Source organism: Streptomyces sp. NPDC017246, from assembly GCF_044331325.1.
Classification (GTDB): Bacteria; Actinomycetota; Actinomycetes; order Streptomycetales; family Streptomycetaceae; genus Streptomyces.
Genome location: NZ_JBIRMW010000018.1, coordinates 1 through 57,671 on the forward strand (window position 1 = coordinate 1; position 57,671 = coordinate 57,671).

General features: G+C 73.4%; 40 protein-coding genes (1 of these 40 running past the window's edge). 27 read left to right on the plus strand and 13 right to left on the minus strand.

Annotation, left to right across the window (positions count from 1 at the left end; all coding sequences use genetic code 11):
- The 4 genes from ACH4MY_RS32005 to ACH4MY_RS32020 form a co-directional block, all read left to right on the plus strand.
- Positions 1 to 5,138: amino acid adenylation domain-containing protein (locus ACH4MY_RS32005; RefSeq protein WP_398007442.1), on the plus strand; the 5,138-nt coding region annotated here is incomplete at its 5' end.
- Complete coding sequence (locus tag ACH4MY_RS32010) at positions 5,138 to 12,565, plus strand: amino acid adenylation domain-containing protein (RefSeq protein ID WP_398007443.1); 7,428 nt, start codon at positions 5,138 to 5,140, stop codon at positions 12,563 to 12,565. The genes ACH4MY_RS32005 and ACH4MY_RS32010, both read left to right, overlap by 1 nt.
- 80 nt (positions 12,566 to 12,645) lie before the next feature.
- On the plus strand, positions 12,646 to 12,870 hold the full coding sequence (locus tag ACH4MY_RS32015) for an MbtH family NRPS accessory protein (protein ID WP_189832434.1): 225 nt from the start codon (positions 12,646 to 12,648) through the stop codon (positions 12,868 to 12,870).
- Between the two features lie 114 nt (positions 12,871 to 12,984).
- Positions 12,985 to 13,797, plus strand: a complete 813-nt coding sequence (locus ACH4MY_RS32020) for an alpha/beta fold hydrolase (RefSeq protein ID WP_398007446.1) — start codon at positions 12,985 to 12,987, stop codon at positions 13,795 to 13,797.
- Between the two features lie 219 nt (positions 13,798 to 14,016).
- Here ACH4MY_RS32020 and ACH4MY_RS32025 read toward each other — a convergent pair whose 3' ends face one another.
- On the minus strand, positions 14,017 to 16,440 hold the full coding sequence (locus ACH4MY_RS32025; protein ID WP_398007448.1) for an MMPL family transporter: 2,424 nt from the start codon (positions 16,438 to 16,440) through the stop codon (positions 14,017 to 14,019).
- Between the two features lie 312 nt (positions 16,441 to 16,752).
- Here ACH4MY_RS32025 and ACH4MY_RS32030 point away from each other — a divergent pair, with 312 nt between their 5' ends.
- Positions 16,753 to 17,781, plus strand: a complete 1,029-nt coding sequence (locus tag ACH4MY_RS32030; RefSeq protein ID WP_398007450.1) for an ornithine cyclodeaminase family protein — start codon at positions 16,753 to 16,755, stop codon at positions 17,779 to 17,781.
- A gap of 66 nt (positions 17,782 to 17,847) precedes the next feature.
- Here the strand turns inward: ACH4MY_RS32030 and ACH4MY_RS32035 are convergent, their stop codons facing one another.
- The 3 genes from ACH4MY_RS32035 to ACH4MY_RS32045 all read right to left on the minus strand — a co-directional run bounded on the left by ACH4MY_RS32035 (position 17,848) and on the right by ACH4MY_RS32045 (position 20,464).
- Positions 17,848 to 18,492, minus strand: a complete 645-nt coding sequence (locus ACH4MY_RS32035; protein ID WP_189832437.1) for a response regulator transcription factor — start codon at positions 18,490 to 18,492, stop codon at positions 17,848 to 17,850.
- Positions 18,483 to 19,568: a sensor histidine kinase gene (locus ACH4MY_RS32040; RefSeq protein WP_398007452.1), complete on the minus strand. Its 1,086-nt coding sequence runs from the start codon at positions 19,566 to 19,568 to the stop codon at positions 18,483 to 18,485. The genes ACH4MY_RS32035 and ACH4MY_RS32040 overlap by 10 nt, the downstream gene beginning before the upstream one ends.
- 233 nt (positions 19,569 to 19,801) lie before the next feature.
- Positions 19,802 to 20,464 (minus strand): DedA family protein, encoded by a 663-nt coding sequence (locus tag ACH4MY_RS32045; protein WP_398007454.1) that lies wholly within the window; start codon positions 20,462 to 20,464, stop codon positions 19,802 to 19,804.
- Between the two features lie 392 nt (positions 20,465 to 20,856).
- On the opposite strand from ACH4MY_RS32045, the gene ACH4MY_RS32050 reads away from it, so the two are divergent.
- From ACH4MY_RS32050 to ACH4MY_RS32100, 11 genes are all read left to right on the plus strand, one after another.
- Positions 20,857 to 20,982 (plus strand): lasso RiPP family leader peptide-containing protein, encoded by a 126-nt coding sequence (locus ACH4MY_RS32050; protein ID WP_125666437.1) that lies wholly within the window; start codon positions 20,857 to 20,859, stop codon positions 20,980 to 20,982.
- A gap of 117 nt (positions 20,983 to 21,099) precedes the next feature.
- Complete coding sequence (locus ACH4MY_RS32055; RefSeq protein ID WP_398007455.1) at positions 21,100 to 23,268, plus strand: asparagine synthase-related protein; 2,169 nt, start codon at positions 21,100 to 21,102, stop codon at positions 23,266 to 23,268.
- Complete coding sequence (locus tag ACH4MY_RS32060) at positions 23,249 to 23,506, plus strand: lasso peptide biosynthesis PqqD family chaperone (protein ID WP_398007457.1); 258 nt, start codon at positions 23,249 to 23,251, stop codon at positions 23,504 to 23,506. Before ACH4MY_RS32055 ends, ACH4MY_RS32060 begins: the two co-directional genes overlap by 20 nt.
- Complete coding sequence (locus ACH4MY_RS32065; protein WP_398007459.1) at positions 23,503 to 23,925, plus strand: lasso peptide biosynthesis B2 protein; 423 nt, start codon at positions 23,503 to 23,505, stop codon at positions 23,923 to 23,925. Before ACH4MY_RS32060 ends, ACH4MY_RS32065 begins: the two co-directional genes overlap by 4 nt.
- Positions 23,922 to 24,881, plus strand: coding sequence for a TauD/TfdA dioxygenase family protein (locus ACH4MY_RS32070; protein WP_398007461.1), 960 nt, complete (start codon positions 23,922 to 23,924; stop codon positions 24,879 to 24,881). Before ACH4MY_RS32065 ends, ACH4MY_RS32070 begins: the two co-directional genes overlap by 4 nt.
- A gap of 245 nt (positions 24,882 to 25,126) precedes the next feature.
- Positions 25,127 to 26,896, plus strand: a complete 1,770-nt coding sequence (locus ACH4MY_RS32075) for an acyl-CoA dehydrogenase family protein (protein ID WP_398007463.1) — start codon at positions 25,127 to 25,129, stop codon at positions 26,894 to 26,896.
- On the plus strand, positions 26,893 to 28,710 hold the full coding sequence (locus ACH4MY_RS32080) for an acyl-CoA dehydrogenase (protein WP_398007465.1): 1,818 nt from the start codon (positions 26,893 to 26,895) through the stop codon (positions 28,708 to 28,710). The genes ACH4MY_RS32075 and ACH4MY_RS32080 overlap by 4 nt, the downstream gene beginning before the upstream one ends.
- Complete coding sequence (locus ACH4MY_RS32085; protein WP_398007467.1) at positions 28,707 to 29,375, plus strand: phosphopantetheine-binding protein; 669 nt, start codon at positions 28,707 to 28,709, stop codon at positions 29,373 to 29,375. Before ACH4MY_RS32080 ends, ACH4MY_RS32085 begins: the two co-directional genes overlap by 4 nt.
- Positions 29,372 to 30,853, plus strand: coding sequence for a condensation domain-containing protein (locus ACH4MY_RS32090; RefSeq protein ID WP_398007469.1), 1,482 nt, complete (start codon positions 29,372 to 29,374; stop codon positions 30,851 to 30,853). The genes ACH4MY_RS32085 and ACH4MY_RS32090 overlap by 4 nt, the downstream gene beginning before the upstream one ends.
- Positions 30,850 to 31,524: a 4'-phosphopantetheinyl transferase gene (locus ACH4MY_RS32095; protein ID WP_398007471.1), complete on the plus strand. Its 675-nt coding sequence runs from the start codon at positions 30,850 to 30,852 to the stop codon at positions 31,522 to 31,524. The genes ACH4MY_RS32090 and ACH4MY_RS32095 overlap by 4 nt, the downstream gene beginning before the upstream one ends.
- Positions 31,525 to 31,649: 125 nt before the next feature.
- On the plus strand, positions 31,650 to 32,399 hold the full coding sequence (locus tag ACH4MY_RS32100) for an NADH oxidase (RefSeq protein ID WP_398007473.1): 750 nt from the start codon (positions 31,650 to 31,652) through the stop codon (positions 32,397 to 32,399).
- 50 nt (positions 32,400 to 32,449) lie between these two features.
- On the opposite strand, the gene ACH4MY_RS32105 is transcribed toward ACH4MY_RS32100, so the two are convergent.
- Positions 32,450 to 33,061, minus strand: a complete 612-nt coding sequence (locus ACH4MY_RS32105) for a response regulator transcription factor (protein ID WP_189832448.1) — start codon at positions 33,059 to 33,061, stop codon at positions 32,450 to 32,452.
- 75 nt (positions 33,062 to 33,136) lie between these two features.
- Positions 33,137 to 34,417 (minus strand): sensor histidine kinase, encoded by a 1,281-nt coding sequence (locus ACH4MY_RS32110; RefSeq protein ID WP_398007475.1) that lies wholly within the window; start codon positions 34,415 to 34,417, stop codon positions 33,137 to 33,139.
- 160 nt (positions 34,418 to 34,577) lie between these two features.
- Here ACH4MY_RS32110 and ACH4MY_RS32115 point away from each other — a divergent pair, with 160 nt between their 5' ends.
- Positions 34,578 to 34,934 carry a transposase gene (locus ACH4MY_RS32115; protein WP_398007477.1) on the plus strand — a complete coding sequence of 119 codons (357 nt, stop codon included), beginning with the start codon at positions 34,578 to 34,580 and terminating at the stop codon, positions 34,932 to 34,934.
- A 104-nt stretch (positions 34,935 to 35,038) separates the two neighbouring features.
- Here ACH4MY_RS32115 and ACH4MY_RS32120 read toward each other — a convergent pair whose 3' ends face one another.
- The 3 genes from ACH4MY_RS32120 to ACH4MY_RS32130 form a co-directional block, all read right to left on the minus strand.
- The gene (locus ACH4MY_RS32120) at positions 35,039 to 37,366 is read right to left on the minus strand and encodes a TOMM precursor leader peptide-binding protein (protein ID WP_398007478.1); all 2,328 of its coding nucleotides are present in this window, start codon (positions 37,364 to 37,366) and stop codon (positions 35,039 to 35,041) included.
- The gene (locus ACH4MY_RS32125; RefSeq protein ID WP_398007479.1) at positions 37,363 to 37,557 is read right to left on the minus strand and encodes a hypothetical protein; all 195 of its coding nucleotides are present in this window, start codon (positions 37,555 to 37,557) and stop codon (positions 37,363 to 37,365) included. Before ACH4MY_RS32125 ends, ACH4MY_RS32120 begins: the two co-directional genes overlap by 4 nt.
- Positions 37,558 to 37,982: 425 nt before the next feature.
- Positions 37,983 to 39,035 (minus strand): ArsR/SmtB family transcription factor, encoded by a 1,053-nt coding sequence (locus tag ACH4MY_RS32130; protein ID WP_398007481.1) that lies wholly within the window; start codon positions 39,033 to 39,035, stop codon positions 37,983 to 37,985.
- 261 nt (positions 39,036 to 39,296) lie between these two features.
- Here ACH4MY_RS32130 and miaB point away from each other — a divergent pair, with 261 nt between their 5' ends.
- On the plus strand, positions 39,297 to 40,829 hold the full coding sequence (miaB, locus tag ACH4MY_RS32135) for a tRNA (N6-isopentenyl adenosine(37)-C2)-methylthiotransferase MiaB (RefSeq protein ID WP_398007483.1): 1,533 nt from the start codon (positions 39,297 to 39,299) through the stop codon (positions 40,827 to 40,829).
- Positions 40,830 to 41,017: 188 nt separating this feature from the next.
- The gene (locus ACH4MY_RS32140; protein ID WP_398007485.1) at positions 41,018 to 41,788 is read left to right on the plus strand and encodes a class III extradiol dioxygenase subunit B-like domain-containing protein; all 771 of its coding nucleotides are present in this window, start codon (positions 41,018 to 41,020) and stop codon (positions 41,786 to 41,788) included.
- Between the two features lie 113 nt (positions 41,789 to 41,901).
- Here the strand turns inward: ACH4MY_RS32140 and ACH4MY_RS32145 are convergent, their stop codons facing one another.
- Together ACH4MY_RS32145 and ACH4MY_RS32150 are read right to left on the minus strand one after the other, a co-directional pair.
- Positions 41,902 to 42,303, minus strand: a complete 402-nt coding sequence (locus ACH4MY_RS32145) for an antitoxin (RefSeq protein WP_398007487.1) — start codon at positions 42,301 to 42,303, stop codon at positions 41,902 to 41,904.
- A 69-nt stretch (positions 42,304 to 42,372) separates the two neighbouring features.
- A complete protein-coding gene (locus tag ACH4MY_RS32150; RefSeq protein WP_398007488.1) occupies positions 42,373 to 42,663 on the minus strand; it encodes a hypothetical protein in 291 nt (96 codons plus the stop codon).
- Between the two features lie 178 nt (positions 42,664 to 42,841).
- On the opposite strand from ACH4MY_RS32150, the gene miaA reads away from it, so the two are divergent.
- The 6 genes from miaA to hflX all read left to right on the plus strand — a co-directional run bounded on the left by miaA (position 42,842) and on the right by hflX (position 51,187).
- Entirely contained in the window at positions 42,842 to 43,780 is a 939-nt protein-coding gene (miaA, locus tag ACH4MY_RS32155) for a tRNA (adenosine(37)-N6)-dimethylallyltransferase MiaA (protein ID WP_398007489.1), read from the plus strand.
- A gap of 108 nt (positions 43,781 to 43,888) precedes the next feature.
- On the plus strand, positions 43,889 to 44,392 hold the full coding sequence (locus ACH4MY_RS32160) for a hypothetical protein (RefSeq protein ID WP_398007643.1): 504 nt from the start codon (positions 43,889 to 43,891) through the stop codon (positions 44,390 to 44,392).
- 123 nt (positions 44,393 to 44,515) lie between these two features.
- A complete protein-coding gene (dapF, locus tag ACH4MY_RS32165; protein ID WP_398007491.1) occupies positions 44,516 to 45,385 on the plus strand; it encodes a diaminopimelate epimerase in 870 nt (289 codons plus the stop codon).
- Between the two features lie 226 nt (positions 45,386 to 45,611).
- Positions 45,612 to 47,897 carry a RelA/SpoT family protein gene (locus ACH4MY_RS32170; RefSeq protein ID WP_398007493.1) on the plus strand — a complete coding sequence of 762 codons (2,286 nt, stop codon included), beginning with the start codon at positions 45,612 to 45,614 and terminating at the stop codon, positions 47,895 to 47,897.
- A gap of 172 nt (positions 47,898 to 48,069) precedes the next feature.
- On the plus strand, positions 48,070 to 49,560 hold the full coding sequence (locus ACH4MY_RS32175; protein WP_398007495.1) for a M1 family metallopeptidase: 1,491 nt from the start codon (positions 48,070 to 48,072) through the stop codon (positions 49,558 to 49,560).
- 133 nt (positions 49,561 to 49,693) lie between these two features.
- On the plus strand, positions 49,694 to 51,187 hold the full coding sequence (gene hflX, locus ACH4MY_RS32180) for a GTPase HflX (RefSeq protein WP_398007497.1): 1,494 nt from the start codon (positions 49,694 to 49,696) through the stop codon (positions 51,185 to 51,187).
- Positions 51,188 to 51,293: 106 nt separating this feature from the next.
- Here the strand turns inward: hflX and ACH4MY_RS32185 are convergent, their stop codons facing one another.
- A complete protein-coding gene (locus tag ACH4MY_RS32185) occupies positions 51,294 to 52,460 on the minus strand; it encodes a trypsin-like serine peptidase (protein WP_398007499.1) in 1,167 nt (388 codons plus the stop codon).
- Positions 52,461 to 52,684: 224 nt separating this feature from the next.
- Positions 52,685 to 53,863 (minus strand): trypsin-like serine peptidase, encoded by a 1,179-nt coding sequence (locus ACH4MY_RS32190; protein WP_398007500.1) that lies wholly within the window; start codon positions 53,861 to 53,863, stop codon positions 52,685 to 52,687.
- A 643-nt stretch (positions 53,864 to 54,506) separates the two neighbouring features.
- On the opposite strand from ACH4MY_RS32190, the gene ACH4MY_RS32195 reads away from it, so the two are divergent.
- Positions 54,507 to 55,877, plus strand: coding sequence for a diaminobutyrate--2-oxoglutarate transaminase family protein (locus ACH4MY_RS32195; RefSeq protein ID WP_398007645.1), 1,371 nt, complete (start codon positions 54,507 to 54,509; stop codon positions 55,875 to 55,877).
- Positions 55,878 to 56,547: 670 nt separating this feature from the next.
- A protein-coding gene (locus ACH4MY_RS32200; RefSeq protein ID WP_398007647.1) for an IucA/IucC family protein crosses the window boundary here: on the plus strand, positions 56,548 to 57,671 show its 5' portion. The gene runs 697 nt beyond the window's last position; the window shows 1,124 of its 1,821 coding nt (coding positions 1-1,124); its start codon is at positions 56,548 to 56,550; the stop codon falls past the right edge of the window.

Consider the following 57,671-nt stretch of genomic DNA (forward strand, 5'->3'; position numbering starts at 1 on the left):
CGACCAAGCTCGTCAGCCGTGTCCGGAGTGTCCTGGACGTCGAACTCGCCGTCCGGCAGATCTTCGAGGCACCCACCATCGCCGCACTCGCCACCGTGCTCGACGCCGCCACGGAGGCGCGCGGCCGGGTGGTGCGGGCGGTCCGGCCGGCCCGGGTGCCGCTGTCGCACGCCCAGCAGCGGCTGTGGTTCCTCCAGCACCTGGAGGGGCCGAGCGACGCTTACAACATGCCGGTCTCGGTGAACCTGACCGGTCCCGTCGACGAGGAGGCCCTGCGTCTGGCCCTGGCCGATGTCGCGGCCCGGCACGAGAGCCTCCGCACCGTCTTCGCCGAGGACGCCGACGGCTCCGCCCACCAGGTCGTCCTCACTCCCGAGCAGGTGCGGGTGCCGATGGTCGTCGAGCACGCCGCCGACGAGGCCACGGCCGACCGGCTGATGCGGCGCGCCGCCGGATACGTCTTCGACCTCGGCGCCGAGGCACCCCTCCGGGCCACCCTCGTCCGACTGCCGTCGGAGACCCCGGAGACCCCGGAGACCCCGGAGACCCCGGAGACCCCGGAGACCCCGGAGACCCCGCAGGCCCCGGAGACCCCGGAGACCCCGCAGGCCCCGGCGACCGGGGACGCAGAGGAGAGCTCCGGCGCCCTGGTGCGCGAGCGCAGTGCCCTGCTTCTCCTCACCCACCACATCGCGGGTGACGCCTGGTCGCGCGGCATCCTGGTCCGCGATCTCACGGCCGCCTACTCGGCCCGCGTCCTGGGAGGCGCGGCCCCGCTGTGGGAGGCCCTCCCCGTCCAGTACGCCGACTACAGCCTCTGGCAGCGCGAGCTGCTCGGTGCGGAGGAGGACGCGGAGAGCGAGCTCTCGCGTCAGCTGTCCTACTGGCGGGAGACCCTGGCTGGTCTGCCGGAGGAGCTGGTTCTGCCCTTCGACCGGCCTCGGCCGGCGACCGCCTCGTACGAGGGCGACCGCGTCACCTTCGCCCTTCCCGAGGGGCTCCACGAGCGGCTCACCGAAGTCGCCCGCGAGCACCGGTCCAGCTTCTTCATGGTGCTCCAGGCCGGTCTGGCGACGCTGCTCTCCCGCCTCGGTGCGGGGGAGGACATCCCCCTGGGGACGCCGATCGCGGGCCGCACCGACGACGCTCTCGACGACCTCGTCGGGTTCTTCGTCAACACCCTCGTCCTGCGGACCGACACCTCCGGCGACCCGACGTTCGCCGAGCTGATCGCCCGCGTCCGGACGCGGAACCTGGAGGCGTACGCGCATCAGGACCTCCCGTTCGAGCGTCTGGTGGAAGTGGTGAACCCCGAGCGGTCCCTCGCCCGGCACCCCCTCTTCCAGACCATGCTCAGCTTCGACAACGGCGCTCGCGGAGGCACCGGCACGACTGGAGGCACCGGCACGATCGGAGTCACCGGCGCGAGCGGGGAAACCGGCAGCGCACCAGCGGCCGCCGGACCCGCCGGTCTCACCGTCACCGGTCGTCAACTCGGCGCGCCCTCGGCCAAGTTCGACCTCTCCTTCGAGATCGTCGAGCACGGTTCGGCCACCGGCGGGGCCCCGGTCCTGAGCTGCGCCCTGGACTTCAGCACCGAGCTGTTCGACCGGGCCACCGCGCAGGGCATCGCCGACCGTTTCGTCCGTGTCCTCGCCGCGCTCGCCGCCGACCCCGGCTCCCGGGCCGGTGACGTGGAGATCCTCGACGCGGCCGAGCGGCGCCGGATCCTCGTCGACGGCAACGCCACGGACGTGGACCACCGCGACCGGACGCCGGTGCACGTGCTCTTCGCCGAGCACGCGGCCGCCCGGCCCGACGCCGTGGCCCTCACCGGCCCCGGCGGCACGCTCACCTACCGCGAGCTGGACGAGCGGGCCAACCGGCTCGCCCGTCACCTGGCCGGCCGGGGCGTCGGTGCCGAGACCCGGGTGGCGGTGCTCCAGGAGCGTTCGCCGGAGCTGGTCGTCTCGACGCTCGCCGTCCTCAAGGCGGGCGGGGTGTACGTGCCGATCGACCCGAACCAGCCCGCGGCGCGCTCCGAGTTCATCCTGCGCGACACCGGGGCGGCGGCGCTGCTCACCGACCGGGCGCCGCAGGACCTCGGGTTCGCCGTGGACGGGAACGTCCCGGTCCTCCGCGTCGGCCCCGGCCTCGGTGCGGCCGGGACGCCGGAGGCCGGTCTCGGCGCGGGCGGCTCGACCGTCGGCGTCCTCGACCTCTCCGCCGAGCCCGCCACCGCCCCCGAGCGGGTGACGGACGCCGAGCAGCTCGCCTACGTGATGTACACCTCCGGTTCCACGGGCACCCCCAAGGGCGTCGGCAACACCCATCACAACGTCGTCCACCTGGCGGCCGACCGGTACTGGCGCGGCGGCAACCACGAGCGGGTCCTGATGCACTCGCCGTACGCCTTCGACGCCTCGACCTTCGAGATCTGGACCCCGCTCCTCACCGGCGGCACGATCGTCGTCGCACCGGCCGGCCGGCTCGACGCCGGGGACCTCGCGACGGCGATCGCCGACGGCGGGGTGACCGGACTCTTCGTCAGCGCCGGACTCTTCCGGGTGCTGGCCGAGGAGCGGCCCGAGTGCTTCCGGGGGGTGCGCGAGATCTGGGCCGGCGGTGACGTCGTCTCCCCGGCGGCGGTCCGGCGGGTCCTGGAGACCTGCCCGGGCACGGTCGTCGCCAACGAGTACGGCCCGACCGAGACCACCGTCTTCTCCACGGTCAACCAGCTGCGCACCCCGCAGGAGGTGCCCGAGGCGGTCGTGCCCATCGGGCGACCCCTGTGGAACACCCGGGTGTACGTGCTCGACGCCCGGCTCCGGCCGGTGCCGTCGGGTGTCGCGGGCGAGCTGTACATCGGCGGTGCCGGAGTCGCGCGCGGCTACCTCGGCCGGAGCGGTCTCACCGCCCAGCGGTTCGTGGCCGACCCGTTCACGGGCGGCGGCGAGCGGATGTACCGCACCGGAGACGTCGTACGCCGACTCGGGGACGGACGCCTGGAGTTCCTCGGCCGGGTCGACGACCAGGTGAAACTCCGCGGCTTCCGCATCGAGCCCGGCGAGGTCGAGGCGGTCCTCACCGGCCGCCCCGAGGTCGCCCAGGCCGCGGTGATCCTGCGCGAGGACCGGCCCGGCGACAAGCGCCTCGTGGCGTACGTCGTCCCGGCGGCGGCGCTCGCGGACCAGGACCGGCAGCAGGACGCCCCGCGCGCCCACGTCGACCACGACGCCCTGCGCGCCCACGTCGCCGCCGCCCTGCCCGAGTACATGGTCCCGTCGGCGGTCGTCACGCTCGACGTCCTGCCGCTCACCCTGAACGGCAAGCTCGACCGGCGCGCGCTGCCAGCCCCCGCCTACGGCACGGACCGGGACGGCACGGACCGGCGCGGCCCCCGCACCGAACGCGAGAAGGCGCTGTGCGCCCTCTTCGCCGATGTGCTCGGCCTCGACGACGCCGGGATCGACGACAGCTTCTTCGACCTCGGCGGCGACAGCATCATGTCGATCCAGCTGGTCAGCCGGGCCCGTCGGGCCGGACTCGAACTGTCCGTCCGGGACATCTTCGAGCAGCGGACCGTCGCCGCTCTGGCCGAGGTCGTCACGGAGACCGGTGGCACACCCGTCGAGGAGCCGGGCGCCGGCATCGGAGACGTACCGCTGACGCCGATCATGCACTGGTTCCTCGAACGGGGCGGCCCCGCCGACCAGTACAACCAGTCGCGGCTCGTCCAGGTCCCGGCGACGCTCGGCCACGGGCAGCTGCGCGCCGCCCTCGGCGCGCTCGTCGACCACCACGACGCCCTGCGGGCCCGGCTCTCCCCGGCGCCCGGGCGGCGGCTGGAGTTCCGCGAGCCGGGGGCCGTGGACGTGGACGCGCTCCTGCGCCGCGTCGACGCGGCCGGACTCGACGAGCGGGAGCAGCGCGAGCTGGTCGGCCGTGAGACCCGGGCCGCCCGCGAGCGGCTCGACCTGGCCGCCGGCGACGTCGTGCGGGCGGTCTGGTTCGACCGGGGCCGCGACCTGCCGGGGCTGCTGCTCCTCCTCGTCCACCACCTGGTCGTCGACGGGGTCTCCTGGCGGATCCTCGTACCGGATCTGGCGGAGGCGTACCGGGAGGTGAGCGCCGGGCGCACCCCGGAGCTGCAGGCCGTGGGCACCTCCTTCCGCCGCTGGTCGCAGCGGCTGACCGAGGAGGCGGCGCGGCCGGCCAGGGCCGCGGAGGCGGGCTGGTGGCAGCAGGTGCTGCGGCCCGGCGACCCCCGGATCGGCGCGCGGGCGCTCGACGCGGGGCGGGACACCTACGGGACGGCGGAGCACCTGACGGTGACGCTGCCGGAGGAGGTGACCGAGCTGCTGCTGACCCGGGTGCCGGCCGCCTTCAAGGCCGAGGTGAACGATGTGCTGCTGGCCGCGTTCGCCCTCGCCTGGGCGCGCTGGCGAGGCACTCCCGCCGGTACGGCCCTGATCGACCTGGAGGGCCACGGGCGCGAGGAGGAGCTGGTCGGCGGCGCCGATCTGTCCCGTACCGTCGGCTGGTTCACCAGCCTGTACCCGGTGCGGCTCGACCCGGCGACCGCCGATCTGGCCGGCGCCTTCGCCGGCGGCCCGGCCGCCGGCGCGGCGCTCAAGCAGATCAAGGAGCAGCTGCGCGCCGTCCCCGACAAGGGCATGGGGTACGGCCTGACGCGTCACCTCGACGCGACGACGGCAGCCGGATTCGCCGGACTGCCCCGGCCCCAGGTCGCCTTCAACTACCTGGGCCGTTTCACCACGGCCGGTACCAGGGACGCGGGCACCGCCGCCGTGCCCGACTGGACCGTGCTGTCGACCGCAGCCGGAGCGGGCGGCACCGACCCGAGGGTGCCGCTGGCGCACCCGCTGGAGCTCAACGCCCGTACCAACGACGGGCCCGCCGGGCCCGAGCTGTCGGCCACCTGGACCTGGGCGCGGGAGATTCTCGGCCGCGCCGAGGTCGAGGAGCTGGCGGACCTGTGGTTCCAGGCCCTGCGGGCGCTGACCGAGCACGTGGAGCGCCCCGACGCGGGCGGACTGACCGTCTCGGACGTGTCCCTGAGTCTGCTGAGCCAGGACGAGATCGAATTGCTGGAAGACGAGTGGAGGACCGCGTGATGGCGACGCAGGCGATGACGCAGGCGACGACGCAAGCCACGACGCGGGCGACGACGCCCGCGCCGCGGACGAACGAGCGGTCGGGGCCGCCGGCGGGGGCGAGGCCGGGGGCACCGTCCGGGCCGCCGTCCGGCCCGCGCTCCGGGCTGCAGGACATCCTGCCGCTGGCCCCCCTCCAGGAGGGACTGCTGTTCCACAGCGTGTACGACGAGGCCGCACCGGACGTGTACCTCGTGCAGCAGGCCATCGACCTGGCCGGCGACCTCGACACCGAGGCCCTGCGGGCCGCGTGCCGCGCGCTGCTGCGGCGCCACGCCAATCTGCGGGCCGCCTTCCGGTACGCGGGGCTCCAGCGGCCCGTGCAGATGATCCCGCACGAGGTACGGCTGCCGTGGGAGGAGCTGGACCTGAGCGGCCTCCCCGAGGCCGAGCGGGCGGCGGCCGCGGACCGGGCCGTCGAGGAGGACCGGACACGCCGGTTCGACCTCGCCAAGCCCCCGCTGATGCGGTTCACGCTCATCCGCCTCGGCGACGGCCGCCACCGCTTCGTCCTGACGAACCACCACATCCTGCTCGACGGCTGGTCCCGCCCGATGTTCGTGCGCGAGCTGCTCGCGCTCTACGCCTCGGGGGGCGACGACAGCGCCCTGCCCCGGGTCCGCCCCTTCCGCGACTACCTCCAGTGGCTCGCGGGCCAGGACAAGGGAGCCGCGCTGTCCGCCTGGCGCGAGACGCTCGCCGGGCTCGACGGCCCCACCCTCGTCTCCCCGCAGGCCGGGGAGCGGGCTCCGGTCGTCCCCGGCCGCCTGGAGACCGAGGTGGACCGCCCCACGTACGAGGCGCTCACCGCGCTCGCCCGGGAACGGGCCCTCACCCTCAACTCCCTGGTGCAGGGCGCCTGGGCGGTCGTCCTGAGCGGTCTGACCGGACGCGACGACGTGGTCTTCGGCACCACCGTGTCCGGCCGGCCGCCGGAGATCCCCGGCATCGAGACGATGGTGGGCCTCTTCATCAACACCCTGCCGGTACGGGTCCGGCTGCGGACCGACGAGTCCCTCGTCGACACCGTGCGCCGCGTGCAGGACGAGCAGACCCGGCTCCAGCCGTACCAGCACACCGGCCTCGCCGAGGTGCAGCGGCTCGCCGGGTCCGGCGAACTCTTCGACACCACCATGGTGTTCGAGAACTACCCGGTCGACATCGGCGCGGAGAACGACCGGCCCGGCGGCATCCGGGGCGTCACCGTCACGGGGAGCCGCAACCGCGACGCCACCCACTACCCGCTCGCCCTGGTCGCCGTCGGCCGCGGCGGACTGCGGCTCCGCCTCGACCACCAGCCCGACCTGGTCCCGGAGGAGACGGCCCGGTCCGTGATGGACCGGCTGGTCCGTGTGCTCCGCTCGGTCGCCACCGACCCGGGTCGGCCGCTGGGCCGCCTGGAACTGCTCTCCGCCGGCGAACGGGAGGCCGTCCTCGGCCTCGGCCGGGGCGCGGACACCCCCGTACCGGAGACGAGCCTGCCCGAGGCGTTCCGCGCCCAGGCGCTGCGCACCCCGGACGCCGTCGCCGTCCGCTGCGGGACCACGGCGTACGACTACGCGACCCTCGACGCCCGCTCGGACGCCCTGGCCCGGCGGCTCGTCGGCCTCGGTGTGACGGCCGAGACCCCCGTCGCGCTCCTGATGGAACGCTCGGCGGAACTGATCGTGTCGATGCTGGCCGTCCTCAAGGCCGGCGGGGCGTATGTGCCGCTGCGGCACGGAGACCCGGTCGACCGCCTCCGCCAGGTCACCGGCCTCGCCGGGGTCCGCGTGGTCCTGACGGACCCGGAGCACGCCGCCCGCGCCGGGGAACTGGGCGTGGATCGGCTGACGGTGGACGGGGGGCCCGTGGAACGGCCGGCGGCGGACGGGGTGCCGACGGGCGGCCCCTCACCGGCCCTCCCGCGTCACCACTCCGGCGACCGCCTCGCCTACCTCATGCACACCTCCGGGTCGACCGGCACACCCAAGGGCGTCGCCGTCACCCATCGGGCCGTGCTGGAGCTCGCCCACGACCGGTCGTTCTCCGGGGCCGCGCACCGGCGGGTCCTCGTGCACTCCCCGCACGCCTTCGACGCCTCCACCTACGAGCTGTGGGTGCCACTGCTCTCCGGCGGCACCGCCGTCGTCGCCCCGCCCGGGGACCTCGGCGCCGCGCGGATCGGCGAACTCGTCGAGGAGTACGGGGTGACCGGCCTGTGGCTGACGTCCGGGCTCTTCCAGCTCGTCGCCGACGAGGCCCCCGAGGTCCTCGCCGGGGTCCGCGAGGTGTGGACCGGCGGTGACGTCGTGCCCGCGGCCGCCGTGCGCCGTGTCATGGCCGTCTGCCCGGAGACCTCCGTCGTCGACGGGTACGGCCCCACCGAGACGACGACCTTCGCCGTCCGGCACCGGATGCCGGCCGGCGGCCCCGTCCCGGCGGCGGTCCCGATCGGCACCGCGCTGGACAACACCCGGCTGCTCGTCCTCGACACCGGACTGCGCCCCGTCCCGCGCGGCATGGCGGGCGAGCTGCACATCGCCGGAGCGGGCCTCGCCCGCGGCTACTGGCAGCGCCCCGGACTCACCGCCGAACGGTTCGTCGCCGACCCGTACGGACCGCCCGGCGCGCGGATGTACCGCACGGGCGACCTCGTCCGCTGGAACCCCGACGGCACCCTCGACTATCTCGGGCGCGCCGACGAACAGGTCAAACTGCGCGGGTTCCGGATCGAACTGGGCGAGATCGAGGCCGTCCTCGGACGGCATCCCGGCGTCGCCCAGGCCGTCGTCACCGTGCAGGAGCCGCGCCCCGGCGACAAGCGGCTCGTCGCCTGCCTGGTCGCCGAGCGGGGCGCCGACCCCACCCCGGCCGAGCTGCGCGCCCATGTCTCCGCCGAGCTCCCCGACTACATGGTGCCCGGAGTGTTCCTGACCCTGGACGCGCTGCCGCTGACCGGCAACGGCAAGGTCGACCGGCGGGCCCTCCCGCAGGCCGACGCCACGCCGGTGGCCGGCGCGACACGGCGCCTCCCGCGCACCCCGCAGGAGGACATCCTGTGCGGGCTGTTCGCGGAGCTCCTCGGCGTACCGCAGGTCGGTGTCGACGACGACTTCTTCGAGCTCGGCGGCCACTCGCTGCTCGCCACCCGGCTCGCCGGGCGGGTCCGTTCGGTGCTGGGCGCGGAGATCGCCGTGCGCCTGCTCTTCGAGAACCCGACGGTGGCCGGGCTGGCCCGAGCCCTCGACACGGCGGGCGCCGCCCGGCCCGCCCTCGAAGCGGCCCGGCCGCGCCCCGGGCGGGTTCCCGCCTCGTTCGCCCAGCGCAGACTCTGGTTCCTGCACCGGTTCGAGGGGCCGAGCCCCACGTACAACATCCCCTTCGCGATGAAGCTCACCGGGGACCTCGACCCGGCCGCGCTGCGGGCCGCGCTCGCCGATGTCGCCGAGCGCCACGAGGCACTGCGGACCGTCTTCGCGGAGGACGCCGAGGGCCCGTACCAGATCGTGCGCGACAGCGCCGACGCCCGCCCCGAACTGATCCACGTCCCCGGCGTCCTGGCGGCCGACCGGATCGAGGCGGAGCTCGCCGCGGCCGCCTCCCACCCCTTCGCCCTCGACCGCGAACTGCCCCTGCGGGCATGGCTTTTCGGTACGGGCCCCGGGGAGCACGTCCTGCTGCTGCTCGTCCATCACATCGCGGGCGACGGCTGGTCCGTCCCGCTGCTCGCCCGCGACCTCGTCACCGCCTACGCCGCCCGGCAGTCCGGCGACGCCCCCGGCTGGGCCCCGCTCCCCGTCCAGTACGCCGACTACAGCCTCTGGCAGCGCGCCGCGCTCGGCACCGAGGACGACCCGGACAGCGCGGTCGCCCGTCAACTCGCCCACTGGAAGCAGACCCTGGCCGGGCTCCCCGACGAACTGCCGCTGCCCACCGACCGGCCCCGGCCCGCCGTCGCCACCCACCGCGGGGACCGTGTCCTCTACGAGGTGCCCGAGGCGCTGTACGGGCGGGTCCGCGGCCTCGCGCGTTCCGTCCAGGCCAGTCCGTTCATGGTGCTCCAGGCCGCCGTCGCCGCCCTCCTCACCCGGCTCGGCGCCGGCACCGACATCTCGCTCGGCACCCCGATCGCGGGCCGTACCGACGACGCCCTCGACGACCTCGTCGGCTTCTTCGTCAACACCCTCGTCCTGCGCACCGACACCTCGGGCGACCCCACCTTCAAGGAGCTCGTCGGCCGCGTCCGCGAGACCGACCTCGCCGCCTACGCCCACCAGGACCTGCCGTTCGAGCGGCTCGTCGAGGCGCTCAACCCCAAGCGGTCGCAGTCCCGCCACCCGCTCTTCCAGACGATGCTCACCTTCAACAACACCGACCGGCGGCCCGGCACCGAGGGCGAGGAGCTCCGGCTGCCCGGACTCACCGCCACCCAGCTGCCCTCCGCCACCGGCTCGGCCAAGTTCGACCTGCTGCTCTCCTTCGCGGAACGCCACACGTCCGACGGCACCCCCGACGGGCTCGGCGCCGGCATCGAGTTCAGCACCGACCTGTTCGACCCCGCCACCGCGCGGACCCTCGTCGACCGGCTGCTCCGCCTCCTCGACGCGGTGACCGCGGAGCCGCAGCGCCGCCTCGGCGAACTGCCGCTGCTGAGCGGCGCCGAGCAGGACCGGGTGCTCGCCACGGGCACGGGACCGGTACGGGCCCGCGCCCTGGACGGCGGACTCGCGGCGCGCTTCGAGGCCGCCGCCGCGCGCGCCCCGGAGGCCGTCGCGGTCGACACGCCCGAGGGTGCGGTCGGCTACCGGGAGCTCGACTCCCGGGCCGACCGACTCGCCCGGCTGATGGCCGCCGAGGGCGTCGGCCCCGAGGACCTCGTCGCCGTGGCCATGCACCGCTCGGCCGACCTGGTCACCGCGCTGCTCGCCGTCCTCAAGACCGGCGCGGGCTATCTGCCGGTCGACCCCGGCTACCCCGCCGACCGCATCGCGTACATGATCGAGGACGCCCGCCCCGCGCTCGTCCTCACCACGAGCGACCTCGCGGGCCCGGAGGCCCTCGGGGACGCCCTCGCGGGCTCCGGCCGGCCCCGGCCGGACGCCGGCACCCGGGGCGGCCCGGCCCCCCGCCTCCTCCGTGTCGACGCCCCCGGCACCCTCGCCGCCCTCGCCCGTCTGGACGAGGGCGCCCTCGCGCCGCACGAGCGCGTCGCCCCGCCGCACCCCGCCCACCCGGCGTACGTCATCTACACCTCCGGGTCGACCGGCCGCCCCAAGGGCGTGACCATGCCCGCCGGGGCGCTGCTCAATCTGCTCGACTGGCACGAGAGCGAGATCCCCGGCGGCCCCGGCACTCGGGTCGCCCAGTTCACCGCCGTCAGCTTCGACGTCTCCGTCCAGGAGATGCTCTCCGCGCTCCTCGCCGGCAAGACGCTCGTCGTCTGCCCGGAGGACGTCCGCCGCGACCCCGCCCGGCTGGCCCGCTGGCTCGAGGACCGGCGCGTCCACGAGCTGTACGCCCCCAACCTCGTCCTCGACGCCGTCTGTGAGGCGGCCGTGGCGCAGCAGCTGCCGCTGCCGGACCTCACCGACCTGGTCCAGGCGGGCGAGGCCCTCACTCCGCACGGCGCGATCCGGGCCTTCTGCGCGGCCCGCCCCGGCCGCAGGCTGCACAACCACTACGGGCCCGCCGAGACCCATGTGGTCACCGCGGTCCGGCTCCCCGAGGACCCGGCCGAGTGGGCGCCCGGCGCGCCGCCCATCGGCGGACCCGTCGACAACACCTCCGTACGGCTCCTCGACCGGTGGCTGAAGCCGGTCCCCGCGGGCGTCCCCGGCGAGCTCTACATCACGGGCGCCGCCCTGGCCCGCGGCTATGTCCACCGGCCCGACCGCACGGCGGAACGGTTCGTCGCCGACCCGCACGGCCCGGCGGGCGCACGCATGTACCGCACCGGCGACCTCGCCCGCTGGAACCGCGAAGGACAGCTCGTCTATCTCGGCCGCGGCGACGCCCAGGTCAAGATCCGGGGCTTCCGCATCGAGCCCGGCGAGGTCGAGGCGGTCCTCGCCACCGCACCGGGCGTGGCCCAGGCCGCCGTCGTCGTACGGGAGGACCGGCCCGGCGACCGGCGCCTGACCGGGTACGCGGTCCCCGCCGACGACACCCGGCCGCACCCGTCCGCCCTGCGCGAGCACCTCGCGCGCCGGCTGCCCGAGCACATGGTCCCGGCCGCGTTCGTCCTCCTCGACGCCCTGCCCCTCACCCCCAACGGCAAGCTCGACCGGGCCGCGCTCCCCGCCCCCGACCTGAGCAACGACACCCGGTCGAGGCCCGCCTCCACTCCCGAGGAACACGCCCTGTGCACGCTGTTCGCCGAGGTCCTGGGCGTCGCGGAGGTGGGAGCGGACGACGACTTCTTCGAGCTGGGCGGCCACTCCTTCCTCGCCGCGCGGCTCGTCGGCCGGGTCCGTGAGGAACTCGCCACCGACCTGCCGGTACGGGCCGTCTTCGACACCTCGACCCCGGCCGGCCTCGCCCGGGTCCTGACCGGCGAGTCGGCGGGCGCCGAGGGAGGGGACACCGCGGACGGCGAAGCAGGCCCTCGCGCCACCAGGGGCCTGCTGCCCCTGCGGACCCGGGGCACGGCGGCACCGGTCTTCTTCCTGCACCCCGGTGGCGGCTTCAGCTGGTGCTACGCGGGACTCGTCCGCCATCTCGGCCCCGACGTCCCGGTGTACGGCATCCAGGCCAGCGGCCTCGACGGCTCGGGCGCCCTGCCCGCCTCCATGGACGAGATGACCGAGGACTATCTGGCCCGGATCCGCGCCGTCCAGCCCCACGGTCCCTACCGGCTGGCCGGCTGGTCCTTCGGCGGCCTGGCCGCGCACGCCCTCGCGACCCGGCTGCGGGCCGAGGGGGAGCGCATCGGACTCCTCGCGCTGCTCGACGCCTACCCGCCGGGCGAGAACGCCGTCACCGAGGAGCCCGTGGAGCACGAGGTCGTCGCCCACAACCTCCAGGCGATGGGCTTCACCTTCGACATGGAGGAGCTCATAGCAGACCAGAAAGCCGTTCTGCTGCGCTTCCGTGAGTTCCTGCAGAGCGGAAACCAGAACCTCCGGCATCTGGAGGCCCAGGACATCCTGGCGCTCAAGGATGTGTATGTGAACAATGTCCGGCTCATGCGGCGTTTCGAGCCGGAGTTCTTCGACGGCGATCTTCTCTTCGTGTCCGCGGAGAAGAAGTCGGAAGTCGACAGGTCAAGCCGTCTCGATGTCCACTTGTGGCAGCCCCTGACCGGGGGTTCCGTCGAGGTCTGCGCTATAGACTCGACCCACGGAAATCTGATGACGGACGCCCGTCATATGGCCCGCATCGGACGTTTCCTCGCGGAGCGTCTGTGACGCGCGGGGGAATTCGACGGGGCGATGAGAATCCGACGAGAAGAATCCTCGAGAAAAATCCTTCGAAAAGGAGCGACCGCATGAGCAGCAACCCCTTCGAGGACCCGGAGGGCACCTACCTCGTCCTCGTCAACGACGAGGGACAGTACTCCCTGTGGCCGGCGTTCGTCGAGGTTCCGGAGGGGTGGAGCACCGCCCTGGCGGCGACCACGCGTGACGCGGCGCTCGAGCACATCAACACCCACTGGACGGACATGCGCCCCGCGAGCCTGGTGCGGGAGATGGAAGGCGCCGACGCCGCCTGATTCCACCGTGTGGCCCGCCCTCCGAGCGCTTACCGGCGTCCGGAGGGCGGGCCACACGCTTTTCCGCGCATTCCCCGGAGAGCCGGGCAGAAGAATCAGAGGAAGGGGCAGCACATGCCGGTCGTGCCGGTCAACGGAATACGTCTGAACTACGAGGACACCGGAGAGGGGGAACCGGTGGTGATGATCCAGGGAACCGGCGGCGGGCGCACCGCCTGGCAGCTCCATCAGGTGCCGGCGCTCACCGCCGCCGGATTCAGGGTGATCACCTTCGACAACCGTGGCATTCCACCGACGTCGGAATGCCCCGAGGGTTTCACCCTGCAGGACATGGTCGGCGATGTCACCGGGCTCGTCGAGCGACTCGCTATCGGCCCGGTCCGTGTCGTCGGCACCTCGATGGGCGCCTTCGTCGCCCAGGAGCTGTCCCTCGCCCGGCCCGACCTGGTCCGGCAGACCGTCCTCATGGCCACCCGCGGCCGGACCGACGCCCTGCGTGCCGCGCTCACCCGTGCGGAGACCGAACTGCACGACTCCGGGGTGACCCTGCCGGCCCGTTACTCCGCCGTCCTGCGCGCCCTCAAGTTCCTGTCGCCGCGGACCCTCGACGACGAGCGGGAACTGGCCGACTGGCTCGACCTGTTCGAGCTGGCACCCCCTGCGGGCCCCGGCCTGCGGGCGCAGATGGAGGTGAGCCGGCTGGAGAACCGGCTCGACGCGTACCGGGGGATCCGGGTGCCGTGCCAGGTGATCGCCTTCGCCGACGACCTGGTCACCCCGCCGCATCTGGGCCGGGAGGTCGCCGACGCGATCCCGGGCGCCGTGTTCGAGGTGATCGAGGGCTGCGGGCACTACGGCTACCTGGAGGACCCGGCCGCGGTGAACAAGGCGATGGTGCGGTTCTTCACCGGACCGACGGCCGGCTGACCACGGCCGGCTGACCACGGCCCGGTCGGCCACGGCCCGGCCGAAGGCAGCCCGGCCTACGACGCCCCGGCCGACGACGGCCGACCGGAGTGGGGACGAAAAACGCCTTCGTCCGGGCCGCGGTTCGCGGTCCGGACGAAGGAGGGAGAGGGAAAGAGGAGGGAGAGGTGCCCGACGGGGGATGACAGACACTTCTCCCTCCTCGTCGGAGGGGCCGGCCTACCTCTGGTAGGGATCGGGCCGGCCGTCGTGACCCTGCTGCCCCTGCTGGTTCCACCCCGGCGTCGGGGCGTACGGGTCCTGCGGGGCGTAGGAGTCCTGGGGGGCGTACGGCTGCTGGGGGGCGTACGAGTTCTGCGGGGTGTACGTCTGCTCCTGCCGGTACCCCGGCCCCTGGGCGTAACCCTGGCTCTGGCCCTGGCCCTGCGCGTACTGCGTGGCGCCGGCCGGTACCGGCTGCGGGAGGCGCAGCTGCCGGGTGTCGTCGGAGCCGGCCGCGTGCTGGGCACGGCGGGCGCCGGAGAGGCCGCCCGGCCACCAGTTCCACTTGCCGAGCGCGGTCATCAGGGCCGGCAGGACGAAGATGCGGATGATCACGGCGTCGAGCAGGATCGCCGCCGCAAGGCCGACGCCCAGCTGCTTGAACTCCACCATGCTCAGGGTGCCGAAGATCGCGAACACGGCCACCATGACGATCGCCGCGCTGGTCACGACGCCGGCGGAGCGGGTGATCCCGTCACGGACGGCGTCACGGACGTTCGCCCCGCTGAGGGCGGCCTCGCGGATCCGGCTCACGACGAACACGTGGTAGTCCATCGAGAGGCCGAACAGCACCACGAAGAGGAAGAGCGGCAGCCAGGAGACGACGGCCCCCGAGCTGTGGAAGTCGAGCACGCCCTCGGCCCAGGTGTTCTGGAAGACCGCGACGAGGACACCGAAGGAGGCGGCCGCCGACAGCAGGTTCAGGAGGATCGCGGAGAGCGCCACGGCGAGAGAGCGAAAGATGACGGCCATGGTGGCGAAGGTCAGCAGCAGGATGAAGCCGACCACCCACGGCATCCGGTCCTCCAGGTGGCCGGTGAAGTCGACCCCCTGGGCGACCTTGCCGCCGACCGCGCCCTCGGCGCCCTGGACGGGGGCGATCGCCTCGGGCACCCAGGCCCGCAGCAGTGCGAGGGAATCCCGGGCCCCGTCGCTCCTGGGCGAGTGCGGCGTTCCGACGGCGACGGTGTGCACGCGCTTGTCGGCCGAGACCCGGACCGTGGGCTTCTGGTCGTGGGCGAACAGCTCCTGGCCGTCCGTGCGGTCCAGCAGCGTCTTGAGCGCGGCCTCGACCTCGCCCGCCTTCTCGGCGGGGGCCCGCACGGCCACCTGGTGCACGGTGCCCTTGCTGGGGAAGGCGGCGGTCAGCCGGTCCATGGCCTGGACGACCGGGATGTCACGGGAGAGGTCGTCCGAGCCGGGCTGCTTCAGCTTCATGTCGAGGGCGGGCAGGGCGAGGACGAGCAGGGCGCCGACGGAGACCACGAGGGTGAGCACGGGCCGTACGAGGGCGGGGCGCAGCAGCACGGGCCAGAGCCGGGACTCGTTGGAGCGCATCGTGAGGCGCCACAGGAGCGGGACCCTGGGCCGGTCGACCCAGCGGCCGAGCTTGGCGAGGAGGGCGGGGAGCACGGTCAGCGAGGCCAGGACGGCGACGGCCACGACGATGATCGAGCCGGTGGCCAGGGAGGCGAAGGTGGCTTCCTGGGCGAGGTAGAGGCCGGCCATGGAGACGATGACGGTGGTGCCGGAGACGACGACGGTGTGTCCGGAGGTCTCGGCGGCGATCTCGATGGCGTCGAGGTGCGAGGCGCCCTTGTGGCGTTCCTCGCGTTCCCGCTTGAGGTAGAAGAGCGAGTAGTCGACGCCGACGGCCATGCCCATGAGCAGGATGACGTTGCTGACCGCGCTGGTCTCGGGCATGACGTGCGAGGCCAGGGTCGACAGGCCGATGGCGGCGCCGACGCACGACATGGCGAGGAGGACCGGCACACCGGCGGCGATGATCGCGCCGAAGACGACGAGCAGGATCAGCAGGGTCAGCGGAAGGCTGATCAGCTCGGCCTTCTTGAAGTCCTCGCCGAGGGTCTCGCCGAGCCCCTTGGCGGTGGAGCCGGTGCCGATCTGGTCGATCCTGATGCCCTCGTGGGCCTTCTCGGTCGCCGCGCTCGCGTCGAGCAGCGGCTGGACGCGGGTATCGGCGTTCTCGGTGTCGCCCTTCATGGTGACGGGGAGCAGCAGGGCCTTGCCGTTGGGGGAGGGGAAGGCGGTGCCGACGCTCTCCACCTCGGGGAGGGCCTTCATCTTCCCGGCGAGCTCCTCGGCCGCCTTCCGCGCGGTGGCGACGTCCAGCTTCCCGCCGTTCGCGGCGCTGATGAGGACGTTCTCCTCGGGCTTCTCGGTGAAGTGCCCCGAGGCGGTGATCCGGCCGGCGCGGCCGGACTCGCCGACCCCCGACTCCTCGTCGCTGATCTTGTTCGTGCCGGCGGCCCCGCCCAAGAAGAGACACAGCGCGACGAAGACCACCCAGAGCCCGATGGCGGACCACGGATGCGTGGCGCTCCATCGTGCGATCCGTACCGTTGCGGGTTTCTTTCGCACCTTCTGTTTCCTTCCATTGCTGCGGAAACCGCCGGGGCGGCTGCCGTTCTGCGACGAGTAGAACGCTAGCCACGGGAGGAGGGCGGGGACACGAGGTAAACCGCCTGGGCAGCCCCAGTTTTCCGCAGCCTTCGCCCTGTGGTTTCCCGTAACGGGGACCCTGCGGTTTCCCGTAACGCCCTGGAGCAAAATCTTGACCTGAGCAAATCCGGGCGGCTAGCTTCATTTTCCGATTCACCCTTCGGGGCCGCACGGCAAATCGAGCCCGGCGGCAGGAAAATGCCATCCAGTGGTGTTAGTCAAGGGGAAATAATGGAAACTGTTGTCCTGACGCGGCAGCATATTGCCAAGATCGTCAATGAAAAGGGATTCGACGATTTCATGGACCGGATGATCGCCCGCCTCGGCGAGGTCTTCCGGGAGGGCGGCCACGGGGGCATCACCCCGGCCCGCGACGGGTTCGTACGGGGTCCCGGGGACACGGCCATCCTGGAATGGATGCCGCACCACCGGCCCGGTGAGTCGATCACGATCAAGACCGTGGGCTACACGCCGTCCAACCCGACGGAATTCCGGCTGCCCACGATCATCGGGACCATGACCCGGTACGACGACGTGACGGGCCGGCTGCTCGCGGTCTGCGACGGCATCCTGCCGACGGCGATCCGTACCGGCGCCGCCTCCGCGATCGCCAGCCGACTCCTCGCCCGCCCGGACAGCAAGGTCCTCGGGCTCGTCGGCGCGGGCGCGCAGGCGGTGACCCAGGCGCACGCGCTGAGCCGGGTGTTCCCGCTGGAGCGGATCGTCGTCCACGACATCGAGCCGGAGCACGCGCGGTCCTTCGCCGAGCGGGTGGAGTTCCTCGGGCTCGACGTGAAGGTGGCCACGGTCGCCGAGATCGAGGCCGAGGCCGACATCATCTGCACCGTCACCTCGGTGGCGGTCGGCGACGGCCCGGTGCTGCTCGGCGAGAACCTCCGCCCGCACGTGCACATCAACGCCATCGGCGCCGACCTCATAGGCAAGTTCGAGGTGCCGCGGCACGTGCTGACGTCGGCGTTCGTCACGGCGGACCACCGGGGCCAGTCCCTGCGCGAGGGGGAGGGCCAGCAGCTGACCGAATCCGACCTGGGGCCGGATCTCATGGAGCTGTGCGAGCGGCCCGCCCTCGCGGCGGGACACCGGGACGGGATCACCGTCTTCGACTCCACCGGTTTCGCGCTGGAGGACCACGTGGCCTTCGACGTCCTGCTCGAACTCGCCGCCGAGGCGGGGCTGGGGGACCACCTCCAGATCGAGCAGCTGCCGGAGGACGCGCTCAACCCGTACGCCTTCGCGTAGGCGTGCCGCGGGCCGTCCCCACCGCCGCCATCGGCGGGGACGGCCCGTTCCGCCCGCTCCCCGGAGCTACGACTCCAGGTAGCGGAGCACCGCCAGGATCCGCCGGCTGTACCCGGTGGTGTGGGACAGCTCCAGCTTGTCGAAGACCGTGTTGAGGTTCTTCTCCACGGAACTCAGCGAGATGTGCAGCTTCTGCGCGATGGCCGTGTTCGTATGGCCCTGCGCGAGCGCCTCGAGGACCGTGCGCTCCCGGGGCGTCAGCCGCGCCAGCGGGTCCCCGTGCGTGGTCCGGATGACCAGCTGGCGTACGACCTCCGGGTCGATCGCCGCCCCGCCGGCGTGGATCCGCTCCAGCGCGTCGAGGAACTCCTCGACCTGCGCCACCCGGTCCTTCAGGAGATAGCCGACCCGCTCGGCGTTGGACGCGAGGAGCTTGGCCGCGTAGTTGCGCTCGATGTGCTGCGACAGGACGAGCACGCTGACCTCGGGCCAGCGCTCCCGGATCTCGACGGCCGCCCGCAGCCCCTCGTCCGTGTGCGTCGGGGGCATCCGGATGTCGACGACGACGATGTCCGGCCGCTGCTCCTCGACCTCCTTGAGCAGCGTCACCGCGTCACCCAGCGCCGCCAGGACCTCGTGGCCCTCCTCGACGAGCAGCCTGACCAGGCCCTCTCGCAGCAGGGTCGAGTCCTCGGCCAGGATTACGCGCATGGAAGCTCCGCGGTGATGGTGGTCGGTCCCCCGAGGGGGCTGTGGATGTGCAGCACGCCGTCGAGCGCGGCCACCCGGCTGCGCAGTCCCGTCAGCCCGCTGCCGGTCTCGTTCGCGCCGCCCGTGCCGTCGTCCTCGACCCGTACGGTGAGCCGCGCCCCGTCGAGAGCCACCGCCACCGAGATCGCCGAGGCCGAGGAGTGCTTGGCCGCGTTCGTCACGGACTCCGACACCACGAAGTAGGCGGCGGTCTCCACCGGCCTCGGCAGCGGGGAGTCGACCTCGAAACGGGTCCGCAGCGGAATGCTGCACCGCTCCGCGACACCGCCGAGCGCCTCCTCGAGACCGAGGCTGTCGAGCGCCGACGGATACACCCGCCAGGCCACCTCGCGCAGTTCGGTGAGCACGCCCTGGGACTCCTCGTGCGCCTGGAGCAGCAGCGCGTCGGCCCGCTCGGGGTTGCGGCCCCGGCGCGCCCGGCCGATCAGCATGGCGAGCGCCACCAGACGCTGCTGGACCCCGTCGTGCAGATCGCGCTCGATCCGCCGCCGCTCGGCGTCGACGGCCTCGACGACCGCGGCCCGGCTGGTGGCGAGTTCGTCGATGCGGCGCTGGAGCAGCTCCCGCTCGGAGGGGCCGAAGCACTCGCGGGCGGTACGGGCGTCGAGCGCGGCCAGCGAGTAGAGCCCCTGGACGTCGAGGAAGAGCAGCACGCTGCCGAGCAGGACCTGGGTGAGGAGCTCGTCCCAGCCGAGGGTGCCCCGCACCACGCCGTTGACCAGGAGACCGGCCAGGACGCCGCCGAAGACGAGAAGGCCGATGACCACTCCGCAGAGCAGTCCGGTGTAGCTGCGGATCGCGAGGTAGCGCAGGATCTTCTGGTCCGAGGCCTTGTAGTGCTCGGGGAAGAGATCGCCGAAGAAGGCGGAGCGGCGGACCCGTTCGAGGGTGACCAGGCGCCGGGCGCCGGCCATCAGGATCTCCAGGGCGCTGGACCGGGTCCGCGGCCAGAGCAGGAACGGTCCGAGGGCCGCGCCGACGACGAGGAAGTAGAGGGCGCCGACCAGGGCGGTCACGCAGCCGAGGAGAATCCCCAGTCCGCGGCGGGGCCGGGACGGGGTGGTCGTACGGGTGACGGTCTGGTCCTCACCGGCGCCGTCCCCGCCGGAATTCGTCGGCGGTCGGTCGGACGCGGTGCCTGCTAAATCCCCTTGCACGGGGCCCGAGACTAGTGCGCCCGCACAGCCCGGGCAAGATCGCCCGGGCTGTGCGGGAAGCGGTGCCGTACGGGTGGGGCGGGAGCCGAGGGTCACGAGGCGCGCCGGTGCTGGGCCTGGCTGCGGCTGCGGACACGGACCGCCACGTAGGCGACGATGGCGACGACGACCATGACCAGGACGACCTTCGACAGGACACCGACATAGGTCTCCACGACGTCCCACTGGTCGCCCAGCCAGTAGCCGGCCATCACCAGGATGCTGTTCCAGATGAGGCTGCCGAGCGTGGTGAGCATGATGAAGAGGGGCATCGGCATCCGCTCGACACCGGCGGGCACCGAGATCAGGCTCCGGAAGATCGGCACCATCCTGCCGAGGAAGACCGCCTTCGTCCCGTGCTTGGAGAACCACTCCTCGGTACGCACCAGGTCGGAGGCCTTCACCAGGGGCAGCTTCCCCCAGATCGCGTGCATCCGCTCCCGGCCGAAGAGCACCCCGATCCAGTAGAGCGCCACCGCGCCGACCACCGAACCGAGCGTCGTCCAGAACAGCGCCGAGGCCAGGCTCAGCACGCCCTGACCGGCGGCGAAGCCGGTCAGCGGCAGGATGACCTCGCTGGGCAGCGGCGGGAAGAGGTTCTCCAGGGCGATGGCGAGACCGGCTCCCGGGCCGCCCATGGTGTCGACGAGGTCGGCGGCCCAGCCGGCGACGCCGTCCGCGGGCTGCTGGGCGAGCGCCATGGTGGTGAGGTTCATCAGGGACTCCAAGCTGGCGGGGACGGTGGGGGCGGGCGCCCCGTTCTTCTTCCTCAAACTTAGAAAGCGCTGCTCAGCGCCGGTATGAGGGTTGCCGTCCACCCCGGTGGTGTTCTCCGCACTTCCGACCCTGCGGTTTTCCGCAGGGTCGGGGTACGGGGACCCGCCGCCGGACGTGCTCCGGCGGCGGACCGCCGGACGCGTTCAGGAGTGGCCGGAGAAGCGGGCCGACGGACCCTTTCGAGGGGCGGATCGACGGCCGCGATGACCCGTTCCTGCCAGGTCCGCGGGAATCCCTGTTCCTTTCCGTTGCGCCGGGTCTACGTTGAATCTCGTTCGAGCGAAACACCGCCCGGACGCTTTTCAGATCCGTCGACAACAGGAGGTCTGTCATGGAGAAGGAGATCGAGACCGGTCAGGTCTACGAGGTCCCCGAGCTCTCCGAGCTGGGCGACTACGACGAGCTCACCCGAGGCGTCGGCTTCCCGCTGGCCGACTTCTTCATTCACTTCGACTAATCCCCGCAGGGGATCGTTGTTGACCGAATGAATTAGTTGATGCCATGCGGCGGCGGAATGCGGGGTTTCCCCTCGCATTCCGCCCTGCCGCCGTCCTGCCGGAATCGCGGAGGAAACATGCTGGAGAACCCGGCCCTTTCCGGGCCCTGGTTCGTCGCCCTGCCCGACAGCGCGTCCGCGCTCCCGGTGGCGCGGCGGCTGCGCGACCGTATCGGATTCACCCTCACCCACGCGTCGGGCCGGCCCTGGGTCGTCGGCAACGCCCCCGACGGCACGACCGGCGCCGCCGGCGCCGTCGCCGCCCGGCACGGCGCCACCGCGCTGCTCGTCACCGGAACGCACGCCCTGACCGCGGGCGAACTCGCCGACTGGGCCCGCCGCGTACGCACCACGGCCGATCTCGACGCCCTCGCCGCCTCCCTCACCGGCAGCGCCCACCTCGTGGCGAGCGTCGACGGAGAGGTCCGTGTCCAGGGCACCGCGTCCGGTGTCCGCAGGGTCTTCACCACCACCCTCGCCGGTACGACCCTCGCCGCCGACCGGGCCGATCTGCTCGCCGCCCTCACCGACGCGCCGCTCGACCCGGTACGGCTCACCGCCCGACTCCTCGCCATGACCCCGTCCTCGCTCACCGAACCGGTCTGGTCCGGGGTCGACCTGGTGCCGCCGGACGCCTGCCTGCTGATCGCCGCCGACGGCACGGCCCGCACCCGCACGTGGTGGCGGCCGCCGCCCCAGGAACTGGACCGCACGCAGGGCGGCCCCGCGCTCGCCCGGGCCCTCGCCGACGCCGTCGCCGTCCGGGTCCGCGCACACGCGGTCGTCGGCTCCGACCTCTCGGGCGGACTCGACTCCACCCCCCTCAGCTTCCTCGCCGCCGAGGCCACCGGCCGCGCGGCGGGTTCCCTCGTCACCGTCCGCATCGGGGTGGCCGACCCCACCCACGACGACCACATCTGGGCCGCCAAGGCGCAGGACCTGCTCGACGGCGACCACATCACCCACACCGTCTTCGGACCGGGCGAACTCCCCGACATGTTCGAGGACGTGGCCCGGCCGGTCACGGGCCTCGACGAACCCACCCGCTGGATACGGCCGGTGGCCAGGCTCCGCGAGACCGCCCGCCGTCTCGCCGCGGTCGGCGCCGGTGTCCACCTCACCGGCCACGGCGGCGACGAGGTCCTCGCGGTCAAGCCCAGCTATCTCCACGACCTGACCCGCCGCCGTCCCGCCCTCGCCCGCGAACACCTCGCCGGCATGCGGGCCCTGCGCCGCTGGTCGACGACCGCGACCCTGCGGGCACTCGCCGACCGGCGCCCCTACGGCACCTGGCTCACGGCCGAGGCCGACGCCCTCACCAGCGCCTTCCCGCCCGCCAACCAGCCGCTGTTCGGCTGGGAGTACCCGCTGCGGCTGCCGCCGTGGGTCACCGGCGACGCCGCCGTCGGCCTCGCCGACGAGATGCGCCGCCGCGCCGAAGGGGCCCGGCCGTACGCCCCCACCCGCGCCGCCCACACCACCGTCGACCTGGCCCGCCAGCTCGGCGCCGCCGTCCGGCTCGCCGAGACGGTGACCGCCGGCGCGGGCGCGGTCCTCCAGGCCCCTTATCTGGACGACCGGGTCCTGGAGGCCTGCCTCGCGGTACGACCCGAGGAGCGCAGCTCCCCGTGGACGTACAAGCCGCTGATGGTCGAGGCGATGCGCGGCACCATGCCCGAGGGCTCCCTCAAGCGGGCCACCAAGGGCGAGTTCTCCGACGACTTCTTCCGGGGCCAGCAGCACCACCGGGGCCAGATCGCCGAGCTCTTCGACCAGCCGCTCCTCGCCGGTCTCGGCCTGATCGACACGGGGACCCTCCGCCACATGGCCCTCGCCGCCTATCCGCCGGGACTGCCGTGGGGCGCCCTCGACGCCACGATGGCCGTGGAGAACTGGCTCAGGGCGCGGTCGAGTTGGAACCTGCCACCGGCGGACGAGGTCCTGCGGGTCACGACGGCCGCATCCGTCACCGACGCCGCACCCACCGGCGCCGCATCCGTCACCGACGCCGCGCCCACTGACGCCGCGCCCGTCACCGACGCCGCGCCGGCGCCGAGCGGAGCGGCGACGACCGGGCCCGCGCCCACGGCCGACGCGCCCAGCGGCGTACCGGCCCCGGCCCACGCCCTGCCCCACCCCCCGGCGGCCCCGGCCCCCGCCGCGGCCCACCCGACCGTTCCGAGCGCCCCGGCCGTTCCGGCCGTGCCGACCCAGGAGGAGAACCACCGTGTCCCTCAGCCTCGCTGACGGAGTGTCGATCGCCGAGACCGACGACGGCGCCGTCCTCCTCGACGAACGCACCGGCCGCTACTGGCGGCTCAACGGCTCCGGCGCACGCCTCCTCCAGGCGCTGCTCGCCGGCCGGGACACCCGGCAGGCCGCCCTCGACGCCGCCGCCGGGGCAGCCGTCCCCGCCGACCGGGCCGCCCGGGACGCCGCCGGACTCGTGGACAAGCTGCGCGGCGCCGGACTGGTGACGGCATGAGCTCGCCCGTCGCCATCGTCGACCGCCCGAGGCTCGCCGTGCACCGGCGCCCCCTGCCGTGGCTCGCCGTCGCCGCCGCCCGGGTCCTGATGCGCCGGCCGCCCGCCCGTATCCGCACCGTCCTCGAATTCCTGCGCAAGGGCGCCCGCCCGGCCACCACCGAGGAGGCCGCGCGCAGCCGCGCCGAGGTCGTCGCCGTCAGCGTCAGCTGCGCCGGGGAGGGCTGCGTCCAGCGCTCCCTCGCCACCGCGCTGCTCTGCCGCCTCCGCGGCCAGTGGCCCACCTGGTGCTCCGGCGTCCGCGTCGTGCCCTTCCTCGCCCACGCCTGGGTCGAGGTCGACGACGAGCCCGTCGACGAGCCGTACCCGCGCGGCTACCACACCACCCTGATCCGCGTGCCTCCCCGGGAGAGGTCATGAGAACGACGGAACTCACCGGCTTCGGCCTGGGACTGCGCGTCGACGGCTTCACCCCCGAGAGGGGACCGGAGACCCTGCGCGCACTGCTCTGGGAGTACGGGGTGCTCCATCTGACCGGATTCCCGCGCGACCCCGAGGCCCTCACCGCGCTCGCCCGCTGCTTCGGCGAACCCCGGACGGTCTTCCCCGCCGAGCACCGGGTGCCCGGACAGCCCCACGTACGCCTCCAGTCCAATGTGCGGGGACTCGGCGCCAACGCCGGCGGGCAGTACTGGCACGCCGACGGCTCCTTCGCCCCCGACATGCCGCTGGTCAGCGTACTGACCTGCGACGAGGCGCCGGATTCCGAGGGCGAGACGCTGTTCGCCGACCTCCGCGCCGGATACACGGCGCTCCCCGGCGACCTGCGCGCCGAGGTCGACGGCCTCGACGGCGGCTTCCCCTGCCGGCGGATCGCCGAACAGGACATGCGCCGCGCGACCGCCATGCGGACCGTCGCCCTGTCCGAGGCCGAGCGGAACCGCCAGCTCGCCGAACTCACCGACTTCGTCCGCCCGCTCGTCACCACCCACCACACCACCGGCCGCCGTGCCCTCGTCCTCAACGAGCACTGGCTCAGGGAGATCCCGGGCCGCACACCGGAGGAGGGCGGGCGTCTGCTCGACCGCCTCTACGGGACGGTGACCCGGCCCAGCCACGTCCTCCGGCACCGCTGGAGCGTCGGTGACGTCCTGGTCTGGGACAACACCTCCGTCCTGCACAAGGCGGTCCCGGCCGCGCCGGGCCGGCGCAAGATCACACGCCGGATCACCACCGCCGTCCCCGTGACGGAACCGCGACGGACGGCGGAGGGGGCCGCCGGGCGAGCGGCCGGTCGGAGCTCCGAGGAGACGACGGAGCACCGCCGGGCCCGGACGCCGGACCGCGAACCCGCCGTCCCGGCCACCACCCCCTGAACGGCGACGACGGTCACCCCCCCCCCGGCCGCCGTCGCCCCGACCGCCGGGGTCTTCGCCGCAGCGCCGCCCGCGCACCCCCACAGCGGCGAAGACCTCGGACGTCCCTCCCGGCCCGCCCAGCCCCGTCCGAACCGGCCCGGCCGGCCTCCGTCCGCACCGGCTCGGCCGGCCCCCCGTCCGCACCGACCCGTCCAGCCCCGTCCGAACCGGCCCGGCCGGCCCACGAACCCCGGGAACCCACCGTGTCCCAGAGCTCCGCCACCGCGTCCGCCGCGGCATCCCCCGCCGCTTCCGCCAGTGCCCCCCCCGGCGCTTCCGCCACCGCTTCCGCCACCGCGTTCGGGACGCTCCTGGACGGGTCCGACCCGGCGTCCGGGCCGTTCGGCGCCGCCGCCAACGCCGAGCTCGACCGGCGGGAGGACTTCCCCACGGAGGCCTGCGCCGCGCTCGACGCCCTCGGACTGCCCGCCCACTACGTCGACGTCCGGCACGGCGGACGGCTCCGCGACATGCCCGAACTCGTCGGCCTCCAGCGGTCCGTGGCCCGCCGCGACCTCACCGTCGCCGTCGCCCACGGCAAGACCTTCCTCGGCGCCGCACCCGTCTGGCTCGCCGGCCGCCCCGACCAGGCCGCCCGGCTCGCCGACGGCGTCCGCCGCGGAGCCGTCGTCTCCTGGGCCCTGACCGAACGCGACCACGGCGGGGACCTCCTCGCGGGCGGGCTCACCGCCCGGCCCGTCCCCGGCGGCGGCTGGCGTCTCGACGGCGAGAAATGGCTGATCAACAACGCCGGACGGAGCCGGTACGTCTGCCTCCTCGCCCGCACACGGGAGAGCGGCGGACCCCGTGGCTTCAGCGTCTTCCTCGTCGACAAGACCCGCCTCGCGCCCGGCTCGTACCGCGTCCTGCCCAAGGTCCGCACCCATGGCATCCGGGGCGCCGACATCAGCGGCATCGCCTTCGACGGAGCGGTGATCGACGACGACGCCCTCGTCGGAGAGACCGGCACCGGACTCGACACCGTCCTGCGGACCCTCCAGCTCACCCGCATCCTGTGCACGGCGCTCTCGCTCGGCGCCCTCGACCACGCGCTCGACGTCGCCGTCCCGTACGCCCGGGGCCGCAACCTCTACGGCCGCGACCTCGCCACCCTGCCCCGGGTGCGCCGCACACTGGGCGAGGCCGCGGCCGCGCTCGACGTGGCCGAGGCCGTGGTGGACGTCGCCGCCCGCGCGATCCACACGCTCACCCCGGAACTCGCCCTCGTCTCCGCCGTCACCAAGGCCCTCGTCCCGAACCTGGTCCAGGACGCCCTGGACCGGATCACCGAACTCCTGGGCGTACGGGGCTTCCTGAGCGACGGATACCTGGACGGCTCCTTCGCCAAGCTGGAACGCGACCACCGGATCGTCGCCGTCTTCGACGGCAGCACCGCCGTCACCCGCAACCTCACCGTCGACCACTTCCCCTCCCTGGCCCGCTCCTGGCGCGGCGGCCGCGCGAACCGGGCGGCCCTCCCCGCCACCGTCACGGGCCCACTTCCCCCCTTCGGCCCGGAGCGGCTCCGGCTCCTGTCCGCGGGCAGCACGGTCGTCGAACTCCTCCCGGAGGCGGTCGGCGAGGTCCGCCGCGCGGCCCGGCACGGACTCCTTCCCCGGGAGACGGCCAGGATGGCCGCGGAACTCGAAGCCGTGACCCGGGCGGCGCACCGCAGCATGGAATCCCTCGACCGCACCCCGAGGGACGTCCCCCAGACCGCGTTCGACCTGGCCGAACGGTACGAACTGTGCTTCGCGGGAGCGGCCGTCCTGCACCGCTGGACGGCCGGCCCCCGCACCGCGGACACCGGTCTCCGGCTCCGCTCGGGCCTCGCCCTGATCCTGACCCGACTGGGCCTCCCCGCCGACGAACGCCGGGCGGAGGCCCACGACCGCCTGGCCGACGGCCTCCTCGGACCGGCCCACCACTCCCTGACACTCCCGTCGCCACGGCGGCAGGACGGCACGCGATGAGCACGACGCGAGGCACCGAAACGGCGCCGCCCACGACTCCGGCGGAGCCGGAACGGCCCGCCGCCCCCTCCGCACCGCCCGGCCCCGCCCGGCTCGGCGCACTCGACGCGCTCCTCGGCGACCCCGACGACCCCGGCAACCCGGTCGGCCGCGACGCCGTCCTCGACGCCGACGAGCGCGGCGAGATGCTCGCCGCGGGCGAGGACGCCCTGCACACGTACGGCCTGCACACCGAGTTCGTCCCGGAAGAGCTCGGCGGCCGCCTCACCCGCCTCGACCACCTCGTCGACGTGATGCGGACCGTCTACCGCCGCGACCCCTGTCTCGGACTCGGCCACGGCGCGGCCTCGTTCATCGCCGCCGTCAACATCTGGACCACGGGCGACGACGAACAGCGCGCGTCCGCAGCCGAGTTGCTCCGACGCGGCGGCCGGATCGCCGTCGGCTACCACGAGCTCGCCCACGGCAACGACATGGCCGGCACGGAGTTCACCGCCCTGCCCAGGGGCGACCGGCTCGTCCTCGACGGGCGCAAGGAGGTCATCACCAACGCCCGGCGCGCCGACGCGCTCGTCCTCCTCGCCCGCACCTCCACCGCCCCCGGCAGCCGCAGCCATTCCCAGGTGTACGTCCCGGTCGCGGACGTCCCCGCCGGCCGCCTGACCCATCTGCCCCGCCACCGGACCACCGGCATGCGGGGGGTCCAGCTCGGCGGCCTGCGGTTCGACTCCTGCCCGCTGCCCGCCACGAGCGTCCTGGGCGGGACGCCCGGCCGCGGCCTGGAGACCGCGCTGCGCTCCTTCCAGATCACCCGCACCACCCTCGTGTCGATGTCCGTCGGCATCGTCGACACCGCCCTGGACACGGCACTGCGGCACGTGCGGAACCGCCGTCTGTACGGCAGGACGGCGGCCGACCTGCCGCATGTGCGGTCCGTCCTCACCGGTGTGTACGTCGACCTCCTCACCGCCGACTGCTTCGCGACCGTCGCCACCCGCGCCCTGCACCTGCTGCCGGGCGAGACGGCGATCCACGCGCAGGCGGTGAAGTACGTCGTGTCGGGGATCCTGATGGAGGCGATGAACCGGCTGTCCGGAGTGCTCGGCGCCCACTTCTATCTGCGGGAGGGCCCCAGCGCCCTCTTCCAGAAACTGCTCCGGGACATCCAGCCCGTCGGCTTCGGGCACGCCGCGCGCGCGGCCTGCCAGGTCTCGCTCCTGCCCCAACTGCCGCTCCTCGCACGGCGGGCCTGGCGGGAGTACCGGACACCGCCGGCCTCGCTGTTCGCGCCGGGGGAGGAGCTGCCGCCGCTGGACTTCAAGGCGCTGGCGCTGAGCGCCGGGGGCCGCGAGAGCCTCAGCACCTCGATCGCCGCCGGGCTCGCCGGGCTGCCGGACGGCGGGGGAGCCGCGTACGGCCTGCTGCGTACCCATGCCGAGCGGTTCGCGCGCGAACCCGCCCGGCTGGCCGAGGCGTGCGCGGCGCTCGACCCCGGGGAACTGTCGGTGGCGGCGAGCCCGTACGCGTACGACCTGACGACCCGGTACACCACGCTCCTGACCGCGGCCGCCTGCCTCGGGACCTGGTCGCGGGCCCACCGCACCGGCACCCCGGAGCTCTCGGAACCGGACTGGGCGGCGGCGGCGCTCCACCGCCTGAGCACACCACGGGGCGCGGCGGCCCGCGCCCTGCCGCGCCCGCTGGAGGACGCGCTGTGGGAGCGGCTCGTCGAGCGCCACCGGACCGGCGGCGGGTACACGCTCCTGCCGCGCGCCCCTCAACACTCCGCCGACGCAGAAGGAAGAACCCCGTGAGCCACAGCCGAACAGCGACCGAGAACGGCACCGAGCAGGAGCCGGCGACCACCCGTGCCTGGCTCGCCGCCCGGGTGGCCGAACACCTCCGGATGTCCCCGGCGGACCTGTCACCGGACACCCCGCTGAGCGAGTACGGCCTGGACTCGGTCTACGCCCTCTCGGTGGCGGCCGACCTGGAGGACCGCCTGGGCGTCATGGTCGACCCCACGGTCCTCTGGGACAACCCGACCCTGAACGCCCTGTGCGCCGCGGTGGAACCCCCCGCCCCGCCCACGGCGGACCCGGTGGGTACGGCGGACCTGACGGCGACGGCCGCACCGGCGAGCACGGCGCCCCCGGCCGGTGAAGCCGCACCGGCGGACCTGGCGGCCACCGCCGCGCCAACGGATCCGGCCACCCTGGCAGGCGCCGCCACCGCTGTCGGCCTCGCCCGGTTGGGGCTGGTCGACCCGGCCGACCTCGTCGCCGCCCCCGACCTCGTCGCCGTACCCGGCAGGAGCACCGCCCCCGACAGGAGCGCCGCCCCCGAGCGGGGAACCGCCCCCGAGCGGGGCGCCGGCACGGCCCCGGCCGGACCCGGCGAGGCCGCTCCGGCCCCGGAGGCGTTCCCGCACCCGTCGGCGCCGACGTCCGCCGGTGACGTCCGGGCGGCCGTCCGGTGACCCCCGAGAGTTCACCCGCCGCCTCGACCCCGGCCGCCTCGACCCCGGCCGCCCCGGCCCCGGCCGCCGCCACCCCGGCCCGCGCCCCGTTGCCCGGGGCGCAGGCGGCGCCCTGTGGCCCCGCGCCCACGTCGACCCGGGCCAGGGGGCGCCCCCGGCAGCTCGCCGCCGCGCAGTACGAGATCTGGGAGAGTCAGCGGCGCGCGCCCGCGGTTCCGCTCTACGAGTGCGGCGTCGCCCTCATGCTCACCGGTGCCCTCGACCGGCTCGCCCTGCACCGCGCCGTGGCGCGGGCGCTCGGTGAGACGGAGACGCTCCGGACCCGCTTCCGCGGCACGCCCGACGGACCCCGCCGTGCCCTCGTGCCGCCGCCCCTGCCGGTCCTCACCGTCACCGATCTCCGGCACGAGGCGGATCCGGAGGCGGTCGCCGACGCGCGGATACGGGCCGACCTGGCCACGGTGACGGACCTCGCCGGCCAGGACCCCTGCGCGCACGAGCTGTTCCTCCTGGGCCCCGAGCGGGCCCTGCTGTACTTCCGCTACCACCACATCGTCCTGGACGGCTTCGGCCAGTACCTGTACCTGCGGCGGCTCGCCGAGCTGTACGACGCCTTCGAGAGCGGCCGGGCCCCGACGGCCACCGCCGCCGTACCCCTCGAACGGCTCGCCGCCGACGAGGCGGCCTATCTCGGTTCGCCCCAGCACAGGGAGGACGCCGCCTACTGGCACGCCGAGCACGCCCAGTACGCCGAGTACGCCGGGCACCTCCCCGCCGCGCCCCCCGGCCCCGCCGTCTCCCTGACCGCCGTGCTGACGCCCCGCCGACTCGCCGCCCTCCTCGGCGCGGGCCGGGGCGAGGGCCCCGTGCCCGTCGGCCACGAGGCGGCCACCCTGATCGCCGCCACCGCCGTCCGGTCGTACGACCGGTACGGCGCCCGTACCGAGGTCGTCGTCAACCTCCCCGTGACGGCCCGCCGTTCACGCGCCGAGCTCGACACGCCCGCCCAGCTCGCCAACGAACTGCCCCTCCGGCTCACCGTCGACCCCGACGCGGGCTTCTCCGCACTCGTACGGCACACCGCGGTGAAGATCAGGGAGGCACTGCGCCATCAGCGTCACCGGTCCGGCGGCCCGCAGGACCGTACGGAGGGCGCGGCCGGAGCCCCGCCCGCGCCGCAGGTCAACGTCATGACCTTCGGCACGCTGCCGGGCTTCGGCTCGTGCCGCGTGACGTGCCGCCAGCACCCGGTGGGGCTGGTCGCCGATGTCGACCTCAACGTCTACCGGGAGTTCCCCGCGCGGCAGGAGGAACGCGCCGCCCCCGGCGGCCTTCCCCCGTACGGACTGCGTCTCGAGTTCCGCGCGAACTCCCGTCGCTACGGCCCCGACGACGTCTCCCGTCATCGGCGACGCTTCCTGGAACTGCTCGACGCCGTCGCCGGCCGACCCGACCTCCCCCTGGCCAGGCTCCTGTGATCGGAACTCTTCTGCCGCCCCCGGTGTCCGTGGCCGAGGCCTTCGAAGACCCGCCCGGACTGACCCTCCTCGGCCTGGAACGCGAGGCGGTCCGCACCGCCGCGCCCAAGCGGCTGGCCGAGTTCACCACCGCCCGCTGGTGCGCCCGCCGCGCGCTCGCGGGCCTCGGGATGCCGCCCGTTCCCATCCCGCGGGGGCGGCGCGGCGCACCCGTGTGGCCGCCCGGCATCGTCGGCAGCATGACCCACCACGACGGATACCGCGCCGCCGCCGTCGCCCGGCAGGCCGACGCCCGTTCCCTGGGTATCGACGTCGAGCCCCATCTGCCGCTGCCGGACGGCGTGCTGGAGCTGATCGCGCTGCCGACGGAGCTGCGCCGGATCGCCGAACTGTCCGGCCGGCACCCCCTCGTCCGCTGGGACCGGCTTCTGTTCAGCATGAAGGAGTCGGTCTACAAGGCCTGGTTCCCCCTCACGTACCGGTGGCTGGGGCACGAGGAGGCCGACATCGCCATGGACCCGGCCGGAAGCTTCACGGCGCGGCTGTTCGCGTCCCATCCGAGGGTTCCTCCCGAGGGGTTCACGGGACGCTGGACGGTGGAGAGGGGGCTCGTCGTCACCTCGGTCCTGGTGCCGCCGTATCCGACGCCGTCGGGAGGGGAACCGAGGTGAGCGGCACCGCAAGTGGGGAATCCCGTATGAGATCTTCATGCGCGCGGTGTGTTCACTGACCTGTCCCGCGGCCGGAAGCCTGCCGATACTTTCAGGAGACATCCGTCTCGACCGGGAAGGCCCCATTGAGCGACACGGATGAGCATCAGGTGGTGCACCTCTGGTCGTTGGACGAGGACGTGATCCTCGTCGGGGGAGACGACGACTTCGAGACCGTCCTCAGCGGTCGATGGGGTGCCCACCGGCTCAAGACCGACGGCCTCGTACGAGAGGCCCTGCGCCGTATGCAACTGGGGCCGGTGCGCCTGACCAACGTGGGTCGGGTGCCCGGCACCGGAGCTCCCGGCGGTCTGATCCTGCTTCCCGTCCTGCGGGAGGTCGCGCACCTGGTGGTGCGGACCATCGCCATGGACGACCTGCTGGGCCCGCTCCTCTCGGTGCATCCGCTCCGCAGGGAGGCCTCGTTCCGGCTCGGCACGGTGCCGGCGGACCGCCGGTTCCGGCTGGTGGTCGGCACCTCTCTGGTGCTGCGGGCGGACGGCCTGGTGATGGAGGTGCGCGACAGCCCGTACCGGGTGGTGGTGCACCGCCCGGAGGCGGTGTGGATCGTGGGGATGCTGACGCGTCCGTGCCGGGCGGAGGACGCGGTGGCCGCGCTGCCGCTGCCGCCGGGCGTGACCCGCGGGGTCATCGGCTACCTCCTCGCGGCGGGCATGGCGGTCCCGGTGGACCCCCCGCCCGCGCTCCCGCCGTCCGGTCCGCCGGTACCCGAGCCGTCGGACCCGCCGGTACCCGAGCCGTCCGGCGCGCGGGTCAGCGAGCCGTCGGACCCGCCGTCCGGCGCGCCGATGGCCCAGGCGTCCGACGCGGTCTAGGCGGCCGACTCACCCGCGGCCCAGGCGTCCGAAGTGGTCCGGGCGGCCGGCTACACCAGCCAGCCCGCTTCCCGCGCCGTGCGGATCGCGTCCACGCGGTTGCGCGCGTTGAGCTTGGAGACGATGGTCGTGAGGTAGTTCCGTACGGTGCCCAGGGAGAGCCGCAGCACCTTGGCGATCTCCGCCGGGTCGCGGCCCTCGGCGGCCAGCTGGAGGACCTCCGTCTCCCGTTCGGTGAGCGGGGTCTCCTCGCTGTTCCAGGTGTCGAGGGCCAGCTGCGGGTCGATCACCCGCTGTCCGGCGGCCACCCGCCGTATCGCACTGGCCAGTTCACCCGGTGGCGCGTCCTTGAGGAGATAGCCGGACACCTGCGCCATGAGCGCCCGGCGCAGTGTCCCCGGGCGCCCGAGGTTGGTGAGGATGAGGATGCGGCATTCCGGCATCCGCTCCCGCAGTCTCGCCGCCGCGCTGAGGCCGTCGAGCCCGGGCAGGTCGATGTCGATCACGGCGACGTCGGGGCGGTGTTCGAGCGCCGCCTGGACGATCTCGTCGCCGCGCGCGACCTCGCAGACGACCGTGAGGTCGTCCTGGAGGCTCAGCAGCGCCACGAGCGCCCCGCGCACCATGTGCATGTCCTCGGCCAGCAGAATGCGGATGTCCATGGCGGTAACTCCTCTGGGCCTTGTGGGCCCGTGGTGACGGCGCGGAGGATCTCCGCTGATGGTGGGGGGGACGTGTCAGGCGGCCGGGCCGGTCCACGGCAGCGTGGACGGCTCCTCGGCCCGCGGCCGGCGGTCCGTGTCCTCGCTCGCCCTCCGGGGGCCCGGGACGACGGCGACGGGCGCCTCCGCGGTGAGCCGGAAGGTTCCCTCGGACCCGTGGGCGACGGTGAGCCGGCCGGAGACGGAGCGCAGCCGCATCGCCAGGTTCTGGAGCCCCGCGCCGCTGTCCTGCGAGGTGTCGCGGTAGACCGCGGCCACGCCGTCGTTGGTGACGACCAGCCGCACCCGTCCGGCGTCCTGGACCGCCTCGATGGAGCAGACGGTGGCGCGCGAGTGGCGCAGCATGTTGGTGATGGCCTCGCGGAGCACGGCGGCGAGGACGGTGTTGACCTCGGGGCCCAGCTCGTCGAGACGGACCTCGGCGGTCACCTTCACGTCGGTCGCCTCCAGGAGGCCGGTGACCGAGGCGAGTTCGCTCTGGAGCGACATCTCGCGCAGACCGCGGGAGACGCGCCGCACATCGGCGAGGGACTGGCGGGAGAGGGCGAGGACGTCCTCTATCTCCGCCTTGGCGCGCTGCGGCTGGCTGAGGACGAGCCGGTGGATGAGCTCGCTCTTGAGGGTGATGGCGGAGAGGCTGTAGCCCAGGAGGTCGTGGAGGTTGCGCGAGATCCGCAGCCGCTCCTTGGTCACGGCCATCCGTGCCAGCTCGTTCTTCGTCTCGTGCAACTGACGCACCAGTGAGGCGAGTCGGGAGAGCCCGTAGACCACGAGACCGGTCAGCAGGGTCGACTGGAAGAGGTAGAGGCTGTCGATCAGCGGTCGCCCGTCGATCGCGGGCGGTGCCAGCATGCTGAGTCCGACGGCTCCGTACAGCGGCCAGGCGAGCCGCGGGGGCAGGAGCAGGAGGAGGGAGCCGGCGAGGAAGCCCGCCATGGCGCCCCACTGGGACTCGAAGACCATCACCGGTAGGTAGGTGAGGAGGGCCTGGGCGCTCAGCGTGATGCGTTTGCGGAGCGGGGACACGAGGTCCGCCCCCGGCCGGGAGTGCTGCAACTGGAGCGCGAAGATGGCGACCAGGCACAGCAGGCAGATCCCCATGGGTAACGGATCGAGCCCCGTCCCGGCGATGTTCAGAGCGGTGATGCCGAGGTAGCTCAGGAGCGCCGACGTCAGGATCACCGTCGCGAATCTCGGGGCGATCGGGATGTACTGGGCCCCCGCCCCCTCCGGTCTCTCCTCGTGGTCCCGTCGACCGGTGACGTCGTCATGGCTGAGCTCATCGGGAACTGGCATCGTCCTCGCGGCCTCTTCTGTTCGCACCCCTGCGCACACTCGTGTCGCACCCCTGCCCACACTCGTGTTCGATCATAAGCCTCGTTGGTGAATTATGAGTGGGAGGAGTGGAGTTGCGGAGTGTCTCACGTGGTACCGATCGGTACGGCATGATGCCTCCGTGCGTGCCGAACTGTCCTGCCGGCTGGTGCCGGACACCCTGTGGGAGCTGACGGCTCCCCTGTTGCCCAGGTTCTCGCGACGGCCGCAGGGCGGGGGGACGTCGCCGCTGTCGGAGCGCGCGGTCTTCACCGCGGTGGTGTACGTCCTGACCAGCGGATGTTCGTGGCGACTCCTGCCCGACACCTTCGGTGTGTCGCCCGCCACCGCCCACCGCCGCTTCACCGTCTGGTCGAACTCCGGACTCTGGTACGCCCTCGACCGCGCGGCCGTGGAGACGCTCGGTCACGGGAGCGAGGCGGGCTGGGTGGCGGCGATCGTGGGCGCGGCCCATCTCCGGTGCCGCGCCGACGGGTGAAGGGGCCGACGCGGGCGAGAGGGCCGGTGACGGGTGAAGAGGCCGACCTGTGTGCCGGTCGGCCCCTTCACCGGTCCGCCCCGTGGGCCACGTGAGACGGCCCCTTAGACGAACAGCGGTACAGGATTGAGTTCTCCGTGGGACAGCGGAGAACTTCGGCGTCCGAGTGTCACCGGTACGTCGTAGAGCCGCCCCGGCGCGAACCGTGCCCAGAATTGCCGCATCCCGGGAACGATGACCTTCACCACCGGAATATCGAGATCCGCTCTTGTCTGGTCAAGGACCAGGAGTTCCATGCCGCGGTCCCGCGTCAGCTCCGTGATCATGTGGACGTCGTCGAGGAGATCCCTGGTCGGGACGTATGTCCAGTCCTCGGGCCGGCGCGGCCGCACCGTCGGATCGGGCGTCAGATAAGGATGGCTCGCCGCCGTCGCGGTGCGCCACCAGTCGAGCGCCTCGGGATCGTCGACGCGGTATCCCGAGTTTTCTCGAGTAACCCCGCTCACCGCCGGGAGGAGTTGTCCCATTTCGGTGAGGGCGCGCCGCAGGGCGAGCCGGGGATCGAAGTGGGCGCCGAATCCGAAAATCACGTCTTCGGCGGGCTTGTCCGTACGCCGTGACAACGCCGCCATCACCGGGATTCCGAAATCCGCGGTGAGGTCGATCACCCATACCGATCGGTTGACCGACCGGTAACCGGCCAGTAATTCAGGGAGGTAATCCCCGGGAAATGCGGAGAGATCGACGGCCGGCTGCCGGGTGCGGTTGTACCACCACAGGGCGACCGCGTCCCGCTCCACCAGCTCCAGGAAGCCCTGGATCAGCGCGTCCTCGCGTGTACTGCCCGCCGCGTTGCCGTTCGAGTCAGCCCACAGTCCGTCGGGCCCCGCCTCGGGACCGAAGTACAGCATCGAGGTCGGCAGCAGCCGCTGGGTCCGCCCGGTGAGCGACCAGACCGGGGTCCAGTCGGTGGGGCGGTCCGGATCGAACCGCTCCGGCACGAACTGGAAGCGCGACCGCCGGGCGTTCCACCGGTCCCGCTCCCGGAACTGCCGCTCGTCGTACAGCTGGCAGTCGTTGGGGTGGATCGCCGCCGCGCCCAGTCCGCGCAGCGAATCCCTGACCACCGGCTCGTCACCCTGCCGGGTGCCGCTGTGCCGCTCCACCGCCTCGCACAGGGCGCTGACCCGCGCCTCGGTCTCGGTCAGCCCCTTCCCGCCGCTGAGACTCCGCAGCCCCGCCCGCAGCCCCGCGAGCGAGCGGCCCGGCATCGCCAGGTTGTGCCCCGAGAGGAAGGTCTGCAGAAAGGCGGGGCTGCCGGGAGCACGGCTGATCTCCTTGACGACCCCCGTCACGGGATCGACGAGATGCCCGTACTTCTCCAGCATCCGCTCCGGGGTCAGCGCCCGGTGCCCGTTGCCGGCGCCGGACACCTTGGGCCGGGAGACCGCTGTGAAGGGGGCGCGGACCTGCCGCGCCACCAGCTCCGGATCCCCGCACGACCGGCACTGCGGGATCCGGGCCACCGGGTGGGCGGTGGTCGTCAGCCGTACGGTGTCCAGGGTGCGGACCGCCGACTGCTCCGGACTGCGCAGCCCGCCCAGCCACTTGGCGGCCTCCAGGGCCGCGAGGTGCAGGGCGAGCGCCCGGACCACGGGCAGTGTCGCCGGCGGCAGCGGCACCGGCTCGGGCCGCCCCAGCGAGTGCTGGAGCAGGCCTTCGGACAGCCGGTGACCGCGCAGCCGGGTCGCGAGGCAGTGCCAGCAGGGCCCGTCGCCCGGCTGGAACACCGGTCCGATCCAGGGATCGGACCAGCCGAGCCGCACCGGAAGCCAGGCCGTCCCCGCCCGCCGGTGCGCGCCGTCCACATCGGCGAGCCCGGGGGCCAGGAAGTCGTCGCAGAGGACGACGGACAGCTCGGCGGGAGCGGTCGGGTCCGTCACCGGGCCGAGCCCGGCGCCGCGCAAGGCCTGGGCGAACTCGGCGGGTTCCGTGTCCGTCAGGCTCACGACCCGCACCCGTGCCCGGGCGAGGGCGTCCGGCACCCGCCCGCCGTCGAGCCCCAGCAGATCCCAGAACGCCTCGGTCGCCGTCGCCGTCGCCGTGGATGTGGACGGACCGGCCACCGGCCCCGGCCCGGCGGGCCGCACCCGCAGCAGCCCCGCCGCTTCGAGCGCCCGCAGCGAGCCGAGGACCTCGTCCGCGGACAGGACGCGCGAGGCCTCCCGCAGAACGTCCGCCGTACTTCTCGTGCCGTCGAGCAGCGGCGCCAGTACCTCGGCGTGCTCCCCGCGCAGCGTCGTCAGCCCCCGCTGGGACACCAGATACACCGCCTGCCCCGGCACCGTCTCGGGACGCAGATGGCTCTTGAAGCCCACCCGGTCCGCGTCGACGGCGGCCGTCGGCAGTTCTTCCCCCCGTATGACGGTCATGCGCTGAGCCGTGCACCCGTCTTCTGGAGGGGGGCGGACTGGGCCGCCATGACACAGATGGTGAACAGCGCCACGGACTGCGGCGCCAGGTTGTCGATGTCCTCGATCACCAGGCCGGCGGCACCGGCGCCGGAGACCGGGCCGAAGGAGGAGTCGCCGGCGAGGGGGCGGTTCGTGAGGATGTCGCTCATCGGTAAGGAATCTCCTTGGTCGAATCGTTCGATCGGCACGGACGTACACGGCACGGAGAGCACAGAGCGTGCGATGACCGTGCGGTGACCGTGCGGTGATGCGGTGTCTGCCAAGATTCTGCAAAATGCGGCACGGCGCCGGACAGTGCTGCGGTCACTGCCCACATGTGAAGCCGTCACGCCCGAACCCGGAGCCCCCATTCCGACCTCTCGTCCTCGTCCCGCACTCCGACTCCACACCCCGACCCCGACCCCGAGCCCGACCCCCGACCTCGACTCGCGACCCCGGACCCCGGGCCGTCCTGCCGACACCCCTCGGCCTCGGACGGTCACGCCGACACCCCTCGGCCTCGGACGATCACGCACCCCTCGGCCTCAGGCCGTCCCGCACCCCTCGGTCTCAGGCCGTCCCGCACCCCTCGGTCTCAGGCCGTACGGAACGCGCGCGGCGCCACGACGCCCCGGCCCGCCCCCACACCCCCGCTCCCGCGCCCGCCGCCCGGTCTGGACGCCCGGGGGCCGCCGCTCCCGGCACCCGCGCCGCCCCGCGCGTCCCGGGCGGCGGTGAACGGCAGCACGTTGAGCGGCTGCCCGCCGAGCAGGGCCATGCCCAGCGGGGTCACCGTGTGCAGCGCGCTGCTGCCCACTCTGCGCGTGGTGATCAGGCCGGTCTCGCGCAGCACGGCCGCGTGACGGCTCGCCACCCCGGGCGAGACACCGAGCCGGGCGGCGAGCTCCGAGTTCGTGGAGGTGTCGGTGAGCACCCGCAGCGCCGCCGCCCGGGTCTGCCCCACGAGCGCGCTGAGCGCCCTGGCCTCCCCGTCGTCGTCGCCGTCCTCCGCGCCGGTCGCGGCGGGTGTCTCGTGCCAGCCCTCCGTCAGCTCCGGGTCGGCGGCGAAGACCAGCACGGTCTGACCGCTCTCCCGCTCCGGCGCGAGGACCCGGCCGGCCTCACCCGGCAGGAACACGGAGGGCTTGAGGACGAGTCCCCGTCCGTCCAGACGGATGTCCCGGTCGGGGCCGCCCTCCACCTCCAGGACCGGGCCCCGCCAGGAGATCCGCGGGTGCAGCGTCGACAGCAGCCCCTCCACACCGCCCGCCGCCGCCTCCCGGCAGTGCGCGTGGCAGACGGCCTCCAGGCGTTCCAGCATGCGCTCCGCGTACGGGAAGACCCCCGCGCGCCACACGTCGAGGGCCAGCCGCTCCGCCTCCGTCCGCTGCGCGGGCACCCCCCGGTCGACCGTTTCGAGCAGCCTCAGCAGCGGCGTCTCGGCGCCCGGCGAGTGCGGTAGTGGCAGCGCGGCCCGGCTGCTGCCGCGTATCGAGTTCCGTACCGCGATCCGCCAGCGCGCGTACACGTCGCCGCGTGCCGGTCGTACGAGCAGCCGGGTCGCGAAGACGCCCTCCAGGAGGGGCCCGAGACTGCTCCGCAACCGGACGCGCGCGAGATCGGTCCCGGTGAAGTGAATCCGCTGCATCGATGCCGCCCCGTTCGGTGTCGAGTGAGAACACCTCGACACTGCGCCGACGACGCCCGTGGGAACAGTGCCTGCGTACCGGTGCCGGTGTGCGTGCGTCACCCGTTCCCGCATGAGAATCTCAGGTCGCCGCCCACCCCCGGACCCGGGCGCTCCGTCGGTCCTCGTCACCCACCGGACCCGCGGGCTCCGCCCCACGCCCCGGGAGCGCGGCTCCCGTGCCGGGCGGAGGCTCTCCGGAGACCGCCTACCCTTGGACGCATGACGAGCAGCAGCGACCGGAGCACCGCAGTGAGCGTTGACGGCACCAAGACCTATGAGATCCGCACCTACGGGTGCCAGATGAACGTCCACGACTCCGAGCGGCTCTCCGGTCTGCTGGAGGAGGCGGGTTACGTCCAGGCTCCCAAGGGCTCCGACGGGGACGCCGACGTCGTCGTCTTCAACACCTGCGCGGTCCGTGAGAACGCCGACAACAAGCTGTACGGCAACCTCGGCCGGCTCGCCCCGCGGAAGACCACGCGCCCCGGCATGCAGATCGCCGTCGGCGGCTGTCTCGCCCAGAAGGACCGCGACACGATCGTCGAGAAGGCCCCCTGGGTCGACGTGGTCTTCGGCACGCACAACATCGGCAAGCTGCCCGTCCTCCTGGAGCGCGCCCGCGTGCAGGAGGAGGCCCAGATCGAGATCGCCGAGTCGCTCGAGGCCTTCCCCTCGACGCTGCCGACCCGCCGCGAGTCCGCGTACGCCGCCTGGGTCTCGATCTCCGTCGGCTGCAACAACACCTGCACCTTCTGCATCGTCCCCGCCCTGCGCGGCAAGGAGGAGGACCGCCGTCCCGGCGACATCCTCGCCGAGATCGAGGCGCTGGTCGCCGAGGGCGTCTCCGAGATCACCCTGCTCGGCCAGAACGTCAACGCGTACGGCTCCGACCTCGGCGACCGCGAGGCCTTCTCCAAGCTGCTGCGCGCCTGCGGACAGATCGAGGGCCTGGAGCGGGTCCGCTTCACCTCCCCGCACCCCCGTGACTTCACCGACGACGTGATCGCGGCGATGGCCGAGACGCCGAACGTGATGCCCCAGCTCCACATGCCGATGCAGTCGGGCTCGGACTCGATCCTCCGGGCGATGCGCCGCTCGTACCGGCAGGAGCGTTTTCTCGGGATCATCGAGAAGGTCCGCGCGGCCATCCCGCACGCCGCCATCTCCACCGACATCATCGTGGGCTTCCCCGGCGAGACCGAGGAGGACTTCCAGCAGACCATGCACGCCGTGCGCGAGGCCCGCTTCGCGAACGCCTTCACCTTCCAGTACTCCAAGCGCCCCGGGACCCCGGCCGCCGACATGGAGGACCAGATCCCCAAGGAGGTCGTGCAGGAGCGCTACATGCGGCTCGTCGCCCTCCAGGAGGAGATCTCCTGGGCGGAGAACAAGAAGCAGGTCGGCCGCACCCTCGACGTCATGGTCGCCGAGGGCGAGGGCCGCAAGGACGGTGCCACGGACCGCCTCTCGGGCCGCGCCCCCGACAACCGGCTCGTCCACTTCACCAAGCCGGACGAGGACGTCCGGCCCGGCGACGTCGTGACCGTCGAGATCACCTACGCGGCGCCGCACCACCTCCTCGCCGAGGGCCCCGTCGCCTCGGTCCGCCGCACCCGCGCCGGTGACGCCTGGGAGAAGCGCACCACCGCGGCCACGGCGAAGCCGGCCGGCGTACTGCTCGGCCTGCCGAAGATCGGCGTCCCGGAACCCCTCCCGGCGGCCGAGGTCCCGGCCTGCGGGACGCACGCGTAGGCCCGCGGAACTCAGGTCCGGGCCTGGGGGACTGCCGCACGGGCCTGAGGGTTCACGCGTGGGCCTTCGGGACTGGGGTGCGGCGGGCCTGCACCGGGTAAGCCTGCGGGGTTCACGCGTGGGCCCGGCCCGCGGGACTCACGCGTAAGGCGCCGGCTCCGTGGGCGGGGCGCAGTAGGCTGCGGATCATGCTTGTCGCCGCAGCCGTCTGTCCCTCCCCGCCGCTTCTCGTGCCCCAGGTCGCGACCGGCGCCGCCCCCGAGCTGGACGCCGCGCGGGCGGCCTGCGCCGACGCCGTCGGGCTGCTCGCCGCGGCCCGACCGGACCGGCTGTACGTCGTGGGGCCCGCGCCCGAGGGCGCCCACGGCGTCTACCCGGCCGGTACGGCGGGCTCCTTCGCCGGCTTCGGCGTCGACCTCTCGGTACACCTCGGCGAAGGCCCCGCCGGTGACGGCTCCGGGCACCCCGCCGACGGACGACCGGCCGGCGGTGCCGAAGGACGCCCCGCCGAAGGACGCCCCCTGCCCGTCTCCCTCTCCGTCGCCGCCTGGCTCCTCGGCCGTGCCGGCTGGGCGGACGCGCCGATCGAGGGCCTGGGCGTGGACGAGGCGGCCACGCCCGACGTCTGCGCCGGGCTCGGCCGCGGGCTCGCCGACTCCGCCGGACGGGTCGCCCTCCTGGTCATGGGCGACGGCAGTGCCTGCCGCACCGTGAAGGCCCCCGGCTATCTGGACGAGCGGGCCGCGGGCTTCGACGCGGAGGCCGCCCGCGCGCTCGGCACGGCCGATGTGACCGCGCTGCTGGCCCTGGAAGCGGAGACGGCGTACGAACTGAAGGTCGCGGGCCGCGCCCCCTGGCAGGTCCTCGCGGGCGCCGCCGAGGGCGCGGGGCTCGACGGCCGACTGCTCTTCGAGGACGCCCCGTACGGCGTGGGCTACTTCGTCGCCGCCTGGTCCTGAGCCACGCGCGATGAGCCAAGCGCTGCGGGGCTACGAGAACGGCGGACGGCCGCGGAGCGAGATGCTCCGCGGCCGTCCGCCGTGCGGAGGGACTGTCGGGTGACGTTCGGCCGTCAGGGGGCCGGCGGCGGGGTCGGGCCGCCACTCCCGGGCGTCCCGCCGGTTCCAGGCGTCCCAGGTGTCCCGGGGGTCCCAGGCGTCCCACTGGTTCCAGGAGTTCCGGGGGTCCCAGACGTCCCAGGTGTCCCGGGGGTCCCAGGCGTCCCACCGGTTCCAGGAGTTCCGCCGGTCCCCGGCGTCCCGTCGTCCTTGTGACCGATCCGGTCGATGGCGTCCTTGGCCTTGCCCGTACCGGACTGGATCTTGTCGCTGTACTTGCCCTTGGTCTTCTCGTCGACCAGTTTCGCGGCCTTGTCCAGTCCGTGGTCGATCTTCTCGCCGTGCTGCTGCGCCAGGCCCGCGACCTTGTCCTTGGCGGGGCTGAGCTTGGCCTTCAGCGAATCCAGGAGACCCATGGGGCACCTTCCCTCCGTGGACCCCCGTGGGGTCCGTGTTCCGTGTCCTGCCCCCAGGGCCCCGGGGGCCTAGCGACGGGCGCCTTCGCCCGCCTCGTTGTCCGCGGCGGCCTCGGCCGACTGCTGCTTCGGGATCTCCACGGCCTCCCCGGCGACCGCTCCGGTCGCCACGTCGTCCGCGTCGGTGCCGTCCGCGTCCTGCGCACCGGTCACCCCCGGGGCCTCGTCGCCCGCCGTGGCCCCGGCCGCGCCCTCCACCGCTTCGGCGGTCACTGCATCCGGGGCGTCCGTCCCGGACTCCGTGTCACCGTCCTCCGCCGGAGCTGTGGCCCCGGCCTCCTCGGACGAGACCGCGGCCATATCCTGCTTCTTACGGCGAAACATTGCAAAAACGCCCATATTCACTCCATAGCGTACTCGGATGGGAGGGATTCCGTGGCGATCGACGGCCGGAACCTCGCAACAGGCAACGAAGCCGGATGAGGCCCGTCACGTAGCTCATTCGGGGACGGGCCGGGAGGTTTGCGAGACTGGGGCGGTGAGAAGCGCAGCTCCCGCCCCGCGGGTCATCGCCGTTGTCGGCCCCACAGCGGCCGGAAAGTCCGATCTGGGTGTATTCCTGGCCCAGCAGCTCGGGGGCGAGGTCGTCAACGCAGACTCGATGCAGCTCTACCGGGGGATGGACATCGGAACCGCCAAACTGACGCCCGAGGAGCGCGGCGGCGTCCCGCACCACCTCCTCGACATCTGGGACGTGACCGAGGCCGCCAGCGTCGCCGAGTACCAGCGGCTCGCCCGTGCCGAGATCGACCGGCTGCTCGCCGCCGGCCGCACCCCCGTCCTCGTCGGCGGCTCCGGTCTGTACGTACGAGGGGCCGTCGACGCCCTCGAGTTCCCCGGCACCGACCCGGCCGTCAGGGCCCGGCTGGAGGCCGAGCTCGAGCAGCACGGCTCCGGCGTCCTGCACACCCGGCTCGCCGCGTCCGACCCCGAGGCGGCCCGCGCGATCCTGCCCAGCAACGGCCGTCGCATCGTCCGCGCGCTCGAGGTGATCGAGATCACCGGCAAGCCGTTCACGGCCAATCTGCCGGGACCCGACTCGGTCTACGACACCGTCCAGATCGGTGTCGACGTGGCCCGCCCCGAGCTCGACGAGCGGATCGCCACGCGCGTGGACCGGATGTGGGAGGCCGGCCTCGTCGACGAGGTGCGCGCCCTGGAGGCCCGCGGCCTGCGCGAAGGGCGCACCGCGGCCCGTGCCCTCGGCTACCAGCAGGTCCTCGCGGCGCTGGCGGGGGAGTGCACCGAGGACGAGGCGCGTGCCGAGACCGTGCGGGCCACCAAGCGCTTCGCCCGGCGCCAGGACTCGTGGTTCCGCCGGGACCCGCGCGTCCACTGGCTCAGCGGAGCCGCAGATCACCGGGGGGAACTCCCGGGGCAGGCGCTGTCGTTGGTCGAACGAGCGGTTACAGCCTGATCACGTGATGGCATCGGGACGCCCTGCCCGTCATTTCGGCGGTCATGAGCGTGCCATCATCGAGCATCGATCGACCAAGTGGAGTCCGAGTGGGGAGGGCGCGTGGCGATGGAGGCCGGCCCTCGCGACAGAGAACAGCACGAGGCGGCGCTCGGTGACCCGACGGGTGACACCCCGGGCCGTCCGACCGACGACGACCTTCCGGTCGGTGCCCCGGGGCTGACCCCGGACGGCCCCGACGACGCGGTGGGCACCGCCGTCGAGGTGGACGCCGACGAGGTCGAGGTCGAGCTGCGTCCCCAGCGCCGGCTGAGGATCTGGCAGCTCGCGCCCATCGTGGGCCTGGCGGCCGTCGGCTCGCTGATGTTCGCGTTCCCGCTCGCCTTCGGTTCGGGCGACGGCGGCGCCGTCCTGGCCATGCTCGGACTCCTGATCAGCTTCTGCGCGGCGGGCTGGGGCATGATGGCCGCCCGCAAGGTCGGCTACACCTGGCCGGGCCTCCCGCAGCGGGGCTCCGGCGAGCGGCCGAACTGGCGTTACCTCGTCCTGTACGTGACGACGATCGCGGCCCTGGTCGCCCTCGCGGTCTGGCGTGTGGCCCGGCTGCGCTGACGCTCCGTCCGCGGCCGGCGACGACACCTCGTCCGCCGGCCCGCGTCGGCCGTCCGTGTGGCGCCGGGCCCACCCTGTGGACGAGCGGGCGGCCCGTCGCGGCCACCCCGTACAGTTGAGCTCGTGACCAGCACGCCGACCTCGCCGCTCGCCTTCCTCAAGGGCCACGGCACCGAGAACGACTTCGTGATCGTCCCCGACGCGGAGAACGCCGTCGACCTGTCCGCTGCCGCCGTCGCGCGGCTCTGCGACCGGCGGGCCGGCATCGGCGGCGACGGGCTGCTGCACGTCGTGCGCAGCGCCTCCCATCCCGAGGCGCGGCACATGGCCGACGAGGCCGAGTGGTTCATGGACTACCGCAACGCGGACGGCTCGATCGCCGAGATGTGCGGGAACGGCGTCCGGGTCTTCGCCCGCTATCTGGAGCACGCCGGGCACATCACCGCCGGCGAGGCCGCCGTCGCCACCCGCGGCGGGGTCAAGCACGTCCACCTCGGCAAGGACGGCTCCGTCACCGTCGCCATGGGCCGCGCGGTCCTTCCGGAGGCCGCGGTCACGGTCACCGTCGACGGCCGCAGCTGGCCCGCGCGCAACGTGAACATGGGCAATCCGCACGCGGTCGCCTTCGTCGAGGACCTCGCCCACGCCGGAAACCTGTTCACCGAGCCGCCGTACGAGCCCGCCGCGGTCTACCCGGACGGGGTGAACATCGAGTTCGTCGCCGACCGCGGCCCCCGCCACGTCGCCATGCGGGTCCACGAGCGCGGCGCCGCCGAGACGCGGTCCTGCGGCACCGGCGCGTGCGCCGTGGCCGTCGCCGCCGCCCGCCGGGACGGCGCCGACCCCGCTGAGAGCGGCACCCCCGTCACGTACACCGTGGACGTGCTCGGCGGGACCCTGCTCATCACCGAGCACCCCGACGGCCGGATCGACATGACGGGTCCCGCCGAGATCGTCGCCGAGGGCACCGTCGACCCGGCCTGGCTCGGCTGAATCACCACCGCCCGGCCCGGCCGGACGCGCCCGTGCGACCCGGCCGAATCGAAGGAACCAGCGGAATCGAAACAGTCAACGACTGATTTGTCGCTCGAATGGGTGATCCGGTTCACGCTGGGCGAGAGGGCGACTGCGCCACGTGGTGGGGTCGGTAGCATCAAGCACCGGCCCCCCGGGTACGCCTGGCCCGCCCACCGCCGGTCGACGTTGCCGGAGGTGCCCCATGAGCGCAGAGGCCACCAACCCTGTGAGCGCGGCGGAAGCCGCCGTCACCGATGCGACCGCCCGCAGACGCGGACGCGCCCGGATCGACCTGCGCCGGCTCGGCCGCGCGGCCCTGCTCGGCGCCACCGCGGGACCCGCGCCCCGTGACCGGTTGCCCGACGCCATCAGTCATGTCGCCGAGGCACACCGCGCCCACCATCCCGAGGCCGACCTCTCGGTGCTGCGCCGGGCGTACGTGCTCGCCGAGTCCTCGCACCGCGGCCAGTTCCGCAAGAGCGGCGAGCCGTACATCACCCACCCGCTGGCGGTGACCCTCATCCTCGCCGAACTCGGCGCGGAGACCACCACCCTGACCGCCTCCCTCCTCCACGACACCGTCGAGGACACCGAGGTGACACTGGATCAGGTACGCCGGGAGTTCGGCGACGAGGTCGCCTATCTCGTCGACGGCGTCACCAAGGTGGAGAAGATCGACTACGGCGCGGCCGCCGAGCCCGAGACCTTCCGCAAGATGCTCGTCGCCACCGGCGACGACGTCCGGGTGATGTCGATCAAGCTCGCCGACCGGCTCCACAACATGCGCACCCTCGGCGTGATGCGGCCCGAGAAACAGGCCAGGATCGCCAAGGTCACCCGGGACGTCCTCATCCCGCTGGCCGAACGGCTCGGGGTCCAGGCCCTCAAGACCGAGCTGGAGGATCTCGTCTTCGCCATCCTCCACCCCGAGGAGTACGAGACCACCCGCGCGCTCATCGCCGCCAACCCCCACGCGGGCGACGCGCTCGGCGCCGTGGCCGAACAGGTGACGACGGTCCTGCGCGAGGCGGACATCGGCGCCGAAGTCCTCGTCCGGCCAAGGCACTTCGTCTCCGTGCACCGGGTCCGCCTGAAGCGCGGAGAGCTGCGCGGCTGCGACTTCGGCCGGCTCCTCGTCCTGGTCGCCGAGGACGCCGACTGTTACGCGGTCCTCGGCGAGCTCCACACCTGTTTCACCCCGGTGATCTCCGAGTTCAAGGACTTCATCGCGGCCCCCAAGTTCAACCTGTACCAGTCGCTGCACACCGCGATCGCCGCCCCCGACGGCGCCGTCGCCGAGGTCCTCATCCGGACCCACCGGATGCACAGGGTCGCGGAGGCGGGCGTCGTCGCCCTCGGCAATCCGCACGTGGGGCAGGACGCCGCCGGCCAGCCGGCGGGCATCGGCCCCTCCGGTGCCGGCGACCGGCCGGACGCGGTCCCGGACGCCGCCGCCGGCTCCCTCACCCGGGAAGCCGGCCGGTTGGGAACCGCCGGCCGTGAGGACGTCACCCCGGCCCCCGCCGAGGACGGCGAGCGCGTCGACCCCACGCGCCCCGGCTGGCTCTCCCGGCTCCTCGACTGGCAGCAGGCGGCCCCCGACCCCGACACCTTCTGGACCTCGCTCCGGGCCGACCTGGCCGAGGACGACGAGATCACCGTTTTCCGCGCCGACGGCAGCGCCCCCGGCACCATCAGCCTGCCCGTCGGAGCCAGCTGCGTCGACGCCGCCTACGCCCAGCACGGCGAGGCCGCCCACGGCTGCCTCGGCGCCCGCGTCAACGGCCGCCTCGCACCGCTGAGCACCGTCCTCGGGGACGGGGACACCGTCCAGCTGCTGCTCGCCCAGGACGCCGTGTCCGGACCGTCCCCGGAGTGGCTCGACCACGCCCGCACCCCGGCGGCCCGGATCGCGATCACCGGCTGGCTCCGCGCCCACCCCGAGGCGGCCGTGCCCCCCGCCGCAGCCACCGGCGCCCGGCCCCAGGTCCAGGTCGCCGCCGACCACCGCTCCGGCGCGGAACTCCACGCCGATCTGGAGGGCGAGCCGCGTCCGTCCGTCCGTCCGGCCGGCTGCTGCACCCCCGTACCGCCGGACACGATCACCGGCTTCCGGGTGCGCGGGGGATCGGTCACCGCCCACCGCACGGGCTGCGCCGCCGTCGACACCATGCGCGGGCTGGGCCGCGAACCCGTCACCGTCCGCTGGGGCGACACGGCGCAGGGCCGGGTCACCCTGGTCGCGGAGTCCTTCGGACGGCCGGGGCTCCTCGCCGACCTCACCGAGGCCATCGCCGTCGCCGGGGCCGCCGTGGTCTCCGCGACCGTCGAGCCGCCCAGCGAGCAGCGGGTCCGCCACACGTACACCCTCCACCTGCCCGACGTGGCCCGGCTCGCCGCTCTCATGCGGGCCATGCGGGACGTGCCCGGGGTGTACGACGTGAGCCGCGCCCGCCACCGCTCGTCACCGGAACCGCGCCGCGCCTGACCCGCCGCCGGGCGGCACGGGAGGGCACGGCGTCGCGGGAGGGCACGGGAGGCGGAGGGGGACGGCGGGGGACCGCCGATGACCCCCTTCGAGTGGCGGGCGAGCGCGCCGCCCGGGGGAGCGGCCGAAGCCCTGGTAGCCGTAGGGCCAGTCCTCCGGAAAGGCCTGGCCCATGCCGCTCGTCCGAACCCCCCTGCCCCGTGCGAGGTGGCTCCGCTCCGCCGTCCTGGTCGCCGCCTCGGCCGGGCTCGTCGCCGCCGCGTTGCCCGCCCCGGCGCCGCTCGGCATCGGGGACCCGCTCTTCCCGCACCTCGGCAATCCCGGCTACGACGTCCTCGCGTACGCCGTCGACCTCACCTACCCCGGCGTCAACACGGAACCGCTGGCCGCCGTGACCCGGATCGACGCGCTCGCCACCGACGACCTGGAGCGGCTCAACCTCGACTTCACCCACGGCACGGTCTCCGCCGTCACCGTCGACGGACTGCCCGCCGCGTACGCGAGCAGCGGCGAGGACCTGGTCGTCACCCCCGTCGTGCCGATCGACGAGGGCGAGTCGGTCGAGATCGTCGTCACCCACACCAGCGACCCCGGCGGCCCCGCCGACACCGGCGGCTGGGTCCGCACCGGCGACGGACTCGCCATGGCCAACCAGGCCGACGCCGCCCACCGGGTCTTCCCGTCCAACGACCACCCGGCGGACAAGGCGTACTTCACCTTCCGGATCACCGCCCCCAGCGCACTCACGGTGGTCGCCAACGGCCTGCCCGCAGGCCGGGTCACCCACGGCGCCGACACCACCTGGACGTACCGCACCCGCCACCCCATGGCCACCGAGCTCGCCCAGGTGTCCATCGGCCGCTCCACCGTCGTGCACCGCGCCGGACCCCACGGCCTGCCCGTACGGGACGTGGTCCGCACCGCCGACCGGGAGCTGATGGAGCCCTGGCTCCGCAAGACCCCCGGCCATCTGGAGTGGATGGAGCGGCAGGTCGGCGCGTACCCCTTCGAGACGTACGGGGTGCTCGTCGCGGACGCCGAAACGGGCTTCGAGCTGGAGACCCAGACCCTCTCGCTCTTCGAGCGTCGGCTCTTCACGGAACCGGCCTACCCGGAGTGGTACGTCGACTCGGTCATGGTGCACGAGCTGGCCCACCAGTGGTTCGGCGACAGCGTCTCGCCCCGGACCTGGTCCGACCTCTGGCTCAACGAGGGACACGCCAGCTGGTACGAGGCGCTCTACGCCGAGGAGACCGCAGGCAAGTCGCTGGAGCGGCGCATGAAGGCCGCCTACGCCGCCTCCGACGGGTGGCGGGCCGACGGCGGCCCGCCGGCCGCCCCCGAGCCCCCCGCACCCGGGCACAAGATCAGCCTCTTCCGGCCCGTCGTCTACGACGGCAGCGCCCTCGTCCTCTACGCGCTCCGCCAGGAGATCGGCACCGAGGCCTTCCGGCGGCTCGAGCGCCGCTGGGTCGCCGACCACCGGGACGGCACCGCCACCACCGCCGACTTCACCGCCCTGGCCGGCGAGATCGCCGGACGCGACCTCACCGCCTTCTTCCGCGCCTGGCTGTACGAGGCGAAGACCCCGCCGATGCCCGGGCACCCGGACTGGCGCGGTCGCCCCGTCGCGCCCGCCGAGAACGCCCCGAAACCCGGATGACGGGCCCCGGTGGGCCGTGTCACCATCGTCGGGTCGGCGACGCGGCCGACGGCCCGGGAATCATCCGGTGCCCTCGCGCGTTGCCACGGCATAAGACTCATCGCTTCATCGAAGCAATCGACGTAAGGATCAAATGACCTCCTCTTCTTCCCCTTCCCAGGACGAGCAGAGCTTCGCGGAGACGAGCCGTACCGAGAGCCTTCGGGCCGATGCCCTGATGGAAGAGGACGTCGCCTGGAGCCACGAGATCGACGGAGACCGGGACGGCGAGCAGTTCGACCGCTCCGAGCGCGCGGCCCTGCGCCGCGTCGCCGGCCTCTCCACCGAACTCGAGGACGTCACCGAGGTCGAATACCGCCAGCTGCGCCTCGAGCGCGTCGTGCTGGTCGGTGTGTGGACCTCGGGGACCGCCCAGGACGCGGAGAACTCCCTCGCGGAACTCGCGGCCCTCGCCGAGACGGCGGGCGCCCTCGTGCTCGACGGCGTGATCCAGCGCCGTGACAAGCCCGACCCGGCGACCTTCATCGGCTCCGGCAAGGCGCGTGAACTGCGCGACATCGTGGTCGAGACCGGCGCCGACACCGTCGTCTGCGACGGCGAGCTCAGCCCCGGCCAGCTCATCGCCCTGGAAGACGTCGTCAAGGTCAAGGTGGTCGACCGGACCGCCCTGATCCTCGACATCTTCGCCCAGCACGCCAAGTCCCGCGAGGGCAAGGCGCAGGTCGCGCTCGCGCAGATGCAGTACATGCTGCCGCGCCTGCGCGGCTGGGGTCAGTCGCTCTCCCGTCAGATGGGCGGCGGCGGCGGTGGCGGCATGGCCACCCGTGGTCCCGGTGAGACCAAGATCGAGACCGACCGGCGTCGTATCCGCGAGAAGATGGCGAAGATGCGCCGGGAGATCGCGGAGATGAAGACCGGCCGTGACATCAAGCGGCAGGAGCGCCGCCGTCACAAGGTGCCGTCGGTCGCCATCGCCGGCTACACCAATGCCGGAAAGTCCTCCCTGCTCAACCGGCTCACCGGCGCGGGCGTGCTCGTGGAGAACGCCCTGTTCGCCACCCTCGACCCGACCGTCCGCCGGGCCGAGACGCCCAGCGGCCGGGTTTACACCCTGGCCGACACCGTCGGCTTCGTCCGGCACCTGCCGCACCACCTGGTCGAGGCGTTCCGCTCCACCATGGAGGAGGTCGGCGAGTCCGACCTCATCCTGCACGTGGTGGACGGCTCGCACCCGGCGCCGGAGGAGCAGCTGGCCGCCGTGCGCGAGGTCTTCCGGGACGTCGGCGCGGTGAACGTGCCGGAGATCGTCGTCATCAACAAGGCGGACGCGGCGGACCCGCTGGTGATCCAGCGTCTGCTGCGGATGGAGAAGCACTCCATCGTGGTCTCGGCCCGCTCGGGCCAGGGCATCGACGAGCTGCTCGCGCTCATCGACTCCGAGCTGCCGCGCCCGGAGGTCGAGCTGGAAGCCCTCGTGCCGTACACGCAGGGCGGTCTGGTCTCGCGGGTGCACGCCGAGGGCGAGGTCGAGTCCGAGGAGCACACCCCGGAGGGCACCCTGCTCAAGGCCCGGGTGCACGAGGAACTGGCGGCGATGCTCGCGCCGTACGTCCCCGCCGCGCACTGACGGCACGCACGACAGCGCCCTCGGTCGTTCATGGGTGGTGCTGTGGTGCTGTGGTGCTGTGGTGCTGTGGCGGGTGGTGCTGTGGTGAGTGGTGCGGTCGGTCGGGTCAGCGGGCGAACTTCTTGCTGACCATCTCGTGGGCCGCCTTGGCACCCCGGCCCAACTGCGGTCCGGCGAGCCAGCCGTTACCGCCGGCCGGGCCGATCGAGGTGTTCGACACCAGCGCCGTCTTGCCGTTCGGCAGCACACGGAACCAGCCGCCGCCCGAGGAACCACCGGTCATCGTGCAACCGATCCGGTACATCGTCGGCGTGGCCGGAGCCGTCGTCAGACGGGTCGCCCGGTCCAGGCACTTGTGCATGATCATGCCGTTGTACGGCGGCGCCGCCGGGTAGCCCCAGGCGCCCACCGTCCCGGACTGCGCCGGCGTCGGCGCGGAGAAGTCGACCGGGAGCGCGGCCCCTACGGTCTCCTCCAGGGACTTGCCGCCCCGCTGCGGCTGCACGTGGAGCACGGCGTAGTCGTACGGCCAGGCCTGGTTGGTGCCGCCGGACGTGATCCAGTCACCCGAGGTCACGGCCCAGTCGGCCCAGTACTGACCGTAGGGGTAGACCTCGTGCGGCTGCGCGTTGTTGAGCGCGGCGGGGGACTTGCCCAGGTCGTTGAAGGCCGGGACGAAGGTGATGTTGCGGTACCAGCCGCCCTTCTTGCCCGCGTGGACACAGTGGCCGGCCGTCCAGACCATGTTGGACTTCCCGGGCCGGCGCGGGTCCTTCACGATGGTGCCGGAGCAGACCATGTGGCCCTCGGGGGAGTCGAAGAAGATCTTCCCGACCGGGGCCGCGTTGCGGTGGTACGGCGTCTTCTCGCGCTGCGCCTTCACGGGGCGGGGCGTCGGGTCGCTGCCGCCGCTTCCGGCCTGCGCGGTGATCGTCGGGTCCGGGCTCTTCGCCGACTGCATCCGCGCCGGGTCCCAGAGTCCCTCGATGACCGGGTTGACGAAGTCCTCGGCCTCACGGAGCCAGGTGTCCGTGTCCCAGTTCTTCCATTCGCCGTCCTTCCACTTGTCCAGGTCGACGCCGTGCTTCTTGAGCTTGTCGGCGAGGTCCTTGGTGAGGTCGGCGCCACCGCCGTCGGTGGCCGGCGCGGAGCTGTCCGCCCCGGCGGACGGCTTGTCCGCGGCCGGGGTCTCGGTGGGGCCGCAGGCCGTGGCGGTCAGCGCGAGCGCCGTGGCCAGGCCGAGGGCGGCGGGTATGAGTCGTACGGAACGCATGTGGTGAATTCCCCCTGAGATGATTCCCGCGTCCGGGACCGGCCACGTTGCCGCTTTCCGGCGCGAACTCGCCTTGACGTTCGCGGTATTGGCCTCACGTTGCCATGGACGCGTCACTAGCGGTGCACAGTATGCCGGTCGGACGGGACCCGGCCGGGACGCGGGTCCCGGCCGGGCGGACATGAGGGGAGGCGGGACCCCGGGGCCCCGCCTCCCCGCCGCGCCTACTGCCCGGCGTACTTCTTGCTGACCTCGTCGAAGATCGCCTTGGCCTCGGGACCGAGACGCGGACCCGCGAGCCAACCGGCCGTCGACGGGCCGATCGAGGTGTTCGACACCAGCGCCGGCTTGCCGTCACTGCCCTGGGCGACCCAGCCGCCACCGGACGAACCGCCGGTCATCGTGCAGCCGATCCGGTACATCGTCGGCTGGTTCGTCTCCAGGGACAGCCGGCCCGGCTTGTCCTCGCACTGGAACATCTTCTGGCCGTCGAACGGCGGCGCCGCCGGGTATCCGGTCGCCTCCATGGCCTTGATCTTCGGGACGGCGGGGGCGTTGAAGTCCACCGGGAGCGCCGAACCGACGGTCTCCTCCAGAGACTTGCTCGTGCCGCCCTTCTCCGGAGTCACCTGGATGACCGCGAAGTCGTAGGGCGCGCCCGCGCCACCGGTGGAAGCGCCCTGGGCGATCCACTGGTCGGAGGTCTTCACCCAGTCCGCCCACCACACGCCGTACGGGGCGATCTGCTCGCGCGTCGCCTTCTCCAGGTCGGCGGTCGACAGCGCGGCGTCGTTGTACGAGGGTACGAAGGCGATGTTGCGGTACCAGCCGCCCTTCTTGCCCTTGTGCACGCAGTGGCCGGCCGTCCACACCATGTTGGACTTGCCGGGATGCGCCGGGTCCTGCACGACCGTGGCCGAGCAGACCATCGAGCCCTCGGGGCCGTCGAAGAAGACCTTCCCGGACTCCGGGGCGTTGGCGTGGTACTTGCCCGCCACGGCCTTCGCCCGCACCGGGTCCGGCGTCGGGTCGGTCACGCCCTTGTCGCCCGAGATGTCCTCCTCCTCGACCGGCTTGTCGGGGCGCTCGGCGTCCCGCATCCGGTCCGGGTCCCAGAGGTCCTCGATGATCGGGTTGACGAAGTCCTTTGCCTCACGCAGCCACTTGTCGCGATCCCAGTTCTTCCACTCGCCGTCGCGCCACTTGTCGAGGTCGATCCCGTGTTCCTTCAGGCGGTCCTTCAGGTCCTCCGGAATCTTGATCTTGTCGGCCGGGTTCTGGGCGGTCGCGGGCGCACTGGGCTTGTCTCCCGCGTTCTCCTCGCTCGGCCCGCAGGCCGTAACGGTGAGCGTCAGCGCCGCGACGGCGGAAGCAGCCGTCAGCAACGGACGAATCGATCGCATCTCGTGATCCCCCTGGGACTACGTCAACTTGTGCATGGACAGCGGCCGTGCCCGCGCGGACAGCGGCCGACGGCCCCCACTATGCCGGTGCCGGAGGGGACGGTACGCGGCCGGTCGGCGGTTCCGGTCATGGTTCGGCCGTTGCCGTGCCGTGATCCGGGACACGCCAAGTTCTTGCCTTCGGCCCGTGATCCCCGGCAGTTCGCGTCGTTGGTACGTACGGGGGACACAACGGTGGCGCTCAGGGCGGCCCTTGCGGCGGCTTCGCGACGTCCCGATGTGCAACGCAACTGTTACAGCGGGAGGACACCGAGCCGTGGCCGTGACCGAATCAGCTCCGGCCGTCCCACCGGCCGCGCGGACGCAGACCCGGACGCCCGACGGGACCCACGGCGCACCGCCCGACGGGACGCCCACCGAGGCCCACGCCCCGACGGTCCGAGGCACCCCGGCCGAGGAGGCTCCGCACCGAGGAGGTCCGGAGGGTGAGGCCTCGGCCCGAGAGCGTTCGGGGCATGGCGCCTCGGCCCGAGAGGGTTCGGAGCGTGGGGCGTCGGCCCGAGAGGGTTCGGACGGAGAAGGTTCGGGGCGTGGAGGTTCGGACCGAGAGGGCTCGGGCCAGGGCGGTGGCGGCTACGAGGGCATCCTGCGCCGCCAGTCCCTCCGCGAATCCGCCGCCCGCACCTACGCCCGCTCCCTGCCGATCGTCCCGGTGCGCGCGCGGGGACTGACCATCGAGGGCGCCGACGGCCGCCGCTACCTGGACTGCCTGTCCGGCGCCGGGACACTCGCCCTCGGCCACAACCACCCCGTGGTCCTCGAAGCCATCAGGAAGGTCCTCGACTCGGGCGCCCCGCTCCACGTCCTCGACCTCGCCACCCCCCTGAAAGACGCCTTCACCTCCGAGCTGTTCGCCACCCTGCCGGGCGAACTCGCCGACAACGCCCGCATCCAGTTCTGCGGTCCGGCCGGCACGGACGCCGTGGAGGCGGCCCTCAAACTCGTCCGCACCGCCACCGGCCGCAGCGGCCTCCTCGCCTTCACCGGCGCCTATCACGGCATGACCTCCGGCGCCCTCGACGCCTCCGGCGGAGCCACCGACGTCCGTGTCACCCGGCTGCCCTACCCACAGCAGTACCGCTGCCCCTTCGGCGTCGGCGGCGCCCGCGGCGCCCAACTCGCCGCCCGCTGGACCGAGAACCTCCTCGACGACCCCAAGAGCGGTGTCACCACCCCCGCCGGGATGATCGTCGAAGCCGTCCAGGGCGAGGGCGGGGTCATCCCCGCCCCCGACGAATGGATGCGTCGGATGCGCCGGATCACCGCCGACCGTTCCATCCCCCTCGTCGTCGACGAGGTCCAGACCGGCGTCGGCCGCACCGGCGCCTTCTGGGCCGTCGAGCACAGCGGCGTCGTCCCCGACGTGATGGTCCTCTCCAAGGCCATCGGCGGCTCCCTTCCCCTCGCCGTCATCGTCTACAGATCCGAGCTCGACGCCTGGGAACCCGGCGCCCACGCCGGCACCTTCCGCGGCAACCAGCTCGCCATGGCCGCGGGCACGGCCACCCTCGCGTACGTCCGGGAGAACAGACTCGCCGAGCGCGCCGGCACACTCGGCGCCCGCTTCCTCGGCCAACTCCGAGGCCTCGCGACCGCCCACCCCTGCGTCGGCGACGTCCGTGGCCGGGGCCTCATGATCGGCGTGGAACTCGTCGACCCCGACGCCGACTCCGACGCCGCAGGACCGGACGACTCCGTGCCCCCCGCCGCCCCCGCGCTGGCCCTCGCCGTCCAGCAGGAGTGCCTCGCCCGCGGACTCATCGTGGAACTCGGCGGCCGCCACTCCGCGGTGGTCCGCCTCCTGCCCCCGCTCACCCTCACCGACGAGCAGGCCACCGCCGTCCTGGACCGCTTTGCCGACGCCCTGGCCGCGGCCGAACGGGCCCACACCCCCCAGCCGCCCGCCGCCCGCCGAGTCACGGCCCCCCGGACCGCCCCCGGGCCGTCCCACTGACCCGGACCGCCCCCGGCCCCACCCCAAGGAAGCCCCCGTGAACGCCACGCCCCCCTCCCCGGCGCCCGAGACCGAGGCCCCCCTCGCCGTCCAGCACCTCGGCCCGCAGGTCCTCACCTCCCAGGTACTCGCCCCCGAACCCCTCGCCACCCCACTACTGCCCCCCAAGCCCCACGTCACCGACCTCCTCACGCCCGAGCCCCGCGTATCCGAGGCCCTCGCCACCGACACCCTCACCACCGGCACCCTCACCACCGAGGAAGCCACCTCGAAGGAAACCCCCTCCGAGACCCCCGGCCGCACCGCCCCCGGCACCGAGCGACTCGGCACCGAAGCCCCCAGCCGCACCGCCCCTGGTCTCACCGCCCCCGGCCCCGAGACGCCCCGCACCGGGTCCCAGGGCAGCACTTCCTGGGGCACGGAGGCGCTCCGCGCGGAGCCGCTCCGCGCAGAGGCGGCCCGTACCGAGACGCTCCCCACCGAGGCCCGTGGCACCGCCCCCGGCACCGAGACGCCCCGCGCCGGGGCCCCGGGCAGCACCACCGCGGGCACCGAGGTCCTCCGCGCCGAGGCTCCGGGCCGAGCCACCCCCTGTGCCACGGAACCCCGCGCCACGGAACCCGGTGCCACGGAACCCGGTGCCACGGAGCCCCGCTCCACGGAACCCCCCGTGACCGACCCGAGCGTCGCCCAAGCCGCCACCGCCGACCCCACCGTCCCGCGTCAGCACGCCGGCCCGCACGACCCACGGCCCCACCGCCCGGTCACCGCCGCCGACCCGCTGGACGACCCGGACCCCCAGCGCGCCGCCGACGCGGCCGCCGTCGAGAACCTGCTCCGCTGCTGGGTCCGGGAGAAGAACCTGCCGACCCCCGGCTCCACCACCCTGCGCATCCCCCTCGACGCCAGCGGCACCGCTCTCCTCGTCCCGGTCCTCTACTGGTCGCCCACCGGCTGGCACCGCTTCGGTGCCCCGGCCCTCGAAGGCCTCCCGGCCACGGCTCCCACCGTCGACGCCGTGACCGTGGCAGCCCTGCTCAGCCGGGAGTCCGGCCGGCCCGAGGGCACCGAACTCGTCGGCAGGGTCGCCGACTCCGCCCGCCGTACCGCCGACTTCCTCACCGAGCGCCGCCAGCGGCCCCAGCCGCACCCGGACGCCGATCTCTTCCTCGCCGCCGAACAGTCCCTGCTGCTCGGCCACCCCCTTCACCCGACTCCCAAGAGCCGCGAAGGCCTCTCCGACGCCGAGGCCCGGCTCTACTCACCCGAACTGCAGGGTTCCTTCCCCCTCCACTGGCTGGCCGTTGAGCCCTCCCTCCTGGCCGCCGACTCCGCCTGGACCGAACAGGGCCGTCCCGTCACCGCGGAGCAAATCGCCACCGGCCTCGCCGAAGGACTTCCGCTCCCTGCCGGTACCGCGCCCTTGCCCCTTCACCCCTGGCAGGCCCGCGAGCTCCTGCTCCGCCCCGACGTCCGCGCCCTCCTCGACGCCGGCCTCCTCCACGACCTCGGTCTCCACGGGAGCTCCTGGCACCCCACCTCCTCCGTCCGTACCGTGCACCGCCCCGGCGCGCGGGCCATGCTGAAGCTCTCCCTCGGCCTGCGCATCACCAACTCGCGCCGCGAGAACCTCCGCAAGGAGCTTCACCGCGGCGTCGAGGTCCACCGCCTGCTCCGCACCGGCCTCGTGGACGAGTGGCAGGCCGTCCACCCGGCCTTCGACATCGTCCGCGACCCCGCCTGGCTCGCCGTCGACGCCCCCGACGGCACCCCCGTCCCCGGACTCGACGTCAT

Excerpts from the sequence above, each read along its gene's own strand:
- ACH4MY_RS32010 (WP_398007443.1), top strand. The coding sequence starts at position 5,138 with ATGGCGACGCAGGCGATGACGCAGGCGACGACGCAAGCCACGACGCGG.
- ACH4MY_RS32015 (WP_189832434.1), top strand. The coding sequence starts at position 12,646 with ATGAGCAGCAACCCCTTCGAGGACCCGGAGGGCACCTACCTCGTCCTC.
- ACH4MY_RS32020 (WP_398007446.1), top strand. The coding sequence starts at position 12,985 with ATGCCGGTCGTGCCGGTCAACGGAATACGTCTGAACTACGAGGACACC.
- ACH4MY_RS32030 (WP_398007450.1), top strand. The coding sequence starts at position 16,753 with ATGGAAACTGTTGTCCTGACGCGGCAGCATATTGCCAAGATCGTCAAT.
- ACH4MY_RS32035 (WP_189832437.1), bottom strand. The coding sequence starts at position 18,492 with ATGCGCGTAATCCTGGCCGAGGACTCGACCCTGCTGCGAGAGGGCCTG.
- ACH4MY_RS32045 (WP_398007454.1), bottom strand. The coding sequence starts at position 20,464 with ATGAACCTCACCACCATGGCGCTCGCCCAGCAGCCCGCGGACGGCGTC.
- ACH4MY_RS32050 (WP_125666437.1), top strand. The coding sequence starts at position 20,857 with ATGGAGAAGGAGATCGAGACCGGTCAGGTCTACGAGGTCCCCGAGCTC.
- ACH4MY_RS32055 (WP_398007455.1), top strand. The coding sequence starts at position 21,100 with ATGCTGGAGAACCCGGCCCTTTCCGGGCCCTGGTTCGTCGCCCTGCCC.
- ACH4MY_RS32065 (WP_398007459.1), top strand. The coding sequence starts at position 23,503 with ATGAGCTCGCCCGTCGCCATCGTCGACCGCCCGAGGCTCGCCGTGCAC.
- ACH4MY_RS32070 (WP_398007461.1), top strand. The coding sequence starts at position 23,922 with ATGAGAACGACGGAACTCACCGGCTTCGGCCTGGGACTGCGCGTCGAC.
- ACH4MY_RS32080 (WP_398007465.1), top strand. The coding sequence starts at position 26,893 with ATGAGCACGACGCGAGGCACCGAAACGGCGCCGCCCACGACTCCGGCG.
- ACH4MY_RS32105 (WP_189832448.1), bottom strand. The coding sequence starts at position 33,061 with ATGGACATCCGCATTCTGCTGGCCGAGGACATGCACATGGTGCGCGGG.
- ACH4MY_RS32110 (WP_398007475.1), bottom strand. The coding sequence starts at position 34,417 with ATGCCAGTTCCCGATGAGCTCAGCCATGACGACGTCACCGGTCGACGG.
- ACH4MY_RS32120 (WP_398007478.1), bottom strand. The coding sequence starts at position 37,366 with ATGACCGTCATACGGGGGGAAGAACTGCCGACGGCCGCCGTCGACGCG.
- ACH4MY_RS32125 (WP_398007479.1), bottom strand. The coding sequence starts at position 37,557 with ATGAGCGACATCCTCACGAACCGCCCCCTCGCCGGCGACTCCTCCTTC.
- ACH4MY_RS32130 (WP_398007481.1), bottom strand. The coding sequence starts at position 39,035 with ATGCAGCGGATTCACTTCACCGGGACCGATCTCGCGCGCGTCCGGTTG.
- miaB (WP_398007483.1), top strand. The coding sequence starts at position 39,297 with ATGACGAGCAGCAGCGACCGGAGCACCGCAGTGAGCGTTGACGGCACC.
- ACH4MY_RS32140 (WP_398007485.1), top strand. The coding sequence starts at position 41,018 with ATGCTTGTCGCCGCAGCCGTCTGTCCCTCCCCGCCGCTTCTCGTGCCC.
- ACH4MY_RS32145 (WP_398007487.1), bottom strand. The coding sequence starts at position 42,303 with ATGGGTCTCCTGGATTCGCTGAAGGCCAAGCTCAGCCCCGCCAAGGAC.
- ACH4MY_RS32150 (WP_398007488.1), bottom strand. The coding sequence starts at position 42,663 with ATGGCCGCGGTCTCGTCCGAGGAGGCCGGGGCCACAGCTCCGGCGGAG.
- ACH4MY_RS32160 (WP_398007643.1), top strand. The coding sequence starts at position 43,889 with ATGGAGGCCGGCCCTCGCGACAGAGAACAGCACGAGGCGGCGCTCGGT.
- ACH4MY_RS32170 (WP_398007493.1), top strand. The coding sequence starts at position 45,612 with ATGAGCGCAGAGGCCACCAACCCTGTGAGCGCGGCGGAAGCCGCCGTC.
- ACH4MY_RS32175 (WP_398007495.1), top strand. The coding sequence starts at position 48,070 with ATGCCGCTCGTCCGAACCCCCCTGCCCCGTGCGAGGTGGCTCCGCTCC.
- hflX (WP_398007497.1), top strand. The coding sequence starts at position 49,694 with ATGACCTCCTCTTCTTCCCCTTCCCAGGACGAGCAGAGCTTCGCGGAG.
- ACH4MY_RS32185 (WP_398007499.1), bottom strand. The coding sequence starts at position 52,460 with ATGCGTTCCGTACGACTCATACCCGCCGCCCTCGGCCTGGCCACGGCG.
- ACH4MY_RS32190 (WP_398007500.1), bottom strand. The coding sequence starts at position 53,863 with ATGCGATCGATTCGTCCGTTGCTGACGGCTGCTTCCGCCGTCGCGGCG.